Annotated in this window: 57 protein-coding genes and 3 tRNA genes (1 of these 60 running past the window's edge); 22 read left to right on the top strand and 38 right to left on the bottom strand. The window is 61.5% G+C overall.

Features of this window, described 5'->3' with window-relative positions; translation table 11 throughout:
* Positions 1-685, top strand: partial view of a DNA gyrase subunit A gene (gene gyrA / locus FEV16_RS14050; protein WP_138168247.1) — the 3' portion only. It extends 2045 nt beyond the left edge of the window; the window shows 685 of its 2730 coding nt (coding positions 2046-2730); its start codon lies beyond the left edge, outside the window; the stop codon is at positions 683-685.
* A gap of 27 nt (positions 686-712) precedes the next feature.
* Entirely contained in the window at positions 713-1483 is a 771-nt protein-coding gene (locus FEV16_RS14045; protein ID WP_138168246.1) for an SDR family oxidoreductase, read from the top strand.
* A 16-nt stretch (positions 1484-1499) separates the two neighbouring features.
* Here the strand turns inward: FEV16_RS14045 and FEV16_RS14040 are convergent, their stop codons facing one another.
* On the bottom strand, positions 1500-1742 hold the full coding sequence (locus tag FEV16_RS14040) for a hypothetical protein (RefSeq protein ID WP_138168245.1): 243 nt from the start codon (positions 1740-1742) through the stop codon (positions 1500-1502).
* A 152-nt stretch (positions 1743-1894) separates the two neighbouring features.
* On the opposite strand from FEV16_RS14040, the gene metG reads away from it, so the two are divergent.
* The 3 genes from metG to FEV16_RS14025 all read left to right on the top strand — a co-directional run bounded on the left by metG (position 1895) and on the right by FEV16_RS14025 (position 5146).
* Entirely contained in the window at positions 1895-3481 is a 1587-nt protein-coding gene (metG, locus tag FEV16_RS14035) for a methionine--tRNA ligase (RefSeq protein WP_281404860.1), read from the top strand.
* Between the two features lie 269 nt (positions 3482-3750).
* Positions 3751-4242, top strand: coding sequence for a hypothetical protein (locus FEV16_RS14030; protein WP_210234893.1), 492 nt, complete (start codon positions 3751-3753; stop codon positions 4240-4242).
* Positions 4243-4336: 94 nt separating this feature from the next.
* Positions 4337-5146, top strand: a complete 810-nt coding sequence (locus FEV16_RS14025) for a methyltransferase domain-containing protein (RefSeq protein WP_246657343.1) — start codon at positions 4337-4339, stop codon at positions 5144-5146.
* A gap of 6 nt (positions 5147-5152) precedes the next feature.
* On the opposite strand, the gene FEV16_RS14020 is transcribed toward FEV16_RS14025, so the two are convergent.
* The 3 genes from FEV16_RS14020 to FEV16_RS14010 all read right to left on the bottom strand — a co-directional run bounded on the left by FEV16_RS14020 (position 5153) and on the right by FEV16_RS14010 (position 7003).
* The gene (locus FEV16_RS14020) at positions 5153-5521 is read right to left on the bottom strand and encodes a VOC family protein (RefSeq protein ID WP_138168244.1); all 369 of its coding nucleotides are present in this window, start codon (positions 5519-5521) and stop codon (positions 5153-5155) included.
* Positions 5522-5594: 73 nt separating this feature from the next.
* Positions 5595-6740 (bottom strand): CapA family protein, encoded by a 1146-nt coding sequence (locus FEV16_RS14015; RefSeq protein ID WP_138168243.1) that lies wholly within the window; start codon positions 6738-6740, stop codon positions 5595-5597.
* On the bottom strand, positions 6737-7003 hold the full coding sequence (locus FEV16_RS14010) for a hypothetical protein (RefSeq protein WP_138168242.1): 267 nt from the start codon (positions 7001-7003) through the stop codon (positions 6737-6739). Before FEV16_RS14010 ends, FEV16_RS14015 begins: the two co-directional genes overlap by 4 nt.
* Positions 7004-7305: 302 nt before the next feature.
* Here FEV16_RS14010 and FEV16_RS14005 point away from each other — a divergent pair, with 302 nt between their 5' ends.
* The 4 genes from FEV16_RS14005 to mazG all read left to right on the top strand — a co-directional run bounded on the left by FEV16_RS14005 (position 7306) and on the right by mazG (position 10952).
* On the top strand, positions 7306-8097 hold the full coding sequence (locus FEV16_RS14005; protein ID WP_138168241.1) for a TatD family hydrolase: 792 nt from the start codon (positions 7306-7308) through the stop codon (positions 8095-8097).
* Positions 8094-8888, top strand: coding sequence for an MBL fold metallo-hydrolase (locus tag FEV16_RS14000; protein WP_138168240.1), 795 nt, complete (start codon positions 8094-8096; stop codon positions 8886-8888). Before FEV16_RS14005 ends, FEV16_RS14000 begins: the two co-directional genes overlap by 4 nt.
* A gap of 505 nt (positions 8889-9393) precedes the next feature.
* Positions 9394-10059 carry a cold-shock protein gene (locus tag FEV16_RS13995; RefSeq protein ID WP_246657342.1) on the top strand — a complete coding sequence of 222 codons (666 nt, stop codon included), beginning with the start codon at positions 9394-9396 and terminating at the stop codon, positions 10057-10059.
* A 71-nt stretch (positions 10060-10130) separates the two neighbouring features.
* The gene (gene mazG, locus FEV16_RS13990; RefSeq protein ID WP_138168238.1) at positions 10131-10952 is read left to right on the top strand and encodes a nucleoside triphosphate pyrophosphohydrolase; all 822 of its coding nucleotides are present in this window, start codon (positions 10131-10133) and stop codon (positions 10950-10952) included.
* Between the two features lie 19 nt (positions 10953-10971).
* On the opposite strand, the gene hflX is transcribed toward mazG, so the two are convergent.
* From hflX to dusB, 7 genes are all read right to left on the bottom strand, one after another.
* Positions 10972-12354 carry a GTPase HflX gene (gene hflX / locus FEV16_RS13985; RefSeq protein ID WP_138168237.1) on the bottom strand — a complete coding sequence of 461 codons (1383 nt, stop codon included), beginning with the start codon at positions 12352-12354 and terminating at the stop codon, positions 10972-10974.
* 5 nt (positions 12355-12359) lie between these two features.
* Positions 12360-12623, bottom strand: coding sequence for an RNA chaperone Hfq (hfq, locus tag FEV16_RS13980; RefSeq protein WP_138168264.1), 264 nt, complete (start codon positions 12621-12623; stop codon positions 12360-12362).
* Between the two features lie 228 nt (positions 12624-12851).
* Complete coding sequence (locus FEV16_RS13975; RefSeq protein ID WP_138168236.1) at positions 12852-14219, bottom strand: sigma-54 dependent transcriptional regulator; 1368 nt, start codon at positions 14217-14219, stop codon at positions 12852-12854.
* Complete coding sequence (locus FEV16_RS13970) at positions 14219-16507, bottom strand: PAS domain-containing sensor histidine kinase (RefSeq protein ID WP_138168235.1); 2289 nt, start codon at positions 16505-16507, stop codon at positions 14219-14221. Before FEV16_RS13970 ends, FEV16_RS13975 begins: the two co-directional genes overlap by 1 nt.
* Positions 16508-16562: 55 nt before the next feature.
* Positions 16563-18029: a nitrogen regulation protein NR(I) gene (gene ntrC / locus FEV16_RS13965; RefSeq protein ID WP_138168234.1), complete on the bottom strand. Its 1467-nt coding sequence runs from the start codon at positions 18027-18029 to the stop codon at positions 16563-16565.
* Between the two features lie 28 nt (positions 18030-18057).
* The gene (locus FEV16_RS13960; RefSeq protein WP_138168233.1) at positions 18058-19230 is read right to left on the bottom strand and encodes an ATP-binding protein; all 1173 of its coding nucleotides are present in this window, start codon (positions 19228-19230) and stop codon (positions 18058-18060) included.
* Positions 19227-20264 (bottom strand): tRNA dihydrouridine synthase DusB, encoded by a 1038-nt coding sequence (gene dusB, locus FEV16_RS13955; RefSeq protein ID WP_138168263.1) that lies wholly within the window; start codon positions 20262-20264, stop codon positions 19227-19229. The genes FEV16_RS13960 and dusB overlap by 4 nt, the downstream gene beginning before the upstream one ends.
* A gap of 100 nt (positions 20265-20364) precedes the next feature.
* On the opposite strand from dusB, the gene FEV16_RS13950 reads away from it, so the two are divergent.
* Complete coding sequence (locus FEV16_RS13950; RefSeq protein WP_138168232.1) at positions 20365-21576, top strand: bifunctional 2-C-methyl-D-erythritol 4-phosphate cytidylyltransferase/2-C-methyl-D-erythritol 2,4-cyclodiphosphate synthase; 1212 nt, start codon at positions 20365-20367, stop codon at positions 21574-21576.
* Positions 21577-21649: 73 nt separating this feature from the next.
* Here FEV16_RS13950 and FEV16_RS13945 read toward each other — a convergent pair whose 3' ends face one another.
* Positions 21650-22303: a glutathione S-transferase family protein gene (locus FEV16_RS13945; protein ID WP_138168231.1), complete on the bottom strand. Its 654-nt coding sequence runs from the start codon at positions 22301-22303 to the stop codon at positions 21650-21652.
* Between the two features lie 207 nt (positions 22304-22510).
* On the opposite strand from FEV16_RS13945, the gene arfB reads away from it, so the two are divergent.
* Together arfB and FEV16_RS13935 are read left to right on the top strand one after the other, a co-directional pair.
* Complete coding sequence (gene arfB, locus FEV16_RS13940; RefSeq protein ID WP_138168230.1) at positions 22511-22936, top strand: alternative ribosome rescue aminoacyl-tRNA hydrolase ArfB; 426 nt, start codon at positions 22511-22513, stop codon at positions 22934-22936.
* Between the two features lie 30 nt (positions 22937-22966).
* Positions 22967-23476, top strand: a complete 510-nt coding sequence (locus tag FEV16_RS13935) for a CinA family protein (protein WP_138168229.1) — start codon at positions 22967-22969, stop codon at positions 23474-23476.
* Here FEV16_RS13935 and FEV16_RS13930 read toward each other — a convergent pair.
* Positions 23461-23931 carry an SRPBCC family protein gene (locus tag FEV16_RS13930; RefSeq protein ID WP_138168228.1) on the bottom strand — a complete coding sequence of 157 codons (471 nt, stop codon included), beginning with the start codon at positions 23929-23931 and terminating at the stop codon, positions 23461-23463. The genes FEV16_RS13935 and FEV16_RS13930 overlap by 16 nt on opposite strands.
* Before the next feature lie 137 nt (positions 23932-24068).
* Between FEV16_RS13930 and FEV16_RS13925 the strand changes: the two genes are divergently transcribed.
* Positions 24069-24563: a hypothetical protein gene (locus FEV16_RS13925; protein ID WP_138168227.1), complete on the top strand. Its 495-nt coding sequence runs from the start codon at positions 24069-24071 to the stop codon at positions 24561-24563.
* A gap of 138 nt (positions 24564-24701) precedes the next feature.
* Here the strand turns inward: FEV16_RS13925 and lipA are convergent, their stop codons facing one another.
* The 5 genes from lipA to FEV16_RS13900 form a co-directional block, all read right to left on the bottom strand.
* Positions 24702-25697 (bottom strand): lipoyl synthase, encoded by a 996-nt coding sequence (lipA, locus tag FEV16_RS13920; RefSeq protein WP_138168226.1) that lies wholly within the window; start codon positions 25695-25697, stop codon positions 24702-24704.
* Between the two features lie 36 nt (positions 25698-25733).
* A complete protein-coding gene (locus FEV16_RS13915) occupies positions 25734-26051 on the bottom strand; it encodes a hypothetical protein (RefSeq protein ID WP_138168225.1) in 318 nt (105 codons plus the stop codon).
* Positions 26052-26241: 190 nt separating this feature from the next.
* Positions 26242-29703, bottom strand: coding sequence for a DNA polymerase III subunit alpha (dnaE, locus tag FEV16_RS13910; protein WP_138168224.1), 3462 nt, complete (start codon positions 29701-29703; stop codon positions 26242-26244).
* A gap of 150 nt (positions 29704-29853) precedes the next feature.
* Entirely contained in the window at positions 29854-30177 is a 324-nt protein-coding gene (locus FEV16_RS13905; protein WP_138168223.1) for a hypothetical protein, read from the bottom strand.
* A 156-nt stretch (positions 30178-30333) separates the two neighbouring features.
* Positions 30334-30672: a phasin family protein gene (locus FEV16_RS13900; RefSeq protein ID WP_138168222.1), complete on the bottom strand. Its 339-nt coding sequence runs from the start codon at positions 30670-30672 to the stop codon at positions 30334-30336.
* 241 nt (positions 30673-30913) lie between these two features.
* On the opposite strand from FEV16_RS13900, the gene FEV16_RS13895 reads away from it, so the two are divergent.
* Positions 30914-32620 carry a serine hydrolase gene (locus FEV16_RS13895; RefSeq protein ID WP_138168221.1) on the top strand — a complete coding sequence of 569 codons (1707 nt, stop codon included), beginning with the start codon at positions 30914-30916 and terminating at the stop codon, positions 32618-32620.
* A gap of 54 nt (positions 32621-32674) precedes the next feature.
* Here the strand turns inward: FEV16_RS13895 and FEV16_RS13890 are convergent, their stop codons facing one another.
* Entirely contained in the window at positions 32675-33394 is a 720-nt protein-coding gene (locus FEV16_RS13890) for a DnaJ domain-containing protein (protein WP_138168220.1), read from the bottom strand.
* A 10-nt stretch (positions 33395-33404) separates the two neighbouring features.
* On the bottom strand, positions 33405-34112 hold the full coding sequence (locus FEV16_RS13885) for a VWA domain-containing protein (RefSeq protein WP_138168219.1): 708 nt from the start codon (positions 34110-34112) through the stop codon (positions 33405-33407).
* Positions 34113-34231: 119 nt separating this feature from the next.
* On the opposite strand from FEV16_RS13885, the gene FEV16_RS13880 reads away from it, so the two are divergent.
* Entirely contained in the window at positions 34232-34804 is a 573-nt protein-coding gene (locus tag FEV16_RS13880; protein ID WP_138168218.1) for a DUF2478 domain-containing protein, read from the top strand.
* Here FEV16_RS13880 and FEV16_RS13875 read toward each other — a convergent pair.
* Entirely contained in the window at positions 34797-35828 is a 1032-nt protein-coding gene (locus FEV16_RS13875; protein ID WP_138168217.1) for an amino acid ABC transporter substrate-binding protein, read from the bottom strand. The genes FEV16_RS13880 and FEV16_RS13875 overlap by 8 nt on opposite strands.
* Before the next feature lie 75 nt (positions 35829-35903).
* Here FEV16_RS13875 and metC point away from each other — a divergent pair, with 75 nt between their 5' ends.
* Positions 35904-37088, top strand: coding sequence for a cystathionine beta-lyase (gene metC, locus FEV16_RS13870; protein ID WP_138168216.1), 1185 nt, complete (start codon positions 35904-35906; stop codon positions 37086-37088).
* Positions 37089-37156: 68 nt separating this feature from the next.
* Positions 37157-37504 (top strand): hypothetical protein, encoded by a 348-nt coding sequence (locus FEV16_RS13865; protein ID WP_138168215.1) that lies wholly within the window; start codon positions 37157-37159, stop codon positions 37502-37504.
* A 137-nt stretch (positions 37505-37641) separates the two neighbouring features.
* Here the strand turns inward: FEV16_RS13865 and amoB are convergent, their stop codons facing one another.
* The 3 genes from amoB to amoC form a co-directional block, all read right to left on the bottom strand.
* Complete coding sequence (amoB, locus tag FEV16_RS13860; protein ID WP_138168214.1) at positions 37642-38931, bottom strand: bacterial ammonia monooxygenase, subunit AmoB; 1290 nt, start codon at positions 38929-38931, stop codon at positions 37642-37644.
* Between the two features lie 75 nt (positions 38932-39006).
* Positions 39007-39777 (bottom strand): bacterial ammonia monooxygenase, subunit AmoA, encoded by a 771-nt coding sequence (gene amoA / locus FEV16_RS13855; RefSeq protein ID WP_138168213.1) that lies wholly within the window; start codon positions 39775-39777, stop codon positions 39007-39009.
* 118 nt (positions 39778-39895) lie between these two features.
* The gene (amoC, locus tag FEV16_RS13850) at positions 39896-40672 is read right to left on the bottom strand and encodes a bacterial ammonia monooxygenase, subunit AmoC (protein WP_138168212.1); all 777 of its coding nucleotides are present in this window, start codon (positions 40670-40672) and stop codon (positions 39896-39898) included.
* 1478 nt (positions 40673-42150) lie between these two features.
* On the opposite strand from amoC, the gene FEV16_RS13840 reads away from it, so the two are divergent.
* Positions 42151-43182, top strand: coding sequence for a Mu transposase C-terminal domain-containing protein (locus FEV16_RS13840; protein WP_138168210.1), 1032 nt, complete (start codon positions 42151-42153; stop codon positions 43180-43182).
* 28 nt (positions 43183-43210) lie between these two features.
* On the opposite strand, the gene FEV16_RS13835 is transcribed toward FEV16_RS13840, so the two are convergent.
* The 10 genes from FEV16_RS13835 to FEV16_RS13790 form a co-directional block, all read right to left on the bottom strand.
* Entirely contained in the window at positions 43211-43681 is a 471-nt protein-coding gene (locus FEV16_RS13835; RefSeq protein WP_138168209.1) for an NUDIX hydrolase, read from the bottom strand.
* Positions 43678-44676, bottom strand: coding sequence for an inorganic phosphate transporter (locus tag FEV16_RS13830; RefSeq protein ID WP_138168208.1), 999 nt, complete (start codon positions 44674-44676; stop codon positions 43678-43680). Before FEV16_RS13830 ends, FEV16_RS13835 begins: the two co-directional genes overlap by 4 nt.
* A gap of 9 nt (positions 44677-44685) precedes the next feature.
* Positions 44686-45330, bottom strand: a complete 645-nt coding sequence (locus FEV16_RS13825) for a DUF47 domain-containing protein (RefSeq protein ID WP_138168207.1) — start codon at positions 45328-45330, stop codon at positions 44686-44688.
* A gap of 104 nt (positions 45331-45434) precedes the next feature.
* Positions 45435-46166, bottom strand: coding sequence for a DUF2865 domain-containing protein (locus tag FEV16_RS13820; protein WP_138168206.1), 732 nt, complete (start codon positions 46164-46166; stop codon positions 45435-45437).
* A 30-nt stretch (positions 46167-46196) separates the two neighbouring features.
* Positions 46197-46273: transfer RNA gene (locus tag FEV16_RS13815), tRNA-Arg, on the bottom strand.
* Positions 46274-46354: 81 nt separating this feature from the next.
* Positions 46355-46431, bottom strand: a tRNA-Arg gene (locus FEV16_RS13810).
* A 9-nt stretch (positions 46432-46440) separates the two neighbouring features.
* Positions 46441-46749 (bottom strand): ETC complex I subunit, encoded by a 309-nt coding sequence (locus FEV16_RS13805; protein ID WP_138168205.1) that lies wholly within the window; start codon positions 46747-46749, stop codon positions 46441-46443.
* Between the two features lie 67 nt (positions 46750-46816).
* Positions 46817-46893 (bottom strand) — tRNA-Pro (locus FEV16_RS13800).
* Between the two features lie 83 nt (positions 46894-46976).
* Complete coding sequence (locus FEV16_RS13795; protein ID WP_246657341.1) at positions 46977-47438, bottom strand: DUF192 domain-containing protein; 462 nt, start codon at positions 47436-47438, stop codon at positions 46977-46979.
* A gap of 34 nt (positions 47439-47472) precedes the next feature.
* Positions 47473-48054 carry a cold-shock protein gene (locus FEV16_RS13790; RefSeq protein ID WP_138168204.1) on the bottom strand — a complete coding sequence of 194 codons (582 nt, stop codon included), beginning with the start codon at positions 48052-48054 and terminating at the stop codon, positions 47473-47475.
* Positions 48055-48518: 464 nt separating this feature from the next.
* Here FEV16_RS13790 and FEV16_RS13785 point away from each other — a divergent pair, with 464 nt between their 5' ends.
* A complete protein-coding gene (locus FEV16_RS13785) occupies positions 48519-49952 on the top strand; it encodes an aspartate aminotransferase family protein (RefSeq protein ID WP_138168203.1) in 1434 nt (477 codons plus the stop codon).
* 32 nt (positions 49953-49984) lie between these two features.
* Here the strand turns inward: FEV16_RS13785 and FEV16_RS13780 are convergent, their stop codons facing one another.
* A complete protein-coding gene (locus FEV16_RS13780) occupies positions 49985-50875 on the bottom strand; it encodes a branched-chain amino acid aminotransferase (protein WP_138168202.1) in 891 nt (296 codons plus the stop codon).
* Between the two features lie 134 nt (positions 50876-51009).
* On the opposite strand from FEV16_RS13780, the gene FEV16_RS13775 reads away from it, so the two are divergent.
* Genes FEV16_RS13775 through FEV16_RS13765 form a run of 3 tightly spaced genes read left to right on the top strand, consistent with a single transcriptional unit; the run spans position 51010 to position 53699 of the window.
* Positions 51010-51576 carry a MarR family transcriptional regulator gene (locus FEV16_RS13775; protein ID WP_138168201.1) on the top strand — a complete coding sequence of 189 codons (567 nt, stop codon included), beginning with the start codon at positions 51010-51012 and terminating at the stop codon, positions 51574-51576.
* Positions 51573-52310, top strand: coding sequence for a response regulator transcription factor (locus FEV16_RS13770; protein WP_138168200.1), 738 nt, complete (start codon positions 51573-51575; stop codon positions 52308-52310). The genes FEV16_RS13775 and FEV16_RS13770 overlap by 4 nt, the downstream gene beginning before the upstream one ends.
* A gap of 18 nt (positions 52311-52328) precedes the next feature.
* Positions 52329-53699, top strand: coding sequence for an ATP-binding protein (locus FEV16_RS13765; RefSeq protein WP_138168199.1), 1371 nt, complete (start codon positions 52329-52331; stop codon positions 53697-53699).
* Positions 53700-53706: 7 nt separating this feature from the next.
* Here FEV16_RS13765 and FEV16_RS13760 read toward each other — a convergent pair whose 3' ends face one another.
* The 3 genes from FEV16_RS13760 to FEV16_RS13750 form a co-directional block, all read right to left on the bottom strand.
* Entirely contained in the window at positions 53707-54396 is a 690-nt protein-coding gene (locus tag FEV16_RS13760) for a TetR family transcriptional regulator (RefSeq protein WP_246657340.1), read from the bottom strand.
* Positions 54397-54463: 67 nt separating this feature from the next.
* Entirely contained in the window at positions 54464-55282 is an 819-nt protein-coding gene (proC, locus tag FEV16_RS13755) for a pyrroline-5-carboxylate reductase (RefSeq protein WP_138168198.1), read from the bottom strand.
* Positions 55279-55782, bottom strand: coding sequence for a YbjN domain-containing protein (locus FEV16_RS13750; RefSeq protein WP_138168197.1), 504 nt, complete (start codon positions 55780-55782; stop codon positions 55279-55281). The genes proC and FEV16_RS13750 overlap by 4 nt, the downstream gene beginning before the upstream one ends.
* Positions 55783-55981: the final 199 nt, after the last annotated feature.

Here is a 55981-nt window from a genome sequence, read left to right as displayed (position 1 = left end):
AGGCGAAGCGATCGTCGACGTCGCGACCGCGACTGAGCATGACGACGTATTGCTGACGACGCGCGACGGACAATGCATCCGCTTTGCCGTGCCGGAGGTCAGGGTCTTCCAGGGCCGTACCTCGATGGGCGTGCGCGGCGTGGCGCTCGGACCCGACGATCGAGTGATCTCACTTTCCATCCTCAATCATTTCGAGGCGACCGGCGAGGAGCGCTCGGCCTATTTGAAGCGCGCCAATGCGCTGCGCCGCCGCATGGGCGAGGACGTTTCGCCTGAAGCTGGGACCGAGACTGAAGAGGCGACAGGCGCCGTCGAGCTGTCGGACACGCGCTTCTATGAGATGCAGGCGGCTGAGCAGATCATTCTAACCGTCTCCGAGAACGGATACGGAAAGCGCACAAGCTCTTACGAGTATCGTACGACGGGGCGCGGTGGCAAAGGCATTGTCGCCATGGCGGTGAACGCCAGGAACGGCAAACTGGTCGCCTCCTTCCCCGTTGGTCAAGGCGATGAAATCATGCTGGTGACCGACGGCGGCCAGCTGATCCGCTGCTCGGTCGATGGCATACGCATCGCCGGGCGCGGCGCTCAGGGCGTCATCGTGTTCGACACGGCCGAAGACGAGCGCGTCGTTTCCGTTGAGCATATTGGCGACGTTGGCGAAGGCGAGGACGCCCAGAGCTAGTTAATCGCTTCAAATTGGGGCAGGCGCATGAGCGAGGGCGACGAGGCAGAGGGGCCCGTGCTGGTCACCGGCGCGTCGCGTCGTATCGGCCTCGCCATCGCCGAGCGCTTCGCGCGCGAGCGTCGGCCCGTCGTGTTGCACGCATCTCCGCGCTCGGGGGAGGAGGTGGAGCTCGCGGCGCATGCAATCAGGCAGCGCGGCGGCCGCGCGGCGACAGCGATTGCCGATCTTGCCGACGCAGCTCCGACGCAGCGCCTGATCGAGCAAGCGGGCGAAGCCTTTGGACCTTTGAGGCTCCTCATCAACAACGCCTCGATTTTCGAGATCGACGCGGCGAAGGATTTCTCATTGGAGCTTTATGAGCGGCAGATGCAGATCAATCTGCGCGCGCCGCTGCTGCTGTCGCGCGACTTTGCGGCGGCGCTGCCCGGGAGCGCCAATGGCGCGATCATAAATATGCTCGACCAACGGGTCTGGCGTCTAACGCCTCGCCATTTCACCTACACATTGTCCAAGTCGGCGCTGTGGTCGGCGACGCTCACCATGGCGCAGGCCTTCGCCCCTCGTATCCGCGTGAATGCGGTCGGGCCGGGGCCGGTCTTTCCCAACGCCGCGCTTGGCGAGCGGGAGTTCGAAATGGAAGCGCGCGGGGTGCCGCTAGAGCGCGCCGCTGACGTCTCGGGCGTCGTGGACGCCGTCGTCTACCTCAGCCGAGCCAAAAGCGTGACCGGGCAGATGATCGCCGTCGACAGCGGCCAGCATCTGGGCTGGCGCACGCCGGATATTGGACCGGAATAGGGTAGGCGTCGTTGGGCTAATCGGCGCTCGGCAGCCGGCGGATCGTAAACTCGATGCGGCCGTCTTCCAGTTCGCGCCAGAACTCGATCTCAGTCATATAGGCGGCCTTGGGGAAGCGCTCGAACCATTCGCGCGCCTTCGCCCGCGCTTCGCTTCTCTCCAGCGTGAAGGTCTCACGCCGCCAGCCATTTGTGCGCGCGCTTCGCTTTTCGGCGACTCTCTTCGCAATATCCTTTGGCGTGTTTTTCGATACGGGCATGGCCGCGTCCCCGTGATCAATTTAGCGCAATCCGAGAGACAGAGGAGCCTCGTTCATTTTGGGGTAAATATATTCTGTTAACTTAGTTCAAATCTTCCCGACGCGCTCGGATGCGCTTTCCTATCGGGCTGAAGCAAGCTAAATCCCATTTCATGCCTGAGCGTCCCCCCTACATGATCACGACAGCCATTCCTTATGCAAATGGCGCGCCGCATATCGGCCACGCCTATGAGCGCATCGCGACCGACGCCTTCGCCCGATGGAAGAGGCTTGACGGCTATGACGTGCTGTTCGTCACCGGCATGGATGAACACGGGCAGAAGATGCAGCGCACGGCGGAGAAGGAAGGGCTGACGCCGCTGGCGCTCGCTGACCGAACCGCTGCACAATTCGCCCGCATGGGCGAGGCGCTGAACGCCCGCGCGGACGACATCGTGCGCACGACTCAGGGGCGCCACAAGCAAACGGTGCTCGAAATCTGGCGGCGCATGGAGGCGAATGGCGATCTCTATCTCTCCAAATACGCCGGCTGGTATTCGGTGCGCGACGAGGCCTATTACGACGAAGACGAACTCGCCGAACGGGATGGCAAGAAATTCGCGCCGACCGGCACGCCGGTTGAATGGGTGGAAGAGGAGAGCTGGTTCTTCAAACTGTCGGCCTATGCGGAAAGGCTCCTCGCCCATTATTCGGCGTATCCGGAATTCATCACGCCGGAACACTATCGGAACGAGATTGTCGCCTTCGTGAAGCGGGGACTGACCGATCTCTCGGTTTCCCGCACCACTTTCGACTGGGGCATCGAGATTCCGCCAGGCCAGCACACCAGCGCAAAGCACGTAATGTATGTCTGGGTCGATGCTCTTACGAATTACGTAACAGCTACAGGATACCTTACGGAAGGCGGAAACAAGGCGCATTTCTGGCCCGCCGACGCTCATGTCATCGGCAAGGACATCACCCGCTTTCACGCGATCTACTGGCCGGCGTTTCTAATGTCTGCAGGGGCGCCGTTGCCCAAGCAGATCGTCGTGCATGGTTTTCTGTTCTCCAAGGGCGAGAAGATGTCGAAGTCGGTCGGCAATGTCGTCGATCCGATCGATCTCGCGGAGCGTTATGGCGTCGATCAGTTGCGCTATTTCTTCCTGCGCGAAATTCCCTTCGGGCAAGACGGCAATTATTCGCACGAGGCGATCGTCAACCGCATCAACGCCGACCTCGCCAATGACCTCGGCAATCTTGCGCAACGATCGCTGTCAATGATCGCCAAAAATTGCATGGGCGCCGTACCGCGTAAACATACGCTTACGGATGCGGACAGGGACATTCTCGCTCAGGCGGCCGACGTTCTTGAGAAGGCGCGCGCCTCCATGGAGGATTACGCGCCGCATCACGCGCTTGCTGAAATTTTTCGCGTCGTCGCCGAAGCCAACCGCTATTTCGCGGCGGAGGAGCCTTGGGCGAAGAAGAAGACTGACCCTGGGCGCATGGAGACCGTCCTCTACGTCACGGCCGAAACGCTGCGCCGGCTGGCGATTCCCTTGCAACCGTTCATGCCCGAATCGGCTGGCAAGCTCCTCGATCTTCTGGACGTCGGTCCAGACGAGCGGAACTTCGCTCACGCCGGCGAGGGGAACGCTCTTCAGGAAGGGGCCCCGCTTCCGCCGCCAACGCCGGTTTTCCCACGATTCATGGAGGAGGAGGCGGATAGTCGCGCTCCGCCAACGGCAGGCGGCTAATCCCACCGTCCACCGAAACGAGTCCGAACGCTCTCGCGCCGCCACGCGCTCACCACAATCATGCATTTCAAATGGCGGCGCGGCGGCAGCGAAATGGCGTTGGTCTGCACGGACTTGTCGGACAAAGCTTGGGCGTGCAAGATGAAACATCGACTCCTTCGAGAGGAGCCGTCCGGCGCGCCGCTCAATTGAGCGCTTGCGTCAGCAGCGTCCGCCTTCGTTATGTCAGGTCTTCGGACCGGCTCTTTTCTCACTAAAGGAACTCACGGATGGCGCGTGGCATTTCAACAATCCTGACGGCGGTCATCTTCGGCGCGATCGGCTTTGGACTGGGCATCTACGCCGCGCCGACCGAAGGCGTCGCCAATCTCAAGGCCGCGATCGAGGGCCGCTTCAAACCGGCGGCTCCAACGGAAGAGGCGGCGCCGAGCGAAGCGACGGCGACGCCAGTCGAATCGGAGCCCGCACAACCCGACACGGCGGCGACACCGGGGCCTGAAGCGCCTCCGGCCGAGCAGCCGGCAGTCGTCGAGACTCCCCCTGTGGAGCGCGCGCCCGCGCCCGCGCCGGCTCCCGCGGTCACCGAAGCGCCGCCTCCAGCTCCGGCGCCCGCGCCAGCAGCCACGCCCGTGGCTGCGCCTGATCCGGCGGCTGCGGAGCCCGCGCCAAAGCCGAAGCCCAAGCCCAAGCCCAAGGCTAAACCCAAGCCGAAGGCGGCCGCTCCGGAGGAGCCTGCGGCCGAACAGCCGGCACAGCAATAAAGCGACTAAACAGCGCGCCGCCGACGCCCGAACCCGAGAGCAGGGACGCGTCGTGCGGCGAGTTGTTGTCTTCCGCTTCGAGACTGACATTGTGATGAGCGACGCTGCGCGCTTCGTCGGCGATATTCCCACTCACTACGACCGCAGCCTCGGCCCGGTAATCTTTGATGATTACGCAGCGGACATTGCGCGTCGTGTCGCCGAGAGCGCTCCGACCGATGTGCTCGAAACGGCGGCCGGCACGGGAATCGTCACACGCAAGCTGCGCGATGCGCTCGGCCCGCAGGCGCGACTGACCGCGACTGACCTCAATGAGCCGATGCTCGAAGTGGCGAAGTCGAAATTCAGTGCTGAAGAACAGGTGACGTTCCGGCCGGCCAATGCGACGGCTTTGCCTTTCGCAGATGGGGCTTTCGACGCGATCATCTGTCAGTTCGGGCTGATGTTCTTCCCCGATAAGGCGGACGCGCATCGCGAGGCGCGCCGCGCGCTGCGACGGGGCGGCCGCTATCTCTTCAGCGTCTGGGATTCGCCGCGCTACAATCCTTTCTCCCGATTAGGGCTGGAGGTGATCGAGCGCTTCTTTCCCGACGATCCGCCACAATTTTTGAGAGCGCCATTTTCATGCGCCGAGATCGACCCGATCAAAGAATCGCTGATCGACGCCGGTTTTATGGACATCACCGTTTCCGTTCAGTCGCGCGTCAAGGACGTGGCTAATCCGGTGGATTTCGCCAAGGGACTCGTTTTCGGCAGTCCGCTCTTTGAGCAGCTCCGCGAACGCGGCGGCGTGCGCGCCGAGACGATTGTCGAAGCGCTAGCGGAAAGGCTTACGGAAGAGCTCGGCCAAAATCCCATGCGCCTGCCGATGCAGGCGATTCTTTACGAGGCGCGGGCGGCGTAGCGAGCGCTACTGCGGCGCGGTCATCAGCTCGAGCACATGGCCATCGGGACTTTTGAAATAGACGCCTCGGCCGCCGTTCCAGTCATTGAGCTGCCCGTCCGTAAACCGGCCGGGAGCGCTTCCAAAGGCTATGCCTTCGTCCTTCACGCGTCCGAATATCTCGTCAAATTCTTTGTCGGTAACGTGGAACGCATAGTGGCTGGACCCGAAGCCTTCATCCTTATCGAATAGCAGGGTTAGTTCGCTGTTGATCTTCACCGGCGCGAAATGGCCCTTGGAGCCGCCGTAGCGCAAACCAAAAATGTGCGCGAACCAGCGCGCCGCCGCGTCATTGTCGCGCGCCGGCACGATTGTGTGATTGAGGATGATGGCCATCGATTAAGCTCCGCTTGTCTGTTGACGAATAGAGATGGGAATTGGCGCGCCGCCAGTCACGAGCGTTGCGGCGTTATTCGCCGTCGGACCAGGAGGCTGACAGCGTCCCATCCGCGTGACGCACGCGAACGCCGAACGGCGCGCTTTCGCGATCGAGCGTATGCGCGAGCCATTCGGCGTCGGCTGTCGACGCGCGTTCGAGGCGCAAGCGGCGCATATGCAGTGGGACCACTCGAAGTCGGATGAGATCGCCGGTCGCCGCATCGATTTCCGCGAAATACATCAGCGAAAGATCGCCGCGATAGCTTTCATACCCGCTGATGCCTTCATAGTCGTTCAGGAAGTCTCCGCAGCCATAAAGGACCAAACGGTTGCGATAGACCTCAAGCCCCTTCGGATGGTGCGACGAATGTCCGTGAATGATGGCGGCGCCGGCCTCTTCGATCAGCCGATGCGCGAACTGTTGTTGGGCGTTTGAAACGTGATAGCTCCAGTTCGAGCCCCAGTGGATCGAAATCACCAGAATGTCGCCGGGCAGTGCAGCGCGTCTCGCCAACTCGCAGGCCAAGTCGATGTTTTCCGCGGAAAGGTCAGGCAGAAGATTGACTCCCGGAGCAGCGCGCGTCGCCGCCCAGTCGAGGGGCGTCCCGCTGTCGGGCAGGGCGAAGGACACAACGACCACACGTCCCTTTTGAGGGATGTCCAGGATGGCTGGTCGCCGCGCCTCGTCGATCGTGCATCCCGCGCCGGCGACAGAAATGCCCAGACGCGCAAGCGTGTCGAGCGTCTCAAAGAGGCCGGTCGGCCCCCAATCGAGAACATGATTGTTCGCGAGCGAACAACAATCGATTTCGGCGACGCGTAGACATTCTGCGTTCTGCGGACTGACGCGATAATTGATCGCCTTGTGTTCGGCGGTCTCGCTGCGCGTCACGCTTGTTTCGAGATTGATGATGCGAGCGTCAGGCGCGCGGTCGCGAAGCTCAGCGAGCGCGTCGCCCCAGATGTAGGAAAGATCGACGCGCCGCGGTATCGGCCCGGACGCCGCTTCGGCCAAGCGGACATATCCTTCGGCCGACGAAACATATTCCTCATAGAGCTTGGGCGGGCAGGGCGAGGGAAGGATCTGATCGACGCCCCGGCCGATCATGACGTCACCGCAGAGGAAGAGCTTGATGATCTGCGCGCCGTCTCGGCGTGGCGGCGCGCCGACCCTCATATCGTGGGCGGAAGATTCTCATCATCGTCGCCGCCGAGAAGCGAGATGATTTCTCCCGCGACATCCTTAAGCGGCGCGCCGGCGCCGAAGACGTCCCGGTCGCCCGACATCCACATCGACGCTTCTTCGACATCGGCGATCGTCGGGCGCAAATCCATGATCGCCGACAGCGTCGCGTCGTCGACATCTCCGAGAATATCGGTCACGTCCTTGATCGTCGCCAGCTGGCGGCCATCGCCGCCTTGCGCGGAAGACTGCGTCAACGATGTCCTCTTCGGTCTGCGTACGCTCCGGCCGAGCTTTTGACGCGATTCGCGGCAAGCTTGAGGCGCGACCGCTTCGCGGCGAGCTTCGTCCAAGGGGCTAACTGATAGCTCCGCATGGCCAAAAATATAGCGCCTCGTTTCTTAGCCGCGAAGGAGCCGGGGCTAAATATTTGTGTTTTCCCGCCGCAGAGCCATATTGCGGCGTTGGCTCAAGCGCGTCATCGAAAGCTTGGAGCCGCCGACGAACGACTGTGCTGTGCTTGGACAATCAAGATAATGCTCCTTCCCGACTGAACCTGATGCTCATCGACACCCATTGCCACCTGGATTTTCCCGATTTCGCGCCCGAACTCGCGGAGACGATCGCGCGCGCCAAAGCGCGCGGCGTCGGCAGGATGATCACGATCTCGACGCATCTGTCGCGCTTCGATCGAGTGAAGGCGATTGCGGAGGCCTATCCGGACGTCTTCTGCACCGTAGGAACGCATCCACACCATTCGCATGAGGAAGCCGAGCCGACGGTTAAAACGCTCGTCACTCTGTCGCAGCACCCAAAATGCGTTGGATTGGGGGAAGCAGGTCTCGATTATCACTATGACCATGCGCCGCGCGACGTGGCGCAGCGCATTTTCCGCATTCACGTCCAAGCCGCCCGCGAAACAGGATTGCCGCTCGTCATCCACACCCGTGATGCCGACGAGGACTGCGCCGCCATTCTGAAAGACGAAATGGGGAAGGGGGCTTTCCCCGCCCTGCTCCATTGCTTCACGAGCGGCCCGGCGCTCGCCCAAACGGCGCTTGAGCTCGGTCTCTATATTTCTTTTTCCGGCGTCGTGACCTTCAAGAACGCCGAGTATCTGCGCGAGATCGCTCGCGACGTGCCGCTGGAGCGGATGCTGGTCGAAACCGACGCGCCTTTCCTTGCGCCAACGCCCCATCGCGGCAAGCGCAATGAGCCGGCCTTCGTCGTCGACACGGCGCGCGCGCTCGCTGAGATCAAGGGGATCAGCGCCGCCGAGTTGGCGATCGCCACAACCGAAAACGCGCTGCGGCTCTTTTCCAAAATGCCGCCTCTGGACGCCGCCGCGTGAGCCTTAGGATCAGGATTCTCGGTTGCAGCTCGTCAGGTGGCGTGCCGCGCGTCGGGCAGGGTTGGGGGAAGTGTAATCCGGACAATCCGAAGAACCGGCGCCGTCGCTGCTCTATTCTCGTTTCGCGCGGGCCGGCCGATGCGGCGACGCAGGTGCTTGTGGACACAGGTCCAGATCTGCGCGAACAGCTCATCGACGCTGATGTCAAGCGGCTCGATGCGATCCTCTACACCCATCCGCACGCTGATCACACCCATGGCGTCGACGACGTGCGCGGCCTGGTCATTATGAGCGGACGACGCATTCCAGCCTATATGGACGAGCCGACGTCGCGATCCTTCGCGACGAAGTTCGACTACATCTTCAAGACGCCGCCCGGCAGCTTCTATCCGCCGCTGATGACCGAACATCGGCTGCATCTGGGGCGCGATGTGACGGTCGACGGACCCGGCGGCGCGATCGTCGCGACGCCTTTTCGCCTCGACCATGGCGACATGGACGCGCTCGGCTTTCGCTTCGACAATGTGGCCTATACGCCCGATCTTCACGCCATTCCGCCGGAGAGCGCGCAATATCTCGAAGGGCTCGATCTCTGGATCATCGACGCGCTACGTCATCAGCGGCATGGCACGCATCTCTCCGTCAGTCAGGCGCTGGATATCATCGCGCACTTCAAACCGAAGCGGGCCGTGCTGACGGATCTGCATGTCGATCTGGACTATGATGCGCTCGCCGCGATGCTGCCGGAAAATGTCACGCCGGCATTCGATGGAATGCTGCTGGAAGTCTGAAAGTCAGGGCCGGCATATGGGCATATAATGAGGTTCCATAATATCGATTATGCGAATCGCGGATGGGACTCTCGGGCTACGCTCCTATCGTTGGAAAGGCTTTCGAGATACACGCCGGTATTCCCCATACCCCCATAAGCTGCAGGCCTCGCGGTTTTCACAGTGACGCTTTGCGTTGACAATGCGACGGGCGCGAAATCTCAAAAGGCGTCAAAATTCCCATGCACGCTTCATCTAAGATGCTGCAAACGCAAACATTCCGCGCGTCCGCGGCAGCTGTCAAACCATGGCGACTATTTGGATTTTTGGATCAGGCCATGGAATTCGCTGGCCTTCCGGGCCGAAGTTCTGGTAAAAGGCTCGCTGCGCGGGACTATATGGCATTCAAGAGGCACATCATCGTCGTTTTCGAACGCGCGCGTTTTCGCGACGCGAACGGGAGCGCCTGGGCGCACAAGGTTGGCATAGCGGTCTTGCCGTTTTTGGCGGAGACGAGCAGGTAAACATGAGCAAAGGTAGAGATTTTCGGGGCCCCCGCAAACGCGGATTCGATGACGACGCCCCGTTTGGTTATGACGCCCCGCGGCCGAGCCGGCCGCCGCGTTCGCAGTTTGGAGGCGGCGGTTTTCCTGACGCGCCGCCGCCAATGTCGAATGAGCCTGCCGTCGACGCCATCGTGAAGTGGTTCAAGCCCGACAAGGGCTTTGGCTTCGTAGAACTCGCCAATGGCACCGGCGACGCCTTCCTCCATATCGGGGCCGTTCAGGCGGCGGGATATGACTCATTGCCGCCCGGCGCAAAATTGCAGGTGCAGGTCACGAGCTCGGTGAAAGGCCAGCAGGTGGCGCGCATTCTCGAGGTCGATCTGGCCGGCGCCGCCGAGCGCGCGCCGCCGCCGCGCACCGGTGGTGGCGGCTTTGACAGCCCCCGGCCCCGTCGTCAGGCGCCCGATCCGTCGACCGCAGTGCCGGTTTCCGGCAAGGTCAAATGGTTCGACGAGACCAAGGGCTTCGGCTTTGTCCAGTCGAACGATGGCGGCAAGGACGTGTTCGTGCACATTTCGATCCTTGCTCCGTCCGGCGTGAACCGGCTTGCCGAAGGCCAACCGGTGACGATGCAGGTTGTCGATACGGCGAAAGGCCGAGAAGCGCTGTCCATCAGCCTGGATTGAGCCGCGTTTAGATAATCTTTCGCGCCGCGATCCTCTTTAGAGGGCCGCGGCGCTTTTCTTTGGGGAAGCTCATGTCGGCCCCACCGCGCGGCGACATCGCCCGGCTGATTGAAATCATGGCGGCGCTACGCACGCTGGGCAGCGGCTGCCCCTGGGATCTCGAACAGGATTTCGCTTCGATCGCGCCCTATACGATCGAAGAGGCGTATGAAGTCGCCGACGCCATCGAGCGCGACGACCTTGCCGATCTCAAGGATGAATTGGGCGATCTCCTGCTGCAGGTCGTGTTCCATGCTCGGATGGCGCAGGAGCTGAGCGCCTTCGCATTCCCTGACGTCGTCGACGCGATCTGCGACAAGCTTATACGCCGGCATCCACACGTGTTTGGCGACGGCCAGTCGCTCGACGCCGACGGTGTGACGGCGCAGTGGAGCGAGATTAAAGCGCGCGAACAGGCGGCGAAGAAGGGGCCCCAGCCGGAGAGCCTGCTCGAGGGCGTGCCGCTCGCCCTACCCGCGCTGACACGCGCGCTAAAGCTTCAACAAAAGGCGTCGAAAGTTGGTTTCGACTGGGACGACGCGCAACAGGTCCTCAATAAGATTCGCGAAGAAACCGAGGAAGTCGCCGCGGAACTCGCCCTTCCCGGCGCGCAGGCTTCGCCGGCGCTCGAAGAGGAAATCGGCGATTTATTGTTCGTCGTCGCCAATCTTGCGCGTCATGCAAAGGTCGATCCCGAACAGGCGCTGCGCCGCGCCAACGCCAAATTCGAGCGGCGCTTCCGCCATATCGAGCAACGCCTCGCCGAGGCGGGGCGTTCACCTGAAGCTGCGTCACTCGACGAGATGGAGTCGTTGTGGGTTGAGGCAAAAGGCTCCGAGCGCAAGCTGCGCTGACGGGTTTGCGGCGCCTCGACTACGACGCGGCTCGTCGGCGCCATGCTCCCGTTTCACGCACTCTTTCAGCTTGCGGAAAGCGTCTCGCGAGACCGTCCGAACGCTCGGGATCGACGCGAACGACAAGGTGGACGCCGCCTTGCGGCAGCACGTCGCGTTCGAGCACCTCGGTATGGGCGTGAAGCCAGGCGAGCCCCTCGCCGTCAGCAGCGTCCAAATCGAGTTCAAACCGAATGCGGCCGGCCGCGAGCGTCGCTTCGACCCGCACCAGCAGTTCGTCGAGCCCCTGCGCGGTCAAGGCCGACACCAGCGTGGGACGGCGGTCAGCCGCGATCCCCCGTGCTGCGGCTTGAAGCGCCGACAGCCGCTCTGGATCGAGCGCGTCAATCTTGTTCCACACCTCGAGGATACGGCCCTCGGCTTCGCCTTTCAGACCGAGTTCACCGAGGATTGCCGAGACGTCCTTCGCTTGCGCTTCCCAGTCTTCGTGCGAAACGTCGCGAATGTGGAGAACCACGTCGGCGAGGGTGACTTCCTCGAGCGTCGCCCGGAAGGCGGAGACGAGCATCGTCGGAAGATCCGAGATGAAGCCCACCGTGTCGGAAAGTAGGATTCGCGCGCCATGCGGCAGTTTGATCTGGCGCAGCGTGGGATCGAGGGTCGCGAAGAGCATGTCCCGCGCGAGCACTTCGGCGCGTGTCAGCCGATTGAAAAGCGTCGACTTTCCTGCGTTTGTGTAGCCGACGAGCGCAACTACGGGATAAGGGACCTCGCGCCGCGTCTTGCGATGCAATGCGCGGGTCCGCTTCACCTTGTCGAGATCGTGTTCGATGCGCCGCATCCGCTCCTCGATCAGGCGCCGGTCGGTCTCGATCTGAGTTTCGCCGGGTCCGCCGAGAAAGCCAAAGCCGCCGCGCTGGCGTTCAAGATGGGTCCAGGAGCGCACGAGCCGCGACTTCTGATAGGCCAGATGCGCAAGCTCGACCTGCAGCGCGCCCTCCTTGGTGCGGGCGCGCTCTCCGAAAATTTCGAGGATGAGCCCGGTCCTGTCGATGACCTTGGCGTCCCACGCCTTTTCGAGATTACGCTGCTGCACGGGCGAAAGCTGGCAGTCCATGCTGACAAGCGCGGCGTCTTTCGCCCTGACGATCTCGGCGATCTCCTCGACCTTGCCCTTTCCAAGATAGCTTGCCGGCCGGACCTCGTTGAGCGATATGGCCGATTGGCCGACGACATCGAGATCGATCGCCTGCGCGAGCCCCACGGCCTCCGCGAGGCGCGCCGCGGAGTCTCTCTCGCGCGCCGCGCCAGCCTGGGCCAGATAGGGGCCAATAACTAATGCGCGCGTCTCGCCGCCGCTTTTCCGCGTCGCGCCGTTCCTTGCTTGCCTATCGACCCTCAATAGCCCTACCGCTGCTTGTCGACCTGCGCTTCTTCATCGCCCGGCTCAAACATTTGTATGGGGTGTCCAGGCATGATCGTCGAGATGGCGTGCTTGTAGACGAGCTGAGAGTGTCCGTCTCGCCGCAGCAATAGGCAAAAATTGTCAAACCAGGTGACGATGCCCTGGAGCTTGACGCCATTGACGAGGAAGATGGTAAGCGGGACTTTATTCTTCCGGACGAAATTCAAAAATGTATCTTGCAGATTTTGCGAACGCTCTGACGACATCGGCTGTCCTGTTCTGTTTTTTGAGCCGAGCGGAATGACGCCGCCCCCAAGGGATCGTTCTTCTTGTTTCGCCGCCATATTCATTAGAACCTTTCAAAAGGCGAAGCGCAAGGTGCGAGTCATGCGGTTGGCCATGCCAATTCATCGAAAGCGTGGTTTCGAAGACCACGCAAGCTCATATCAGGAACCTAAAGCGATACTTTAATAGTTTCGCCTATCTCAATGTTTTTATGACTCTACTGACAGCGACTTAAGTTTTCGGTGTAAGGCTGACCGCTCCATGCCGATGAACTCCGCCGTGCGGGATATATTCCCCGAGAAGCGGTTGAGCTGCGCGACGAGATATTCGCGTTCGAAAACTTCCCGCGCTTCTCGGAGCGGCAGGCTCATCAATTTCTCGCCGCGCACGCCGGCGGGCGTCGCCGGCACGAGTTCGCCGACGTCGGGAGGAAGCATTTCGGCGGTGATCGTCGCACCAGGATCGCCCGAGGTGAGGATCATCAGGCGCTCCACGTTGTTCTTCAACTGACGGATGTTGCCCGGCCAGTCATGCAATTGCAGAACCGCGAGCGCGTCCTCGGCGATCCGCCGCCGCGGCATGCCGGAGGCGAGCGACATGTTTTCCATAAAATAGTTGATGAGCGCAGGAATATCCTCGCGCCGCTCCGCCAGCGAGGGAATTCGGATTGGCACGACGGCGAGGCGGTGAAACAGATCCTCGCGCAGCGCGCCCTCTTCGATCGCCGAGGCGAGATCGCGCGCTGAGGACGAGATGATGCGCACATCGACGTGGACTTTGTTCGATCCGCCAACCCGCTGGAATGTCTGGTCGACCAGCACGCGCAGGATTTTCGCCTGTGTGTCCTTCGGCATGTCGGCGATTTCATCGAGGAACAGCGTTCCGCCATGCGCCTCTTCAAGCGCGCCGATCTTGCGTTCGCCATCGGCGCCTTCGCGTCCGAACAGCTCGATTTCCATGTTTTCCGGTGTGATGGTCGCCGAATTGATGACGACGAACGGCCCGCCCGCGCGAGTCGAGGCCTCATGGATGCAGCGGGCGGCGAGTTCCTTGCCGCTTCCGGGCGCGCCGGTGATCAGAACGCGCGAATTTACTGGCGCAACGCGGGCGATGAGCTGCTGCAGCTGATGGGCCGCCGGGGAATCGCCGACGATGCGGTCGAACGCCCCTGCCCGTTGGCGCAACGCGGAAAGTTCTCGCCGCAGCTGATAGGCCTCGAGCGCGCGTTCGGCGACGAGCACCAGCCGGTCCGCTTTGAAGGGCTTCTCAATAAAATCGTAAGCGCCGATCTTGATGGCGCTGACCGCGGTCTCGATGTTGCCGTGGCCTGAGATCATGACAACCGGCAAGCCCTTGTGCTGCTTCTGCACCAGTTCGAGCACTTGAAGACCGTCAAGCCGCGATCCCTGCAGCCAGATGTCGAGAAAAACGAGATGTGGACGCCTGCTGGCGATCGCCGCGAGCGCTTCGTCGGAATCTTTGGCGGTTCGGACCCCATGCCCTTCATCGCTCAGAATTCCAGCGACGAGCTCCCTGATGTCCGCTTCATCGTCGACAATCAAAATATCAGTCGCCATTATGCCCCGCTCTGCCCCGCCTCGCTTGCATGCGCCGGCGCGTTGTCAGCTTCAACGCCAGCGCCGCGCGGCTCTTCCTTTGACGATGTCTCCGCGGCGAGGGGCACGATAAGCCTTACGCAGGCGCCCCGACCCGACGGCGCGTCCAGCAACTCTAGCCGGCCCCCGTGATCCTCGATGATCTTGGCGACGATCGGCAGACCTAGTCCGGTGCCGTCCGACCGCGTGGTCATGTAAGGTTCGAGCAGGCGCTGCCGGTTCATTGCCGGGAAGCCCTTACCATTATCAATCACATCGATTTCGGCCATGCGATCGCGCACATCCAATTTGATTTCGACTCGTCCCTTTTCCTGAGCGTCTTTTTCTTCCCGTGCGGCGATGCCTTCGACGGCGTTCTTAACGATATTGGTGAGCGCCTGCGACAGCAAGCGGCGATCAAATTGCGCAATGACCGGCGTTTCAGGCAATTCTTCGACGATATCGAGATCGGCGTTGCCGACGCGCATGAGGAACGCCACCTGCCGAATACATTCGTTGAGATCGTCGCGCTCGGGACGAGCCTTCGGCATACGCGCAAAAGATGAAAACTCGTCGACCATGCGCTTGATGTCGTCGACCTGGCGAACAATCGTATCCGTGCATTGGTCGAAAACGTCGCGATCGTCCTGAATGACCTTGCCGTATTTACGGCGAAGTCTTTCAGCCGAAAGCTGGATCGGCGTTAAGGGATTCTTAATTTCATGCGCGATGCGCCGCGCAACGTCCGCCCAGGCTGACGTGCGCTGCGCCATCACAAGATCGGTGATGTCGTCAAGCGTCACGACGTAAGTTGGATTTCCCTCTTCGGCGCGCGCCGAGGTGACGCGCACATTCAAAGTGCGTTCGGCGACGCCCCGCTTGATGGTGATCTGGCTTTGCACCGCACGCGGGAAGACTTCCGCCGCATCCTTCAGAATCGGGACGATTTCCGGCAAGACTGACCCGACATCGGCGCCCACCGTCGCCTGCCCCTTTGCGTCCGTAAGCGACAATTCCTCGGCGGAACGGTTGAGAATGGTGACGACGCTCTCCGAGTCCACGCCCATGACCGCAACCGGAACGCCAGCGAGCACCGCCTCGGTGAATTCGCGCCGTTCGTCATTGATGCGGTTAGCTTCGATCAGGCGGCTCTGCTGAAGATTGAGTTCGGTTGTCATCTTGTTGAAGACATCGCCGAGACGCGCCAATTCGCCGTGTTGCTTATCGACATTGACGCGAACGTCTAGATTGCCCGCCGAAACTTCGTCGGTTGCGGCGATCAGGTCACGGATCGGCGTCACGAGCCGGTCGGCGAAATCGAGCCCGAACCAGATCGACGACAGCAGCATGATTGTCGTCAGAAAGGCGTACATCATCACGAAGGCGCGCTGCACCGCCGTGCGATAAGAGTCGAAGGCGTCGTAGCTGTTGATGAGGCTCTCAGCCTGTTTTGGGAATTCGACCGCTATCGGGTCGATTGGCCGGGTGACGTAAAGGAACGTGTCCTGAAAGGCGTTGAGCGCGCGCAATGCGACGAAGCTTTTGCCGTCGTCGATCACGAGACACAAAGGCTCCCCGCGTCGGGCATCGTCGAACTCGGATTTTGGAGGCGCGATAATGATCGAAGCGGCGTTTTGCGCGACGTCGATGCGATCGAGAATCTCTCCGCTGGATTTCACCAGCGCCGCGACGGAAAAACCCAAGAAATAGGCTCGCGACTGAAAGATCTGATGAAAGTAAGGCCGGTCGGAGTTGTAAAGTATGGCTGCGCGGTCGAGGTCGGACGCCGTGAGCTGCGCTTCCTGAAGCAGCGCCCGGCACTGGCTTTCACGAAACACCGCCGCCGCTTCGGCGGTATTGTGGACGAAGACCTTGACGTTGGACATGAAGGCCGGATTGAGCACGCGCTCGACCGTCAGTGAGCCGGCAATCGCCAGTAAAATCGCCGGCATCAAAGCGATGACCGAGAAGAAGCCGACCGTGCGCACATGAAGGCGCGCCGCCGCTTCGCCGCGCCGCCAGACGCGGTAAAGGCGCCAGGCCTTGACGAGCACCATGGCGAGCAGAACGCCGACGAAGACGCCATTGACGACGAGCAGCGGCAACACGCGGTCGTCGGTCGGCGACACAATGCCGAATTCCGCCACAACCAGAAATGTGGCCAAAGCGCAGCCGACGGCCCCGATCACGATGATCGGGCCGAACCACCTGCGAAACGGCGTCCTGCCTTTCGCCTTTAGCGGAGAAGGCGCGTCTCCGGTCAGGGCCATGGCGCCTGTATAGGCTCCGCCGGCGCCGCTTGCAATTAAACGGCGCGGTAAGTGGTTACCGTGGCGAGCGCATCAGTCGGATATCGAGATCGTTAACTTTTTTGCGCAGCGTATTGCGATTCAGTCCGAGCAGTTCAGCCGCCTTGATCTGATTGCCGCGCGTCGCCGCAAGGGCGGCTGACACAAGCGGAATTTCGATCTCGCGGATGATGCGGTGATAAAGACCGGGCGGCGGCAGCTGATCGCCATAGTCGCGGAAGAGTTTCGCGAGATGCAGTTCGACAGACGTCGAAAGCGTCTGGCCGTCAGGCAATTCCTGCGACGGCGCGACGGTGGCGCTCCTCTCTGGTTCGGCTTGCCGAATTTCATGTTCGAGTTCGACCTGCACGAGCTGATCGGAGATGACCTCTTGCGGATGCAGGGCGGCGAGCCTGCGGATCAAATTCTCCAGCTCGCGGATATTGCCCGGCCAGCGATATTTCTTCATCCGGTCTAGCGCGGCCTGCTCAATGTATTTCTGCGGCAGCCCTTCGCTCGCGGCCACCTTGAAGAAGTGATGGACGAGGTCTGGAATGTCCTCGACGCGCTCGCGAAGCGGCGGCAGCCGAAGCGGCACCACGTTGAGGCGGAAATAGAGATCCTCGCGGAACAGGCCCTGCTGAATGAGGATGCGAAGATCCTTGTTTGTCGCGGCGATGATCCGGACATTGGTCTTGATCGGCGTGCGTCCGCCGACGGTCGTATACTCGCCCTGCTGCAGCACGCGCAGCAGCCTTGTCTGCGCCTCCATCGGCATGTCGCCGATTTCATCGAGAAACAGCGTGCCGCCCTCGGCCTGCTCGAAGCGGCCGGCCGAGCGCTGGTTGGCGCCGGTGAAGGCGCCTTTCTCATGTCCGAAAAGCTCGCTCTCGATCAGATCGCGCGGAATCGCCGCCATATTGACGGCGACGAAGGGGCCTTTCTTGCGCTTGCCATAGTCGTGCAAAGCGCGGGCGACGAGCTCCTTGCCTGTGCCTGACTCGCCATTGATCATCACCGTGAGGTCGGTCTGCATCAACCGCGCCAGCGAGCGATAGATTTCCTGCATCGCCGGGGAGCGGCCGACGAGCGGCATACCCTCGATTTCGTCATGACCGTTGTCTTCGGGGTGCTTGCGCGGCTCCGCCATCGCGCGCCCGACGATGCCGACAAGCTCTTTCAGGTCGAAGGGCTTGGGCAGATAGTCGTAGGCGCCCCGCTCCGACGCGCGAATGGCGGTCATGAAGGTATTCTGCGCGCTCATGACGATGATCGGCAACTCGGGACGAAGCTTTTTGATGCGCGGCAGAAGCTCGAAAGCATTCTCGTCAGGCATCACGACGTCGGTGACGACGAGGTCGCCCTCCCCCGACTGCACCCAGCGCCAAAGCGTCGCCGCTGCGCCCGTGGTGCGCACCTCATAGCCGGCGCGTGAAAGCGCCTGCGCCACAACCGTGCGGACCGAAGCGTCGTCGTCAGCGACCAGAATCTCTCCTCGCGTCATTGATCGGTTCTCCCGCCTTTGCGAGATGTCATGCACGCCGTTCCTCGCGTTGATCGGGCCGTTTCACCCTGTACATCGGCATCAGCACCCGAAACGTCGTGCGTCTGGGGAGGGAGTCGCACTCCACGATGCCGCCGTGGTCGTTGACGATCTTCGCAACCAGTGCAAGTCCGAGGCCAGTTCCTGTCGACTTCGTCGTGACAAAGGGATCGAAGAGATGCGCCGCGATGTCCTCGGGTACGCCGGGACCGTTGTCGCGCACGCAGAATTCGAGCGGCAGGCCGATGGGGTTCTTCTCGCCCATGGCTCGGAGACTGACGCCGGGCCGAAAGGCGGTCGAAAGTTCGATCTCCCCATCGACGGCTTCGCCGACCGCCTCTGCAGCGTTTTTCACGAGATTGAGGAAGGCCTGCACCAGTTGGTCGCGATTGGCGTAAATCGGCGGCAACGACGGGTCGTAGTTCTCGACAAAGCGGATGTTTCGCGCAAATCCGCTTTGCGCGACGCGCTTCACATGGTCGAGCACGGAATGAATATTGACCTGCTCACGCTTCAGCGGACGCGCATCGGAGAAAACCTCCATCCGGTCGACGAGACGCACAATCCGATCGGTTTCGTCGCAAATGAGCCGCGTCAGCGCGCGATCCTGATCGCCCAGCGAGGATTCGAGCAGCTGCGCGGCGCCACGAATGCCCGACAGCGGATTTTTGATTTCATGCGCCAGCATCGAAGCGAGCCCTGAAACCGAGCGGACAGCGCCGCGATGCGTCAGTTGCCTGTCTATTTTGTCGGCAATTGTTCGCTCCTGCAGCATGACCAGCACGAGTCCGTCGCCCTCTGCAAGCGGCGCGCAGTGAACGTCGACGCGTCGGTCGGCGTCCTGGCCGGGGCGTCCGAGATCGACCTTGTATTCATTGATGGTCGCGCCGCGCTCGCGGACCTGCTCGATGAGCGCGGTGAGCGGCGATCCGAACGGCAGCAGGCGATCGAGCGACTGGCCGATGAGCAAAGGCTTGCCGAGCTCGAAAAAGGCCTCGGCGGCGGCGTTGGCGTCCTCGATGACGCCGTCGCGCGCGACCGTCAGGATCGGGTTCGGCAAGGCCTCAAGCATGCAGGATCGGCCTGCCTCGTTGAGGACCTTGAGCGGCTCATAGCTGCTGCAATGCGCGCCATTCCGGCGGGGACGATCGGTAATGCTCATGCCGTGGCGCCCTGCTCTGCTGACTGTCCTTTCAGGAAGATCAGCCCGATCAGCCGCTCTGCCTCATCGGCCGATTCTGTCGTGACCAGCGCGCGACGCGCATCGGCGGGCGTCGCTTTCCCAAGGCGATCGACATAAGCGGCGAGATGCTTGCGCGCATGCCTGAGGCCGGCCGAGGCGCCCATCGAGCGAACCAGGCCTTCTAGATGCTCGCGCACGATCTCCGCGCGCCGCGCCGCAGTCGGCGGCGCGCGCCGCTTCCCGCTCTTTAAGAAATGCGCGATGTCGCCCACGATCCAAGGCTGCCCCATCGCCGCCCGACCGATCATGACTCCGTCGGCCCCGGAATTTTCCAGCATCTCGACTGCGTCGTCTTCGCTGGCGCAGTCGCCATTGGCGATCACCGGGATTCGCACCGCCGCTTTCACCGCCGCGATCGCCTGCCAGTCAGCCCGGCCTGAATAAAACTGCTGACGCGTCCGTCCATGCACCGTGATCATCGCCGCGCCTTCAGTTTCCGCGCGCCGCGCCAGCCCCGCCGCGTTGCGGCTCGAATCGTCCCACCCCAAACGCATCTTCACGCTGAGCGGCACGCATATTGCCTCTCGAGCTGCGGAGATCAGCCGCGCCGCCTGATCGAGATCGCGCATCAGCGCGGCCCCCGCGAGGCCTCCGGTGACACGCTTGCAAGGACAGCCCATGTTGATGTCGATCCAGTCAGCCCCGGCCGCTTCGGCGCATCTGGCGGCGGCGGAAATTTCATCCGGCTCGCGCGCGGCGATCTGAATGACTCGCGGACCCTCGCCGGCCCCTTCGAGTCGCATTGAGGTTTCGCGATCGCCGCGGGCGACGCCAGCGGCCGTCACCATCTCGCTCACCGTCGCCGACGCGCCAAGGCGCGAAGCGATGCGGCGCATCGTGGGGTCCGTTACGCCGGCCATCGGCGCGAGCAGCGCGCGGCCTGTCAGCGCAACTCCGCCAATGCTCAGAGGCGCAGCGTCGAAGCCAGCGCCTAGATTTTCGGCAACAGTCATCTTGCCCATAGCATAAGCAGTTCCCTTCGCACTTGCAACATAGCATTTCCCTTCCGCGCCGCCATTTGACGCGGCTGGCGAAAACCGACAGAGAGCGGCCATGGGCGCCGCTCCGGACCATTCTTCCATCGCTATCCTCGTCGTCGCCGGCGGACGCGGCTCACGGGCAGGCGACGGCCCGCCAAAACAATACCGATCGGTCGCCGGAAAGACGCTGCTCGCCCGCACGCTGCATGGGCTGCATATGGCCATGCCCGAGGCTGCCTTAAAGGTCGTCATCCATAAGGACGACCTTGACCATTATGCTGCAAGCGCGGCGGAGCTTCCTCCACTTGATCGTGAGCGTCTTTCGCCGCCGGCCTTCGGCGGCGCGAGCCGGCAGGAGAGCGTCAGGAACGGCCTGGAGGCGCTGGCCGTGACGGGCGCCCCTGACATCGTGTTGATCCATGACGCTGCACGCCCCTTTACGGACGCGGCGCTGATCGCGCGCGCGATCGAAGCCGCCTCGATTCATGGGGCCGCCGCGCCCGGCGTGCCGCTCGCTGACACGATAAAGGAGATCGACGACGCCGGCTTCGTCGCGGCGACGCCCGACCGGGCGAGGCTCTGCGCCGTGCAGACGCCGCAGTCATTTCGCTTCGCTCTCATATTGAAAGCGCATCGCGCCGCGGCGGCCGGCGGGCGCGACTATACGGACGACGCCATGGTCGCGGAAGCGGCCGGCGTGAAGGTGCATATTTTCGAAGGCGACCCCGCCAATTTCAAACTCACGACGCAACAGGACTTCGCCCGCGCCATGGAGCTCTTAAAGCCCCCCGTATTCGCCGATCTGTCCGATATTCGCATGGGCCAGGGCTACGATGTCCATGCATTCGGACCCGGCGACGCGGTCTGGCTCGGCGGCGTCGCGATCCCGCATACGCATGGCCTCGCCGGCCATTCCGACGCCGACGTGCTGTCCCATGCGATCACCGACGCCGTCCTCGGCGCCATCGCCGAGGGCGACATCGGCGCCCACTTCCCGCCGTCCGATCCGCAGTGGAAAGGCGCGGCGTCGTCGATCTTTCTGGCGCGCGCCTGCGAACTCGTGCGCGCGCGCGGCGGCGCAATCGCCAATGTCGACGCCACGATCATTTGCGAAGCGCCAAAGATCGGCCCGCACCGCGAGCGCATTCGCGAGAAACTGGCGGAGACGATGGGCGTCGACATCGGCCGCATCGCGATCAAGGCGACGACGACCGAGAGGCTCGGATTCACCGGCCGACAGGAAGGCATGGCGGCGCTAGCGATCGCCACTGTGCGCCTGCCGTGAGAGTCTAAGGAAAAATGCGTTGCGTCCATCACCAAAATTCGGATGACGACTTCGAGTCCGGGACAGACCTCAATCAACCAGTAGGCGGTCTGCCGGCGTTGACCGCTAATTGCGCGGCGAAAGCCCGCTTATAGGCGGCCCGCGCTTCGCCACGGGCGACATAGGCGGCCAGATTCGGAAATTCGTTCAGAATGCCCGATGATTTCAGCCTGAGTAGCACGGACACCATCATCAGGTCGCCCGCGCTAAAGGCGCCATCGAGCCAATCGGCATTACCCAGGCGCGCGGAAAGCTGATTCAGCCGGCAGCGCACACGATCCTCGACAAGAGGCAGACGCTCCGGATACCAGGACTTGTTGCTTTCGAGCAGTCTGGTCGTTGCGAGTTCAAGGATCGGCGGCTCAACCGTGTTGAGCGCAGAAAACATCCATGTGATCGCGCGCGCCCGCGCATTGGCGTCGTGCGGCAGCAGGCCCGCATGGCGCTCGGCGATATGGAAAACGATCGACCCTGTCTCGAACAGGGCGAGATCGCCTTCTTCATAGGTTGGAATCTGGCCGAAAGGATGAAGCGCCAGATGCGCGGGTTCCTTCATCGCAAGGAACGAAACAAGGCGAACCTCGTACGGTTGGCCCACTTCTTCAAGCGCCCAGCGAACGCGCGTATCACGCGCCAGCCCCTTGCCGCCATCGGGCGATCGTTCAAAGGCGGTAATGGTGATGGTCAACGTAGAGCTTCTCCAGGGGGAATCATCGGCTGCGCGGCTGACAAGCTGGCAAGGCAAATCCAACGGGATTGAAGACGATCCAGATCAGTGTCCGCTTTTCTCCGCCCATTGGTGGGAAGCGACAAGGAAAATCTGGCGACTAGACGCGCAGTGACGACCGGGCCGCGCGACCTGCTATAAATCCGCTTTGTTTAGCCGAGGCCAGCCATGATCCGCGTGACCGATCGAATCGCGCTCCACGATTGGGAGATCGTGGAGGAATTTGCGCGCGCTTCGGGGCCAGGCGGCCAGAATGTGCAGAAGGTCGAAACGGCCGTGCGGCTCCGGTTCGACGCCCGTAATTCGCCCAGTCTGATGGATGATGTGAAAGCGCGCCTCATGCGGCTCGCCGGCAGCCGTCTGACCAAGGAAGGCGTGATCCTGATCGATGCGCGCCGCCATCGCACACAGGAGCGCAATCGCGCGGACGCGCTCGATCGTCTCGTGACGCTTATCCGCGTGGCCGCCGAACCTCCCCCGCCGCCGCGCAAGAAAACCCGGCCGACGCTTGCGTCAAAACTCAGGCGGCTTGCCGGCAAGAAACAGCGCGGCGACGTAAAGGCGCTGCGCGCCAAACCGACAGGCAATTTATGAACAACGTAATCATGATTTATGAGATACGTAATGGATAATAATACGGCATACGTAAAAGCTAATACGCTCCTTGACAGCGCCCGCGCCAAGGGGCTGCGGCTGGCGACGGCCGAATCCTGCACCGGCGGACTCGTCGCCGCGGCGCTCACGGAAATCGCCGGCGCTTCGGACGTGTTCGACCGCGGCTTCGTCACCTACTCGAACGCCGCCAAATGCGAGATGCTGGGCGTGCCCAAGGAGCTGATCGCAGCGCATGGCGCCGTGAGCGCCGAAGTCGCCCGTGCGATGGCGCTTGGCGCAATCGATCGATCTCTCGCCGATGTCGCGGTTGCGGTCACGGGCATCGCTGGGCCCGGCGGCGGTTCGACGGAAAAGCCCGTGGGGCTCGTTCATTTCGCCTGCGCCCGCCGCGGCGGCGATGTCTCTTTTATCGAGCGGCGCTATGGACTGCTCTCTCGCGCCGAAATCCGCGCCGCCTCCGTCTTGCAAGCGCTGGACATCATGATCGAAGCCGTCAACGCTGTTCAGCGGCGGCCGTAAACTTCGTCCGCCCGTTTGGCGAAGGCGTCCGCATATTTGTGAAACGCCCTGTCGAACATCGCACCCATCAGCAGGCCCAGCGCCGCGCTCTTGAATTCATAGGCGATGAAAAAATCGACCGTTGATTTGGGCGCGGCCTCGCTCGCTCCCGGCTCGTCGCGAAAGGTCCAGCGATTGTCGAGCTTCCGAAACGGTCCTTCGGTACACTCGACCCTGATGTCCAGTTTGTTGGAGTCGCAACAGACGCGGCTCACATAGCGCTCGCAGATCGCTTTGAAGCCGACCTGCATCTCGACGAACAACAGCTCGACCCCCGGCGCGATTTCCGACCGGCGGCGGATGCGGATAGCCTCGCAGAGCGGCACAAACTTCGGATAGGATTCGACGTCACGGACCAGCGCGAACATTTCTTGGGCGCTGTGGGGCACATGGCGACGGTTGCGGAAACTCTTCATGAGCCGAAGCTTCTAATTCATCGACGGCGGCGGCAAAAGCCGGCCTTACACTCGGCCGGAACAATCGCGCCCGAGAGCAGTTCTGTCGGCGAGTTCTGGCTGGCTGCTGATAGGCGCTGCATCGCAGGGAGGACACTATGGCGGATAAATCGAGTTTCTCGGCCGACGAATGGAAGAAAGTTTTGGAATCGCCGCTGCTTGCCGGCTTCGCGGTCAGCGCCGGGGACCCCAGCGGCTTGATCGGGACGTTGCAGGAGGGGTTCGCCAGCGCCAAGGCTTTGGCCGCCGCCAAGTCAGATCCGAAAGCGGATGCGCTGATAAAGGCGGTCGTCAATGATCTTTTAACGCCGGAGGGACGCATGGCCGCCCGTGACGGCGTGAAGGGCGTGGTGGACGGTGCCAAGGTGGACGAGTTCAAGGACCGTGCGCTCGGCGAGTTGCGTCGCACCGCCTCGATTCTCGATTCCAAGGCGCCCAATGAGTCGAGGGCCTTCAAGAACTGGCTCAACCATATCGCCAATCTCGTCGCCGAGGCCGGCGTCGAAGGCGGCTTCTTAGGCTTCGGCGGCGTGAAAGTCAGCGACGCCGAGCGCGCCACTCTGGCGGAGATTTCGACGGCGCTTGGGGCTTAACTGAACCCGCGCTCTAACCTCCCCCTTTGCGGGGAGGTCGCTCGCCGAGGGCGAGCGGGTGGGGGTGGCTTCGGTTCACTACGCGGTTCACCCCACCCGGTTCGCTTCGCGAACCACCTTCCCCGTCAAGGGGAGGGACTACGCCCCTTCTGCCCCGCTTGCGGCGATCCGCTGCTGACGCGCCTGGCGCAATTTAGCGAAGTCGTCGCCCGCGTGGTGCGAGGAACGGGTCAGCGGCGATGACGCGACATAGAGAAAGCCCTTGGCGTAGGCGAGCGTCTTAAAGGAGTCGAACTCCTCGGGCGTCACGAAGCGGTCGATGGCGTGGTGCTTGCGCGTCGGCTGGAGATATTGGCCGATCGTGATGAAGTCGACGTCGGCGGAACGCATGTCGTCCATCACCTGCATCACTTCGATCCGGCTCTCGCCAAGCCCCACCATGATGCCGGACTTAGTAAAAAGCGATCGGTTCAGCTCCTTGGCGCGCTGAAGCAACCGCAGCGAGTGGAAATAGCGCGCGCCGGGCCGGACAGTGACATAGAGCGACGGCACGGTCTCGAGATTATGGTTGAAGACGTCGGGCCCCGCTTCGACCACCCGCTCCAGCGCTCCAGGCTTCCTCAGGAAGTCTGGCGTCAGCACTTCGATCGTCGTGTCCGGACAGGTCGACCGGATGGCGGCGATGGTTTCGGCGAAATGGCTGGCGCCGCCGTCATCGAGATCATCGCGATCGACCGAGGTGACGACGACATGCGAGAGGCCGAGAGCGCGCGTAGCTTCCGCAACCCTCCTCGGCTCGCTCGGGTCGAGCGGCGTCGGCAACCCAGTGGCGACATTGCAAAACGCGCATGCGCGCGTGCAGATCTCGCCCATGATCATGAAGGTCGCGTGCTTCTTCTCCCAGCATTCGCCAATGTTGGGGCAAGCGGCCTCCTGACAGACCGTTGCAAGGCCAGCGTCCTTTAAGAGCCCGCTTGTCTCCGCCCACGCCTTTGAACCTGGCGCTTTTACCCTAATCCAAGGCGGCTTGCGCAGGATGGGCGCATCGGGCCTGCCCGCTTTTTCGGGATGACGGATAGGCGCCGCCGCCCGCTTATTCCGGGGATCGTCGTTCAAGATATCGAGCACGGTCAAAGGCAGAGAGACTCCTCTCCCACCAAGCTAGGCGCATCAAGGACGAACGGCAATGTGGCCCGGTCCATCGAAATACCTCAACGCGCGCCAAGCGAGGCAGAACAGCGCCGCGCCGATCGCGCCAGCGATCAATACGGCGTCGGCGCAGCGTTGCCCGACGCCGGCGCCAACCGCGAACTCGGCGGCAAGCCATGCCCCCGTGACGGCCGCGAGCAGCAAGGCGCCTGACTGGACGTCCACATGCGAAAGCTTCGTCGCGCACCACCCGATCGCGCCGCCGATGAACAGTAGGGCGATGAATTGCGCATTGGGCGCGCCGATGAGGGCGGCCGCAGTAGAGAGCGTCGCGTCCATGGATGTCTCCCGCGAGTAGGGAACGGTTGCAACTTTACGCTGATGGCCGCTCAACGAACTTGGCGGTTATTTGTTCCAAACGCTCCACAAGAAAAAGTTAAGAACGAGCGCGCCCACGCTGATCTAGTATGAAATTATAATAAATAACAATAAGTTATAGCTTAAAGTTATAGCTTAAGTTGAGCTTGTATCAAAGATACTCGACCTCCAAAACGCCGGGTATGGCGCGCAGCGCCCCCGCGACTTCCGGATTGACCGAATAGCCCCCAGGCAAGCGAATCTCAATCTCCTCCTGTCCCGCGTCGCGCTTCAGGAGGATCGACACCTCGCCCTCGCCTCGCCCGCTTAGCCGCGTCTTGATCCTGTCGAGCGGACCCTCATCTCCGACGACGACGCGCAGGCCCTTCTGTGCGCGCACCGCTGCGGCGGCCAAGGGTTCGACGGTGACGATGCGCGCGCGAACATCCTCGCCCTCGACAGCCGCGGAGAGGGTGATGAGCAGCGCCGTGCCCTTCTCCAAGAGATCGCGATATTGCGTCAGCCCTTCCTGGAAGAGGATCGCCTCATATTGGCCGCTCACGTCCGAAAGCTGCACGATGCCCATTTTGGAGCCGGACTTGGTGCGCTTCTCGGCCCGATCCAAAACCACGGCGGCGAGTCGGCCGGCGGTCGCGCCGCGCTTGACCGAGGCCGCGAATTCGCTCCAGCGCGACACGCGCAGTTTAGGCAAAAGCCCAGCGTAAGCGTCGAGGGGATGGCCCGAGAGGAAGAAGCCAGCGGCTTCATACTCGCGCCGCAATGTCTCCGCCGCTGGCCAGGGCGGCGTTTTTGGAACCGCGAGATCCGCCGGCTCGGCTTCGCCGAATAGCGCGTTTTGTCCGACCTGCCGATCATCGGCGTGCCGGTTGGCGGCGGCCAGCATCGGCTCGATCGCGGAGAAAGCCCGGGCGCGATTGGGTTCGACCTCGTCGAACGCTCCGCAGGCGGCGAGGCTCTCGAGCGTCTTTTTATTCACTTCACGGGGATTCAGTCGCCTCGCGACATCGGCAAGACTCGCAAAGCGTCGGTCTCCCCGCGAGCGCACGAGCGACTCGGCCTGCGCTTCGCCAACGCCCTTGATCGCGGAAAGCGCATAGCGGATCGCGAGCCTCCCATCGGCGCCGCGCGCAACGTCGAAATCGACCCCCGAATGATTGATCGATGGCGGTTCGACAGCGATGCCCATTCGCCGTGCTTCGTCTCGAAACTCGGAGAGCTTGTCGGTCTGGCTCTTGTCGAAGGTCATCGAGGCGGCGAGGAACTCGGCCGGATAATGGGCCTTCAGATAGGCTGTCTGATAGGTGATGAGAGCGTAAGGCGCCGAGTGGGACTTGTTAAATCCATATTCGGCGAACTTGGCGCAGGCGTTGAAAATCGCATCCGCCGTGGATTTCGGGATGCCATGCTCCGTTGCGCCGGAGACGAAGCGTTCGCGCTGCGCGTCCATCTCCGCCTTGATCTTCTTTCCCATGGCCCGACGCAGAATATCCGCCTGCCCCAAGCTATAGCCGGCGAGATCCTTGGCGATTTGCTGTACCTGCTCCTGATAAGTGATGACGCCGAACGTCTCTTTCAGGATCGGCTCTAGTTCTGGATGGTCATATTCGATGGGCTCGTCGCCGAGCTTTCGCGCGCAATAGGTCGGGATATTCGCCATGGGGCCCGGCCGATAGAGCGCGACAAGCGCGATAAGGTCCTCAAAGCGGTCCGGGCGCATGTCGACAAGCGCCTTTTTCATGCCCGCGCTTTCCACTTGGAAGAGGCCGACTGTCTCTCCACGGCGCAAGAGCTCGAACGTCGGCTCATCGTCGAGTGGAATGGCGCTGGGATTAAGAGAAATCCCCCGTTTTTCGAGCAGCGAAATGCAGGTCGAGATGACCGTCAGCGTCTTGAGGCCTAGGAAATCGAATTTGACAAGGCCGGCGGGTTCAACCCACTTCATGTTGAACTGCGTCGCCGGCATATCGGACCTGGGATCGCGATAAAGTGGCGTCACCTCATGCAGGGGCCGATCGCCGATGACGACGCCGGCGGCGTGGGTCGAGGCGTTGGAATATAGTCCCTCAAGCGAGCCGGCGATTTTGAACAAACGGCTGACGCGTTCGTCTTCTTCAACGGCCTCGCGCAACTTCTGCTCGCTCGCGAGCGCTTCGGCGAGCGTGACGGGCTTCGCTGGATTTTGCGGAACGAGCTTTGCGAGCTTGTCGACCTGCCCAAGCGGCATTTCGAGCACGCGGCCGACGCTGCGCAGGACGCCGCGCGCCAAAAATGAGCCGAAGGTGATGATCTGCGCGACGCGCTCCGCGCCATAGCGGCGCCTCACATAGTCGATCACTTCGCCGCGACGGGACTGGCAAAAGTCCACGTCGAAATCCGGCATGGAGGTGCGCTCGGGGTTCAGGAAGCGCTCGAAAAAGAGCCCGAAGCGGATGGGATCGAGGTCGGTGATGGTGAGCGCATAGGCGACAAGCGAGCCTGCGCCCGAGCCTCGCCCTGGCCCCACCGGAATCCCTTGAGACTTCGCGAATTTGATGAAGTCCGAGACGATGAGGAAGTAACCTGGAAAGCGCATCTTCTCGATGACTGAAAGTTCGAAGTGGAGTCGCGCGGCGTATTCCTCGCGCGTCCGGCCTTCCGCCGGCCCATGGGCGGCGAGGCGCTGCTCCAGTCCCTCGGTCGCCTGACAGCGCAGCTCTTGCGCCTCGATCTCGTCGAGAGAATGCGCGTCTCGCGTCTCTTGAACGAAGCGCGGCATGATCGGCTTGCGGGTCTGCGGCCTGAAGCTGATGCGGCGCGCAATCTCCAGCGTGTTGGCGGTCGCCTCTTCGAGATCGGCGAAAAGCGCGCGCATTTGCGCGCGGGTTTTGAAATAATGCTCCGGAGAAACGCGCCGCCGCTGATCGGCGCTCGTCACGGCGCCTTCGGCAATGCACAGCAGCGCATCATGGGCTTCGAAATCGGCGGGCTGCGCGAAGTAGGGCTCATTTGTCGCAACAAGCGGCAGACCGCGGCGATAGGCGAGATCGAGCAGCTGCGGCTCAACCTCCCTCTCGGACGGCAAATTGTGGCGCTGAATTTCGACATAAAGCCGGTCGCCATACAGGCGTTCGAGCGCGGCGAGGCGCGCGCGCGCTTGTTCCGGTCTGCCCTCCGCCAAGGCGCGGTCTAACGCGCCATCCGCTCCCCCCGTCAGCGCGATGAGCTCCTCAGCGTCAGCGCCGAGCGCGTCCAGCGTCACACGCGGCTCATCGCCCTGCTCCGTCTCAAGAAAGGCGCGCGAGCCGAGTCGCATGAGATTGCGGTAGCCCGTTTCGGTCTTGGCGAGGAGCACTATGTTGGCGAAGCGATCGTCTCTCGCCGCGCCTGCCGCGCCCTTGCCATCGCCGAAATCCACGCGAAGCTGCACGCCGGCGATCGGCTGAATTCCCGCCTTCGCGGCCTTCTCCGAAAATTCGAGCGCAGCGAAGAGATTGTTGGTGTCGGTTACGGCGAGCGCCGGCTGTTGATCGCGCGCCGCCATGTCGATGAGCTTGCCAAGCGTAAGCGCGCCCTCACGCAGCGAATAGGCGGTGTGGACATGCAGATGAATGAAGCCGGCTTCAGCGGCTGGCATATTCTGGCGCCTAAGGGTGGGTGCGGATTCGAAATGAATTTTACAGTTTCGCGTCTCTTAGCGAAACTCCGCGCGCGGCCTCTTCCCCAGATTGCGCATAAAGCAGCGCCCCGCCTGATGGTTCAGGCCGGGGCAAGCATAAGCTCCCGCTTAAAACGTGAAGCGGCGAACGTCCACGCCATATTCGTTGAGGAGCCTGTGCATCGCGGGAGAAAGACGGACCACGCGAAAGGCTTTTTGATTGGAGCTGCAGTCGTTTCTCAGCCCGACATATTTGGCGTGGAGCGCGTTTGCCTCGCTCTCGCCGACGCTCGAGCGAACCTGATCGATCACCATGCTTACTTCCGAGCCGTCATAGGTGCGGACCAGGGAACATCCGACCCGCAAATCCTCCGCAGACGCCGGAGACAAGGGAACGCTCAAAACAAAAGCGCCAAACAACGCGCCGGCAAAAGCCGGCTTTTTATGACTCACGTGATTGCTCCTGAGATAAAGTCGCCCGTTCCCGCTCGCTGGACAAAAAGTCTCAGCGAAAAGCGGCGAAACTGCGTTAAGCCGAAAGCCCGGCGGAGGCCCCGCCTCCCCGGGCTCAAAATCCTAGCCGCGTCGGACGAACGCTCTTAGCGCCTATTACTCGGCAGGGCTGTAGGCTTTTGCCGCCGACTCGATCGGCTTGAAAACTTCCTTGGCGATCGAGGTATAGAGCTCGCCAATCTTCGTCGCTTCGGCGAGGAAGTCCTCATAGGTGCTCTTCGCGAAGTCCGACTGAAGCTGTAAGGCTTCGTCCAACTTCTTGACCGCAATCAGCTTTTCAGCAAGAACGCGGCTCTTCTCGAAGGATTTCTTGGAATAGTCGGTGGTCTCGGCGGCAATGCTCTGCCAGCCTTTCGTCACCGCAGCGGCGGCGGCGGAAACGGCCTCGAACTGCTCTTTTCCGATCTTCTGAACGTTATCGAAGTTAGCTACCATGGGTTCGCCCTCATGACTTTGGCGCAAAGCGCCCAATGCGGCGCTAGCGCCCGCTGACGATTGATTTATATGCAATGCACAAAATAAAGTCAATCGAAATGTTGCGGTGCAAAATAGCCATCGCTAGCGTTTCCGTTTAACTCCCAAGTAACTGCAATCCCATAGTGTACCCCAATTGTCGTTCTCTGCGCCTCAGGGCGGCGGGGCGCGTCATGGAGCGGGCGAAGTTTAAGAGGCGTTTATGCTGAGATCGAGTTTGTTGGACCGCATCGCGCGGCCCCGCTCCCTCGCGGCCATCTTTGCGACGAGTGCTGTCCTAATTGGCGCGACGACAATCCCCGCTGAAGCGCGCCGCCATGGTTGGGGCCCGTATCACCGCGCAGATTACCGCGACTATGTCCGCCATCGTGGCGATGGTGAGGAGCGTCACTCCGCCGCGCGGACGCGAGCCAATGCGGGCAACGACGACATCATCGGCGAGCATCGAGGTTTTTCGGCAATCGTGGTCGACGCTAACAGCGGCCATACGCTGTTTGCCCGTTCGGAGCACGAACTGCGTCATCCCGCCTCGGTCACGAAGGTGATGACGCTTTACCTTTTGTTCGAGCAACTCGAAAAAGGGCGGTTGCGCCTGGATTCGCCGCTCATGATTTCGCAGCACGCCGCGGCGCAGGCGCCCTCAAAACTGGGGCTACGACCTGGCCAGACGATCACCGTCGACAATGCGATCAAGGCGGTGGTCACCAAATCCGCTAACGACATCGCCTGCGCGGTCGCAGAAAACATTGCTGGCGACGAACATAGTTTCGCGCAGATGATGACGCGCAAGGCGCGTGCGCTTGGCATGCGGAACACGAACTATGAGAACGCCTCCGGCCTTCCCGATCCAAATCAGGTGACGACCGCCTACGACCTCGCAGTGCTCGGACGCGCCATTCAGGATCGCTTCCCCCGCTACTACCGGTATTTCTCGACGCCGAGCTTCGCCTACAACGGCGAGCTGCACCGAAATCACAATCATCTGCTCGGCCAGGTTGAGGGCATGGACGGCATCAAGACCGGCTACACCCGCGCATCCGGCTTTAATCTTTTAACTTCGGTACGCCGTCGCGGCCATCACATCGTAGCTGTGGTGATGGGCGGTCGGACCGCCTATGCCCGAGATCGGGTGATGGCGGGGCTGATCGAGGAAAACATCGATGGCGGCTCTCCTGTGAGAACCGCTGCGGCGATCACCGAGGACGCGCGCACGATCGAGACGCAAGAACGGCGCGCTTACGAACAGGCGCAGCGCGCCGAGCGCGCCGCCGAGCGCGCTCAGCAGGTCGCGACAGAGCGGCTGGCCTACGCTGAGCCTCAGGAAGAGCTTGCTGCGGAGGAGCCCACGCCATTCGCCCGCCCTCAGGCCAGCCCTCGCCCGCCGGCGGCGATCCCACAGCAGGAGGGCGCCGAGCGACCCGCTGTTCGGCCCGCCTTCGTCTCTGGCGGTCAGAAGCGCACCGCCGATGCGAGCGACAGCGAACGCAAGGGCGTCTCACCGAGCGCTCACGGGCGCGGCGCAACGCCGGTCGCCGCGCGAGATGGATCGACGACAAGCGGCGCGCGCAAGATCGACGTCACCGTCGTATCCACAACCCCTTCAGCCATACGGAACGAACCCAAATCACAGACCGGCGCTAAGGCCGAAGCCGCGCGTCCTGCTCGCCCCGGATGGATGATCCAGGTGGGCGCCACCGAAGACCAGGAAAAAGCCAACCAGCTGCTCGTTCGCGCGCGCAGCCAACTTCAAGGCTTTCCCGCCACCGCCAAGGCGTTCACCGAGAAAGTGCAAAAGGGATCCGAGACGCTCTACCGGGCGCGTTTCGCCGGGCTTGATGAAGATGTTGCGCAATCGGCGTGCAAGGCGCTCAAGCGCTCCGGCTTCGCCTGCTTCACGACAAAGAACTGAAAAAGCGACATGTCCACCACCTGGGACCATGATTACGGCGGCGAGCGGCGCGCTTCAGTGCTGATGACGCCGCATCAGGACGTCCTTGGCTTCATTTACCCGGGCCGCCAGATCCGTCGTCCCGCCAAGATCTGGATGAAGCTTTTTCATCAGATCGCGGTGAGCGCGCGCAATGTCCGCCGCCGCGGCGCCACGCTTGAGACCGAGAATTTCGTAAGCCTCGTCTTCCGAAATCGCGCCAGGATGACGCGCGTTGCGCTGGCCCGAGCGGAAACTCCCAGAGTCCGCGTGCGCATCGCTTGTCGAACGCCATCCGGAAAATCGGCGGTCAAGATAAGCTTCTAGAAGCTTCGCGCCATCAGGATCGTCGCGCCGGCAAACGCTGTAGAGTTCTAGCAAGGCGGGCCGCGTCAATGAATCAAGAGGCGCGCCCTCGTGCTGGCCGGCCAGGATGACGCCACGGATCGCCCCGGTGGAGTGGTCGAGCTCCATCTCGATCATTGCCGATCGAACCCGCGATACGCCACCGGCGCCGGCATTGCGGAAACCGCGAAGCGGATTTCCGCCGATCCCAATGAGCCACACGCCGAAACCTAAAAGCGCCATGCCGAGGTCGAGGCGCCCGCGCGCGAGAAGCAGCCCGCCGAGCGCCATGGCGAGAAATCCGCCGCCGCGCTTGAGAATGATCGCCAATAGCGCTGGCGATGTCTTGGTATAGGCATTGAGCGCCAAGATTGTCAGGACCAGGGCGATCAGTCCGATCAAAATGGGCATCCTCTTATCCTCAACCGATCTGAGACAGAAGCAGGCGCGCCGCGTCCTCGCCTTCGCCAGCGCGCCGCTCCAATTCCAGTCTGCCGCCGACGGCATAGGCCGCCGCGGCGGCGAGCAACTCGGCCAGGCGGCGGGGCGCCGTGGCGTCGAACGTCGCATAGGCCCCGCCCGTCAGGCGCGCGATCTCACGATAGGCGTGCTGCGTGGTCGCGTCCTGGCCTTCCTGAAACATGAATGTCTTGACGCCGAGGAGCCCTAGCTCCCCAGCCGCAGCCGCAAGAGAGTCGACCCGCTCCTCCATGGCGTCGCCAATGTAGACGAGCGCTCCGACGCGCGCCGCGCGCGACTCGTTGAGAGCATGACGCAGAACCTTCTCGATCTGCGTTCGGCCTCCCCGGCAGGAGATTCGCGACATCAGCGCGCCGAGCCCCTCCCCTCCGGAGACAAAGCGAGACGCGCGGCATTCTCCGAAACCGCGGAAATAGACGAGTTGAACGTCAAGTCCGCCCTGCGCGGCGGTCGTGCGAAACATCTCGCCCTGAATCGATTGCGCCATGTTCCAGGTCGGCTGTCTGCTCATTGTCGCGTCGAGCGCGAAAATCAGTCTGCCGCGCGAGGCGGACTCCGTGACGCGTCGCGCCTTCTCCAGGAAGGCTTCGATCGAGCCCGACGGCGCGGAGCTCTGAGCGGCTGGCGGTTTAGGTGAATGATCGCCCACTGCGGTTCACGTCGATTTCTTAGACGCTCTATTTAAAATCGGCCGCGCGCTCTGATAAACAAGAGGCTCACCGCGCCAGCTAAAACATAGGCTTTTTCTGAGCGCCCGGCGAGGATTCGATGACCATTCCAGACGAAGAATCTGAAGTTTTGAGCGGCGCCCCGCTGACGGCTACGTCCGGATGGACGCGCATTGCGGCGCTTCCGGCCGAGGACAGCGCGCGCGTCCAGTCGCTGATGCAGGCCTTCGCTGAAGAACTGATGAAAAGCGGCGTTCGGGTCGGCGGCGTAACTCAGACTCGCGGCGCAGATTCTTCGGGCCGATCGGGAATCATGCTGCGCGACGTCGCGACCGGCGCCTACTATCCGATCTCCCAAGACCTTGGTCCCGGTTCGGTCGCCTGCAATCTCGACACGAGCGAGTTGGCGCTCGCCTGCGCGGCGATCGAGCGTTCGGCGCGGGGCGGCGCGCAATTGATCATCATCAGCAAGTTCTCCAAACAGGAGGCTGGCCGCGGCGGGCTCTGCGACGCGTTTCGAGCGGCAATGACGGCGCGCGTTCCGGTGATCGCGGCAGTGTCCCCCCACTATCGGGAGGAGTGGCGCGCCTTCGCCGGGCCGCTGGCGGAAGATGTCGCGCCAGAACGTCAGGCGCTGGCGGAATGGTGGGAGAAAGTCCAGCGGACTATCTAACTGGCGGCGCATACATCAGTCCGCCTTTGGTCCACAATGCGTTCAGCCGTCGCTCCATGGCGAAGGGCGCCCCCTGCCCGAGATTGCGTTCGAAAACGTCGGCGTAATTGCCGACGTGCTTGATGATGCGATAGGCCCAGTCCTGAGAGAGACCGAGATCGTCGCTATGTGCGCCGTCGACGCCGAGCAGTCGACGGATTTGCGGATTCTCGGAGGTTAAGGCGGCGTCGGCGTTCGCCTTCGATACTTCCAACTCCTCGGCGTCGATCATCGCAAAAAGCGTCCAGCGGACGATGTTAAGCCATTGATCGTCGCCTTGCCGCACGAGCGGACCGCGCGGCGCCTTGGAGAGGAGGTCGGGCAGCACGGCGTGGTCCGCGGGCGCTGTCAGCGCTGTTCGAACGCCGTACAGCGTCGAAACGTCGGCCGTCAGCGCGTCGCATTTGCCCGCGTCATAGGCCTTTGCCGCTTCCTCCAGGCTTGGAAACAGTTTGGGGTCATATTTCGCCTTGTGGGCCCGGAAAAAATCGGCGACCTCAAGTTCATAGGGCGTTCCCTGCTCAATGCAGATCGATGCGCCGTCGAGGTCTTGGACCGACGCGAAGCTGCGCTGGCGACGCACCAAAAACCCCTGACCATCATGTAGCAAAACGCCCGCGTAGATGAGCTTCTGGCCTGTGTCGCGGGCCTTGGTCCACGGCGAGGCGCTGGCGAGCAGGTCGACGGTCCCCGCCTGCAATGCGGCCGCCCGTTCTTTCGGGGAGAGCTCGATGAAGCGCGCCTTTGCGGGATCGTCGAGAACGGCGCTCGCGACGGCGCGGCAGAAATCGACGTCAAAGCCCCGCCATTCTCCTGCCCCGTCGCGTTGCGCGAAGCCCGGCGCATCGGTCACGCCACAGGTCACATAGCCGCGCTTTATGACCTGACCGAGCATTGGTCCGACATCCGTTTGCGCGTGTGCGTCGAAAGCGATGAACCCGCCAGCGAAAATCGCAACGAGGGCGAGAATTTGGCGGCGCATCATAGCGGGCTCGGCATCCGGCGGCGGATATACTACGGTCGCGCGGCGTGCGCGCAAAGGCGACTTGTCAGAGGCTGCATGTCCGAAGAAAAGCGAAAAACAAAGAGCAAATTAAGGCCCGCCACTCTTGTGACGCAAGCCGGCCGCGCGCCCTTCGATCATTTCGGCTTCGTCAATCCGCCCGTTTATCGCGGTTCGACAGTGCTGTTTCCGACGGTCGCCGCTCTCGAGGCGCTGCGCCAACCATACACCTACGGCACCAAGGGGACGCCAACCACGCGCGCGCTCGAACAGGCCTGGAGCGAGATCGCCGGCGCCGCCGATACTGTGCTGACGCCCTCCGGGCTTGCCGCCATCGGGTTGGCGCTTCTGACCGCGACGCACGCCGGCGCGCATGCGCTCATTGTCGATTCCGCCTATCAGCCGACGCGGATATTCTGCGACAGCCTTCTTACGCGTTTCGGCGTGAAGGTCGAGTATTACGATCCCCTGATCGGCGGCGACATCGCGGCGATGGTGAGGCCGGAGACGACCGCGGTCCTCGTTGAGTCGCCAGGCTCGCAAAGCATGGAAGTCCAGGACATTCCCGCGATCGCCGCCGTCGCCCACGCCCACGGCGCCTGCGTGATCGCGGACAACACCTGGGCGACGCCTCTTTTCTTCCCGCCGCATGAGCGCGGCTGCGACCTCGCGATCGAAGCCGGCACGAAATATCTTTCGGGTCACGCGGACGTCCTCATGGGTCTTGTTTCCGCCAATTCAAAATGGGCGAAGCGCCTGCGCGCGACCTTCAACGCTTTCAGCATGGGCTCCAGTCCAGACGACGCCTCGCTCGCGTTGCGCGGCCTGCGCACGATGGCCTTGCGCCTGCGCGAACAGGAGCGCGCCGCGCTCGACATCGCGCAGTGGCTCGAAGCAAGGCCCGAAGTTTCGCGCGTGCTGCACCCCGCCCTTCCGACGCATCCTGGACATATGTTATGGAAACGGGACTTTAGCGGCGCCGCTGGCGTTTTTTCGGTCGTCCTTAAGCCAGCATCAAAGAAGGCGGTCGCCGCTCTTGTTGACGGATTGGAATTGTTTGGAATCGGCTTTTCATGGGGCGGTTATGAAAGCCTTGTCCTTCCTTTCGATTGCTCTTCATACAGGACAGCGACCCGATGGGCGCCGGAAGGACCGGCGCTGCGCTTCTCGATCGGACTCGAAGACGTCGCTGATCTGAAAGCGGATCTCGAGGCGGGGTTAGCTCGGCTAAACGCCTCTTGAAGGCGGCTCGCTCGCGGTGCATTTCAACGCTGGGTTCCTGTCTCGCGAAGTTTTTGAGGATTAGAAGCATGAAGGTCGCCGTTTTTAAGTTTGCCGCTTATGCGGTTGTCTGCGGCTTATGGCTGGGGGGCGTGGAGCCAGCGCTGGCGGCCAGCGGCCAGGACTTTCCGAACGCCACATGCGCCTGCAAGGGCTGCGGCCAAAACAAGTCGGACCTGACAGGCAAGTGCCCCGACGTCTGCAAGGACAAAACGGTCTATACGCTTGGAGATAAGGCCGCCCCCGCGCCGGCGGCTAAGGGCAAAAGGGATAGGGCCGCGAAAACCTCCGAGCCTGCGGACCTTTGCAAGGCTGCGCGCATGAAGCTGCCGAAAGGTTGGATGCGCGCGGAACCTCCAGCGGCCAAATCGCACTAGCGTAATTATTTTCAAAGAAGCTGATTTCGAGCGGCGGCGAAGAAGCGCCGCTCTCACGACAAAAAGCCCGCCCAAGCAGCTTGGGCGGGCAAGGTTTCATACGCGCTCGCAAAGAGCGCGCAACGACGCTTGCAAGATCAGAGTGCGGCTCCCGCCTGGAACCTCGGAATCACCGGGCCGCCGACTTCAGCCTTTTGACGCTCGCCCGACGGGCTGAAGAAGAACAGCAGTCCGCCGAACTGGCTATCAGTGTCATAAGCGAGATCCGACAGGCGTTCGATGTCAAAGCGGGCGTCTTGCACGATCACTTCCAAATCGCGAGTCTCGCCCGGCGCAATCGGATTGGGATCGCTCACGGAAAGTCCGCGGTCAGCAAGGAGATAATCCGGGAAGTCGGGCCTTGTCGTGAAGATTTCCGGATTGAGGAAGCGCAGACCGGCGGAAGTGAATTCGCCAAGCCTGACCGGCTCCTTGCCATTATTGGCGACCTTCACCCTGATACGCAGTTCGCGGCCAGGCACCGTGTAAGAGCCTCCTTTGAACTGAACGGCGACGGTCGACCGCGGTTCGTCGATTGGAGAGATGCCGGTCAGCAAGCCGGCCTGCATCGGCAGCGTGCGCGGGAACTCCTTGTTGGCCGCAGCATAGAAGACGACCACAGCCAACAGAACGGCGGCAAGGGTAATCGCGCCGATCCGCTTCTCGTCTTGTCCGATGAGCTCTGCGCCTTTGCCTGCCTTGACCTGCCAATACCGAACAATGATTCCCTTGGTCATGAACCAATAGAGAATCCAAGCGGTGGCGGCGGCCATCCAGAAGAAGTGATAGATGTAGGTCCAAGTGATCCCATAGGTCTCGAGATCGATCGTCGAGCCTTCAAGGAGCGTCACCGGATTAGTGAAATCCTTCATGTCGCCCTTGATCGTGATCCATTGGCCTGGACCAACGATGGGACCGCCGTCCTTGACGTTGATCTGGACATGGACGTGATAACGGCCTTGGCGACGCGCTTTCAGGACGATCTTATATTCGTAGTCCTTGCCCACATCCATGGAAAAGGTGCGCGGCACCGGCACTTCGCCGACGTAGGCGCTCTTGCGGATCAGAACCGGGCCGGGTTCGCCGACGTTGAGAAAGGACTCGCCGGGTTTGGCGACAGCCTGCGGCCAACCGGAGAACACATGCACCTTGCCAGTGAGCTCCATCTCGTCGTTGACGTTGAGTTCAGTCTTCGACCATTTGACGTCGTACCAGTTGAGCGTGCGCATGCGCAGGAACGCTTGCTGCGAACGTTCGCCATGCGCAGCGGCGGGCGTCGCCGCCGGCAAGGTGGTTATCGCGCCAGCGACCGCTAATCCGAAGATCCAAAGGCGAACGGCTCGCGCCGTCACGCATCTGGCCAACGATTGGATATTCAAGCTTTTCATTTGGAGCTACTCCCTTGAATTCTCTTTCGCCGCCGGAGCCGGGACCGGCTCCGGTCTGATTTGTTCGTTGGCGTTCTAGACCTCTTCGATTTCGAGATATTTCGTCGTCGAGAACCATTTGCCCATGTTCCACCATAGGAAGTAGACGAGCATCGAGATGAAGCCGGAGAAGAAGGCCGCGACCGGCACAACGTCCTTACCGAAGGTGCGCAGCGTGCCGCGCTCGACCATGCGGATATATTCCGGCGTGCCGGTGCGGACGTAGTTGAAGCCGATGAGGTCGGCGAGCGTGAGCAGCACGCCGTCAATTTCAGCGGCCTGATGATATTGCGCCAAGACGGGCCAATTGATCGGATAGAACAACAGGCCCCAGCCAAGACCGCCGACGACCGCGGTGATGAGCCAGCTGCCCGAGATCATCAGCACGATATCCAGCCAGAAGCCCATGGGAATGAGCGCCGACGGGAAAACGAGATTGATCGGGAAGAAGGTCCAGCCCCAGAAGTTGTCGTAGCGGTTGATCCACTCGCCAATGAGCAGGGCCAGCACCACGGTCGTGGCACCGATCGGCAGCCGGAACCTCGTCCAGAAGAAGGATTGTGAGGCTGCGGCGAAGCACATGGCGACAATCGGCGCCACAGTCGGCCACATGCGGCGGTCCTTAAAATCGATCCAGAAGTCCCAGTCGCCGGCGAGCAGCATGTAGTGGATGTGGAAAGAGCCGAGCAGCACGGCGAATAGGATCACCAGAAGGATCCAGTCCGTCAGGATGACGCAGCCGAGAAACTCTTCCTTCGATTTCCAGGTCTTGCCAGCCGGCGAGCCTGTTTCAGTCGATGCCGACATGTTTTCCTCTCTTATGATTGATCTGCTGAAAGGAAGCGGCGCCCCGCCTGGCTTCGCCCTGTGATTGGCGGCCGCTTTCCTGTTTTTTTGTTGCGTTGATGAACGAGTTCGCGCGCCGTTAGAGCGCGAGCGCGTCCTTCTCGTACTCTTTGCTGAGTTCAATCACGCGGTCGAGCACCTGACGCGCCACGCCAAAAACGGCGAGCGCAAACCAGCCGAAGAACACGAAGCCCCAGTGCAGCGGCGCCGTGAACAGCTCTTCCATGAACCAGAAGGTGTGTCCCCACTCATTCAGGCCAATGTTCGGGAAGATCATGAACGGCCCGGCGAAGAACATCAGAAAGGCGAGCGAAATTCTCTTCGCGAACTGCGGAATGCGCGTGTGCGCGTACATGAAGGCGCCCCAGCCGCAGATGATGTAGATCGGGTAGCTGAGGTAGAACTCGAGGATGTGGCTCGGCGTGAAGTCGGTGTCGCGAATGACCGTCTGGTGCCAAGTGCCGTCCTGCTCGGTGAAGTAGGAGGCTCCCCAGTAGACCGAGAAGGCGTAAACCGCGAGCCAGCCGATCAGCGTCAAGATGCGGCGCATCTCTTCTCGCGGCGCGACGGCGTCGATATTGCGATCGCGCGTCTTCCACAGATAGCCGCCGATGCCGCAGAAGGCGACGAACTCTAGCGGCAGCTCTGTCCACATCAAGTTCATCCAATAGGTCTGGAATTCGGGCGCGAAAGAGTCGAGGCCAGCCTTCCATCCAAAATATTGCTCATAGATGCGGATGCCGACGTAGAACACCAGCATGACGCCCATGGTGATATAGGCGGGCTTGTAGTTCACGATCGTATCGACTTCGCCGGCTCGTGCGACGCCGGCGGCTTTTTCTGTCGTCAGATTCATCAATGCCTCTCCTCTTTGGGCTCGAGACGTTTGTCGTCTCGGTTGGCGCTGGGCCTCCCGTTGCTGCGATTCTCGACGCACGGCGCTGATCGCCGCCGCTTGAAGCGGCCACGATCGCTTTGCGCGTTGACCGCTCGCGACGTGCAAACCAAGCCGCGGCAGCATTCACAGCTGGAAAGACGTTATCATGTGAGCATAAAGAACAATATAGTATTCATCGTGCGACAATTTGTACTTAACGCTGTTTAGAACTAATTAAATTGCTTAAAATATTGAGACTATGTTTTGTATGTAACTTGATACGTCAGTCAATTTGCAGCGTTAAGTCGCATTTAGATGTATTATAATATGAAACAGTTCCATTTTAGAATGATATCAATCGCTATATAGTCAAAATTGCGACATGTTGCCGCAAGTTATACCTATTGTGCGCCGAATTGAATCGGTGAAGATCGAGTCAGCGCTGATCGGCAGCGTTCCGCGGCAGTCCACATGAGAGGAACGGATGAAGACTTTGCACTCGATCAATGAACTCGGCTGGGTCGCCTTTTGGGTCGCGTTTTGCGTGTTTCTCTTCGCGATCTTTATTCCAACCGTGAACAGAGCGCTCAATCTTTAACCGTAACGCGATTCGTCCTCTTCCCTCCCCCGGGCGCCCGATCGTCCCGACTCGATCTCCCCGAGTCGGGGCGATCTCTATCCAAGGCGCAGAACCCTGGCGGAGAAGCTAAAAGACAAGGTCAATATGGCGTCCCATTTGCTCGACACTGTCACCTCATGCTTTTTTGGACTGTCACAATGCTCGCTCAATGCTGGGAGGCCCGTGGAAGCGGCGTTAAAGACGCGGTGCGCGTGAAGTGAATCGCTCCCAAGAAGAGACGGCTGCAGCACGTGCATTTACAAGAAACAGGCGTCGTCTCTGTAACTCCGGCCGCGCTATGTCTGAACTGAGCGTGAGCAGGAGCCAGTTGACGCTATTCAGAGAATAACAGTCGCCAAAAAAGAGCAACAAAAGAGCGAATAAATGAGCGGCAACTTTGAAGAAGACCATCGTCTGAAATCCTGCAAGCGGCGGGAAGACGCTCTCCGTCAGCTTCTGACGGAAACCGTGGATAAGCCTTCGAGGGAGATCGTCGAGGAGCTAAAAAAAGACTTGGGCGTCAGCCGCGCGACCGCCTATCGCATGATGAAAACCTTTCGTACGTGCGGGGCCGTCACCGCTCCTTGGACGCGGCCCGTGGGAAGGCCGAAAGGAGCCCGCTGTCTCGATCCTCGTCGCGAGCAGCTTATTCAAGAGGCGATTAAGGCCTACTATTCGCACGCGCTTCGGCCAAGATTCCGAGCCCTGGTTGAGGACGTTCAACGACGCTGCAACGAAGAGCTGTTGCCCCCACCCAATTGGCGCACCATTCGCAAGCGCCTTCGAGATTTCGAGGGCCGCAATCGAGGCACATCCAGCGGCGCAAATTGATTGGACAATGGCTCAAATGCGGTTGAGCGACATTCTGGAACGGCCGTTGCAGATCGTTTACTTCGATCACGTGAAAATCGACGACTATGTCGTCGACGAGCGGAGTGGCGAAACAGGACGCCCGTGGCTGACTTTGGCGATCGACGCCAGCACGCGCATGGTTGCGGGCTTTCATCTTTCGCTCGCTCCGCCCTCACGCGTTTCGCTCAGCCTGTGTCTGTTGCATGCCGTTTGCGACAAGGCGCGCTGGATGAATGAGCGCGGTCTCTCCGGCGATTGGCCAGCGGCCGGTCTCCCTGAGACGATCGCCATTGACCCGCAAAGCATTTTTGGTTTTCGTCAACTGGCGCGCGCCTGTCGCGATCAGGGGATTGCGACTGCATCGGCGTCGATCAACTCAAGCGTTTTCGGGGCGCGGGCCACGCATATGTTCGGCGGCCGATTTGGCGACGCGACAATCGCCAGAGCGCATGGCGTGAGTTGGACGCCCAGAACGCCACGCCATTTGCGCAGCGCAGTCGCACGAGACATTCGCGAAGTGGAACACAATGTCGCCGACGGCCTCATCAATGATTACCATCAGCGTCCCCACAAAGACACGGGACGCACGCCGCTCGACGGCTGGCGAATGACCGAGGCGGCTGCGCCACTGCGAGCGCCGCAAGATTGCATGCGATTCCGACTATCCTTTCTCCCCGATGCTTTGTGCGCCCTCACTTCGAGCGGCGTTTGCGTGCTCGGAGAAATCTTCTGGTCGCCGACGCTTGGTGAACTGCATCGAGAAGGACGCGCTCGCGTGGCGGTTAAGTTCGATCCGCGAGATCTTTCGCGGATTTTCGTGCAGGAGACTGGCGGCCAGTTTGTGGAAGCGCAGAACATCGCAGGGACGAGCACCGCCGACGACGAGGCCTGCCGCCGCGGTTGTAAATTATTTGGTCCTTCGCGCCGATGCGCTTGCGCAGAGGAAGACTGCCGCTCTCCTTGTTGCGCCAAAATCGATCGCACAGGAAATCGCCAGGCGTTGCGCCCCTATTCGTGATCCCCTCAAAATCGCTCAGTCAGTCGCTCTACGTCTTCTGCTGTGACAGCTCCCCGCAGAAGGCGACCATCAAATCGCGCAATTCTGGCTCCTCGACGAGCTCGGCGGCAACCGAGCATTCGAACCAGCGCGTGGCGCGCTGCTTTTTCTCAGCCCATTGATTGCGTTGCTTTTGCACGCGCATGGAAAACACTTCGACGCGGCAGTCGACGCTCGCGCCGCTGCTGAGGCGTTTTTCATAGCCGAAGTCTCCGAGCTTGGTTTTGTCCACTTTGCCGATTAGCCCGGCTTCCTGCACGGCCTCGATCGCCGCGACGATATGCGGTTTGCGCCCTTTCATCGGCCAGCCCTTCGGAATCACCCAACGCTTGGTGTCGCGTGAAGTGACCAGCATGATCTCCACACGCCCCTCATTGAGTCGCCAGGGCAATGCCGCATATTGCGTGCGCGGCGTAGACGCGGCGCCCTCGCGCTTCTTTTTTGGTTTTGGCATCTTCATGCCGCGAACCTCGCGAGCACATAGAATGTCGCGGCGAAAAAAGCCGCCATAGGCATGGTGATGATCCAGGCGACGACAATGTCCTTCGCGACGTTCCAGCGGACCGCCGCAACCCGTCGCGACGCCCCCACGCCAATGATCGCGCCGGTGATCGTGTGCGTCGTCGACACTGGAATTCCCAACCCCGTCGCCAGGAACAGGGTTATGGCTCCGCCAGTCTCCGCGCAGAACCCTTGCATAGGCGTCAACCGAGTGATCCGCGACCCCATTGTTCGCACGATTCGCCATCCACCGAATAAGGTTCCAAGGCCCATGGCGGCCTGACAGGGGATGACGACCCAAAAAGGCACGTAAAACTCGCCGCCGAGCGCGCCATGCGCGTAGAGAAGCACGGCGATCACGCCCATCGTTTTCTGCGCGTCATTGCCACCGTGACCCAGCGAATAAAGGGAGGCGGAAGCGAATTGCAGAATGCGGAACAGCGCATCGACGCCGCCAGGAGTCCGCCGCACAAAAATCCATGAAACGAGCAGAATGAGCGCGAGCGCCAAAACGAAGCCCAGCGCCGGCGACAAAACGATTGCGGCCGCCGTCTTGAGGAGCCCGTTCCAGACGATCGCCGACACGCCCACCTTGGCGACGCCAGCGCCAACGAGCCCGCCGACAAGGGCGTGAGAACTCGAGGATGGAATGCCCAGTCCCCAAGTGATCAGGTTCCAAATGATCGCTCCCATCAGCGCGCCGAATATGACGAAATCGTCCACGATATCGGGCGAGACGATGCCCGCGCCGACGGTTTGCGCCACATGAAGCCCAAAAAACAGAAAGGCGATGAAATTGAAAAAGGCGGCCCAGACCACGGCATATTGCGGACGAAGAACGCGCGTCGAAACGATGGTCGCGATGGAATTGGCGGCGTCGTGCAAACCGTTCAGGAAGTCGAAGATTAATGCGACCGCGATGAGCCCCAGGAGAAGAGACGAGAGGTTCTGCAAGCGTCTTCCCTAAGTATGTTCAATGACAATGCCGGCGATTCGATCGGCGACGTCCTCAAAGCCGTCGACGACTTTTTCGAGATGGCCATAGATCTCGGCGCCCACAATGAACGCCATCGTATCTTTGTGGCGGTGCGCCTGAAACAGCTCCTTTAATCCTTGGTCGTGGATGGCGTCGGCCTCGTCCTCGATGCGCGTGATCTCCTCGCTGAAGGCGTTGAGCCTCCCGGCGTTCTGGCGCATCGTCCGCAGTAAGGGTATGGCGCTGCGGGTGAGCTCCGCCGACTGGACGATAATATCGCCCATACGGCGCATGGCGGGTTCAAAATCGCGAGTCTCGTAAAGCAGCGTCGCCTTAGCCGTCTGGTGCATCTGGTCGATCGTATCATCCATCGCCGTGATCAGGTCGCGGATGTCGCTGCGATCGAATGGCGTGATGAATGTGCGGCGAACCGCCAGATGCGCCTCGCGGGTGATGGCGTCGGCCTCATGTTCCTGACGGCTGATTTCATGGCTGCAGACGAGCACGCGGTCGCCGCCATTCAGCAGTTCGCGCAAGGCGCGCGAGCCGGCGACAATCGTCTCTGCGTGCCGCTCGAAAAGATCGAAGAAGCGCTCTTCTCTCGGCATGAGCGCTTGAAACCAAGACAGCATGGCGCGCTCGCCCTCCGAATCTTAGTCATAAAACTGTCATAAACCAGCGCGGCACATAACTGGACGTGCGCGGGCTGTAAAGCGTCGAGACGCCGCGGCGGCGACTATTTTGGATGTCTCTGGATCTTATTGAATGCGAGAGCGTCTTCCTCGGATTGGGAAATGCGCGCATCGACAGGCGTAAATTTGCGCGGCAGCACAGCTTTAAGCCGCGCCCTGATCTGGCGCGAGGCGTGCATGAGGCTCACCAGGCTGGAGCCGCTATAGACGAACGCGCCCTTCTCCCCCACGACAATGTCGCTCGTGCGCAGAGTTGGATCCTTAAGGGAGAGCCGAATGTAATAATCGTGAGATTCCGCCGGTTCATTGCAGGAGCATCCCGGCGTCAACTTCTCACGAAAGCTGAACGCCGTCGAAAGCGACGTATAGCGCTCCCCTTTGGCGTTGCGCGCCTCTTCGATGCTCGGGCCCTCATAGAGTTGGACCCGCGTCGCTGGACAAGCAAACTGACAGGACTGCTGGCCAGAAATCACCGAAGATTTGATCAGTGGAAAATAATAGCCGTCGCAGGCGCGCACGCAGTAGCCCCCACCGGACATCGAGTCTGTGTCGGCGCGCAAGGGGTCGGGATTGGCATAATGGACAGGCCGCCGAGGCGCGCGCGGGCGCATCACGCGCCAGGAAGGCCGGGAAGGATACCCGTAATAAGGCTGACTGGGTCCGAAGAGGAATTCGAAAAAATCGCCCTGAGCCAAGGAGTCGAACGGCGATAGAAGCAGGACGGCGGCGGCGAGCGCGCCGGCGATGACTCTTGCACACTGGGGATAAAGCCGCATGCGCCTGTCCCCCGTCGACTTAACTCCGACTGGCGACCCCGGCAGGATTCGAACCTGCGACCTACTGCTTCGAAGGCAGTTGCTCTATCCGGCTGAGCTACGGAGCCATCGACGGCGCAGCTTGCGCCGCGGACCGTATCACCTCGGCCAACGCGGCGCCAGACGACGCCCGACAGGGAAGTCATATATGGCGACCCCGGCAGGATTCGAACCTGCGACCTACTGCTTAGAAGGCAGTTGCTCTATCCGGCTGAGCTACGGGGCCGAAAGAGACTCAGTGAGTCCAGAGTCCGATGCGGCTCGTTTTGAAATTATCTGAATAGGATACGCCGCGGCGCGCCGCGAGATTGGGCTTCGGCTCCTCGACGCGATAGGCGAGACCGTTGCGCTCCGCGTAAGCGATCGCCTCCTCCTTAGTCGCGAAATTGAGTCTGACCTGCTGCCGCATGTCGGCCGAGCTCGTCCAGCCCATGAGCGGCTCGATGCTGCGCGGAAGCTCCGGCTCAAAATCGAGGCGCCACATGTCCGACCCCGGGCCGGACTGAGTGGCGCTCGGCGCGGGAAGGTAGATGCGTGCTGTCATATGGCCTCGTCGTTGACGCTGCGCTCGGAAGCGCTTCGTGAGAAAGTGGCAGCGGCGGCGTTCGCGCTGGTCGGGGCAGCAGGATTCGAACCTGCGACCTGAAGTACCCAAAACTTCCGCGCTACCAGGCTGCGCCATACCCCGCCGAACAAGCCGCGCCTACGGCGGCCCTGCCCTCGCTCAAATTTCGCTACCACGCAAGCCCGCTCCTCACAAGGGAAGGCGGATTATGGCCCAAACATGCGGTGCCGGACTCGATCTCCGGGCGCGAGAGAAATGCGTCGCGCCGCGCCCGCGTTCAGCTCGAGCACGGCATAGGCGGGCTCGGGCGACGTTATAATGCGCTCGGACAAAGGTTCAGTGTCAGCCGCTACGCCCACCACCCGTCCATTGCGACCGATGAAAACCATATCGAGCGGAATATAAGTGTTCTTCATCCACATCGAGACTGGCCGTTCGGCCCCGAAGTCGAACAGCATGCCGTAATTCTCCGGCATCGACTTGCGAAACATCAAACCGCGGGCGCGGACCTTTGGCGTGTCGGCGATTTCGACATGGAAGTCGTGCTCGCCCGTCGCCGTCGTGATGCGCGCGATTTCAGTGGCGGGATCGGCGCGCACTACTGTCGACGCAGAGAGCGCCAGCAAGAAGGAGATGATCAGTAGCTGGAAGATTTGCGCCGCTCTCACCAGGAATCCTTCCAAAGAGCTTTGTGCGCAGCGGTTAGTGCGAAGGGGCGCTTTTCGCCTCCAGCGGCCGCACTTCGGTCGCCATCAGGCCCTTCGGGCCTCCGCCGTAACGTACGAGCACGCTATCGCCTGGCTTAAGTTCAGTCATGCCGTAACGGCGCACCGTCTCCATATGCAGGAAAATGTCTTCAGTGCCTTCGCCTCGCGTGAGAAATCCAAATCCCTTCACGCGATTGAACCATTTGACGATCGCAATTTCATAGCCGCTCGTCGGAACGACCTGGGCGTGGGTGCGCCCCGCAGACGACTGCGAAGGATGCACTGCGGTCGACTCGTCCATCGCCACGACCCGAAAAACCTGCATGCCCTTCGCGCGCTTCTGGGCTTCGCAGACAATGCGCGCGCCCTCGAAAGCGGTCTGCAGTCCGCTGCGCCGGAGAATCGTGACATGTAGAAGTATGTCTGCGGTACCGTCGTCGGGGACCACAAAACCGTAGCCCTTCGCGACATCAAACCATTTTATGTAGCCCGCGACTTCGACCAATTCGAGAACGGATTCTTCCGATTCAGTCGCGCTCGTTGTCAAATCATCCTGAAAAGTCACTTTAGCGCCCACCGACCAACTCCTATGCTGATCCAGAGCATTCGACTGGCGCGCGTCGGCGATTTTCTAAAAACCCGAATCGCCACGCATCGCTCATGAATCACTTTTAGCAAGATATCATTCGCGGCGCGTGATCCAACATGCAAATTTTATCTACGTCCGAATGCCTGTGGATATGCGCGCGGATGCGCAGATGTATCGAAACGATTGTCGCCCAATCTGAATCGATGCGCGCGCGCCTCCGAGCGCGGCGATATTGCACAAAAAATAGTGGCTCCGTAACCGAAGATATTCAGGCCGCCCACAGTTCTTTGGGGGTCTGTGGCCCACGCGCCACATCGAGGGCCATTTGACAAAAGCGGTCGGGACGCGCAATCGGAATTGGCGAGCCTCGCGGGCCCTGTCGCCTGCCCGCCATTTCCCCGGTTGGAGCGCCGCCAATGACCACTTCATCGACTGCGCCAGCGAGTGCGCCCATGACTGTTCACGCTCCGGACCGTACTTCTACGTGCATCGATCCACGCTACGACCTCGCCGCCCTGGCTGCCGCCCGTGAAAGCGAGCGCTTTTCGTTGCATGCGAAGCGCCTCAACGAAATGTGGGTGCGCGTTCTCAAGACGATTGGCTATGACGTAGGCTTCACGCGAGGCGTTGGTCCCTATCTCTGGGACCGGAAGGGCGATCGTTATCTCGATCTCCTCAGCGGCTGGGGCGTTTTCGCGCTCGGACGCAATCATCCAGCGGTGCGCGACGCTCTCGTGAGCGTGCTCGACGGCGAACTCGCCAATCTCGTGCAACTTGACGTTTCAGTCCTCGCTGGCGTTCTCGCTGAAAAATTGCTCGCCTACGCGCCTTGGCTGGACAAAGTGTTTTTTGCCAATTCGGGCGCCGAGTCTGTAGAAGCTGCAATCAAATTCGCGCGCGCGGCGACGGGGCGTCCCGGCATTTTGCATTGTGCGCATTCCTTTCATGGGTTGACCTATGGCTCGCTGTCGATGAACGGCGACGATATTTTCAAGAGAGGTTTTGGACCTCTTTTGCCAAATGCCCATGAGGTCGCATTCGACGATCTCGACGCTCTCGAGCGCGCATTGGCCGGGCGCGACATAGCCGCCTTCTTCGTGGAGCCCATTCAGGGCAAAGGCGTCAACATTCCTCAAGAAGACTATCTTCTCGGCGCGCAGGCGCTCTGCCGAAAATACGGGACCCTGTTCGTCGCCGACGAGATCCAGACCGGGTTGGGCCGGACGGGGCGCTTCTTCGCCATCGATCATTACCCCGGCGTCGAACCCGATATGATCGTCGTCGCAAAGGCGCTTTCCGGCGGTCATGTGCCGGTCGGCGCGGTGCTGGCCCGCAAGTGGATCTTCGACAAGGTCTTCGACCGCATGGACCGCGCGGTCGTGCATGGCTCGACCTTCAGCAAGAATGATCTCGCCATGGCGGCGGGCATCGCCACGCTGGACGTGCTTGAAAATGAGCGGGTGATCGAGAATGCCGCGAAGCGGGGCGAGCGTCTTCTCGCGTCATTCCAAAGAATGGCGGGCGGCTATGAGCTTGTCGCCGATGTGCGCGGCAAGGGCCTTATGATCGGCGTCGAATTCGGGCCTCCGAAGTCTCTCAAGCTCAAGGCCGCGTGGAATCTGCTGGAGACCGTCAATTCAGGCTTGTTCTGCCAGCTCATCTCGATCCCGCTGTTTCGCGATCACAAAGTGCTGACGCAAGTGGCCGGACACGGCAATCACACGATCAAACTGCTGCCGCCGCTGACGATTTCCGACGAGGATTGCGACTGGATCGAGCAGTCGTTTGACGCCGTCATCGCAGACGCGCACAAGGCCCCTTCCGCTGTCTGGTCGCTTGGCAAGACCCTGGCGGAACACGCCATCAAGGCCCGAATGAGCGGCTGACCTTAACCGGCGCTGCGCCCCTTGGCGCAGGCTCACGCCGCAGGCGAAAGGTGCTTCTCCACCTCGCGCGAGTAGTCCTCGATCAGGGTGCGCGAAAGCGCTCCAGGCGTGAAGCGATACGCGCCAATCTCCGAAACTGGCGTCACTTCGGCGCCCGTGCCGCAGATGAAGCACTCCGAGAAGGAAGCCATCTCCTCCGGCATGATCCGTCGCTCGATGACTTCAATCCCACGCCTACGCGCCAAGTCGATCACGGTGCGCCTTGTAATGCCATCAAGGAAGCAATCGGCAATCGGCGTATGCAACGCGCCGTCCTGGACAAAGAAGACGTTCGCGCCGGTGCATTCGGCGACGCGGCCAAGCCAATCGTACATGAGCGCGTCGGCAAAGCCGCGGCGCTCGGCGCGGTGCTTCGAAATGGTGCAGATCATATAAAGGCCCGCCGCCTTCGCCAGCGAGGGCGCCGTGGCCGGATCTGGCCGTCGATATTCTGCGATGTCGAGCTTGATGCCCCGCATCTTGGTCTCGACATCGAACATGCTCGGCCAATCCCAAACGGCGATCGCGACGTTGATCGTCGAATTTTGCGCCGCGACCGCCATCATCTCGCTGCCGCGCCAAGCGACCGGGCGCACGTAGCAATTCAGCATGTGATTGGCTTTTACGGTCTCATCCTTTGCTGCATCGAGTTCTTCGACGCTGTAGGGAATCTCAAAATCGAGAATGCGGGCGGAGTTCTGGAATCGTTCGGAATGCTCGCGCGATTTGAAGACCACGCCACCGTAAGCGCGCTCGCCCTCGAATACGCAAGAGGCGTAATGCAGACCATGCGAGAGAACATGCAACTTCGCTTCGCGCCACAGCACAAGCGCGCCATTATACCAGATGAATCCGTCGCGCTGATCGAAGGGCGGAAGCGACATGGCGAGCTCCGGGAAGACGCGGTCAGATAGGCCGAACAAGCCGCTGCGACGCGCCGTCAGCACTAGCCAGCAGCCAGATTTATGTCAATATAGTTGACGTAAATAGCTCGCGGAAAACGTGAGGCAATACGAGCGTGAACGATCTCTCAGCGAGAAAAATAGCAGAGCCGGCCGCGGTCGTCGCTTGGCGGAGAGCGGCCGCAGAAGCGGCGGCTACGACCACGAGCGACGAAGGCGCTCTCGAACTCGTTGAGCTATTTTTCTTCGCCTATCGCGATTTTGTGGGAGACGCCGATCGGTTGCTTGAAAACTACGGCTTCGGACGGGCGCACCACCGCGTGCTTCATTTCGTCAGCCGCCGGCCCGGCTTGGCGATCGCCGCCTTGCTCGAGATATTGAGGATCACCAAGCAGAGCCTCAACCGCGTCTTAAAGCAACTTCTTGAGGCCGGCTTCGTCGAGGCGCGTGAAGGCGTCTTGGACCGGCGGCAGCGCCTTCTCTACCCGACGCCGCAGGGCGCTAAGCTTGCGCGCGACCTCGCGGCGCTGCAAACGGCGCGTTTCCTGAAAGTCATGGACGAGTTGCCGCCGGCGGCGCGCGGCGCAGCCTCCGAATTCCTGTTCGCAATGATCGATTCCGACGAGCGCGAACGCGTCCGGGCGCATCTTGCTTGCGCGAAAGCGGCAGGCGCCGCGCCGTGACCGTTTCTCCGCAGCGCGCCGCTGCGCCCAGCGCAAAAGCGGCGCATATTCTCGTCGTAGACGATGACCGGCGCATTCGCACGCTGCTGTCGCGCTTTCTGATGAACGAGGGCTATCTTGTCAGCGCGGCGGCCGACGCGAAGGAAGCGAGCGCCAGACTGCGCGATATCGCATTCGATCTTATCGTGCTGGATGTCATGATGCCGGGCGAAAGCGGCACCGCTTTCGCCGCTCGGCTGCGCAAGAGCGCTGAGCCGCTGCGCTCCGCGCCCATTCTAATGCTGACGGCGCTTACCGAGACGGCGGATCGCGTCGAAGGACTCGAGGCCGGCGTGGACGATTATCTGGCCAAGCCCTTCGACCCTCGGGAATTGTCGCTGCGCATCGCAAGCATCTTGCGGCGAGCGCGGCGCACGAATCCAGAGGAGCCAAAGCGCTTTGGCGACTTCGTCTTTGATCCCGAACGCGGCGAATTGCTGCGCGGCGACGCGCCGATTCGGCTGACGACGCGGGAGCGGGATTTGTTGCGGATGCTGAGCGGCGGCGCCATCGTTTCGCGCCAAATTTTGGCGCAACGTGACCCTGAACGAAACGCGAGCGAGCGCAGCGTCGATGTCGAAATCGCCCGGCTCAGGCGTAAAATCGAAACCGATCCGAATGCGCCACGCTATCTTCAGACAGTGCGCGGCCAGGGCTACCGCCTGCTCGTCGAGCCACTGCGCGCCAACCTCTGAAATGATAGGGTCGTCAGGATGACCGTCGTTTTACCGGAAGTTCTCGCCGCGCCCCGCAATCTCTGGCGGCGCTTCGCCAACTGGCTGCACGATCGCATGCCAAGGGGACTTTATGCGCGCGCGTTGCTGATCGTAATCCTCCCGGTCGTGCTTCTTCAGTCCGCGGTCGCCTACGTGTTTATGGAGCGGTATTGGGAAGTCGTGACCTACCGCCTCTCCGCGGGAATGGCGCGGCAAGTGGCGGCAATCGTTGATATTTATGAGACATTTCCCGACGATCAGGAACACACGCAGCTGCGCCGTATCGCGGCCGACGATCTCAATATGGAGATTACTGTTCTGCCGAAGGGGGCCCTGCCCGCGCCAGCGCCCAAGTCCTCACTGTTCTCGCTGCTCGACAAGGCGCTTTCGAAAGAGCTTTCGCGGCGGGTCAAGAAGCCTTTTTGGATCAACACCGGCCTTGCCCGCAATCTGATCGAGATTCGCGTCGCGCTGGATGACAAAACGCTGAAAATGCTTGCCTCGCGCACGCACGCATACGCCTCAAACTCATATATTTTCTTCATGTGGATGGCGATCGCCTCCGTCATCATCCTCGCCATCGCCACTTCTTTTCTGCGTAATCAGATCAGGCCAATCCTTCGTCTCGCCCGCGCAGCTGAAGAATTTGGCAAAGGCCGCAACGTCGCGTTCAGCCCGCGTGGGGCGCGCGAGGTTCGTCAGGCTGGCGCAGCCTTTCTCGACATGAAGCGCCGATTTGAGCGCGCAATCGAGCAGCGTACGACGATGCTCAATGGCGTTTCGCACGATCTGCGAACGATCATTACGCGATTCAAGCTTTCGCTCGCCCTGATGGGCGATTCGAACGAAGCCGTCGAAATGCGCAAGGACGTGGAGGAAATGGAGCGCATGGTCGAGGCCTATCTTGCCTTCGCGCGTGGCGATGGCGATGAGACCTCCTCCCCCACGGACATCGAAGCCATCCTCGATGAATTGAAGTCGGCTACCGAGAAGCGGGGCATCGCGGCGGCCGTCAAGCTCGAGGGCGATCCGAAAATCATCGCGCGGCCGGCGGCAATCAAGCGGTTGATTGCAAATCTCGTCAGCAATGCGCAGCGCTATGGGAAGCGGATCGAACTTTCGGCGACCAACGACGGCAAAACGATGACCGTGAGCGTCGACGACGACGGACCTGGCATCCCTCCCGAGCGTCGCGAAGACGCGTTCCGGCCCTTCTACCGACTCGATGAGTCGCGCAATCAGAACGAGGCAAATTCCGGTCTGGGCCTCGCCATCGCACGTGACATCGCCCGCTTACATGGCGGCGACATTACGCTGGACAAGAGCCCGCTCGGCGGCTTGCGCGCGAAGGTCAGCTTGCCGATCTAGCGATCGGTCACGCCCGCGGATGCGGATGGCCGCCGTCGTCGTCGTAATCGCGGTAGTCGCGACCCCGCCGATTCCGCCAGCCGAACAGGCTTTGTGCGAAGGAATAGAAGGGCCGCGTCAGCCTTGCGAAATCCTCCGCGCGATCAACGTAACGTTCGCCGCGCGTGAGCTCGCGATCGAGCGTTGACAAGGCGTCGTGGATGTCGCCGGCGAACCAATCTTCGAGCACGCGGCTCCAGGCCAACGCCAGCCCCTGCAGCTTGAGCGAGCCGACCGGGCCCTCGCTATCGATGTCTGCGGCCTCCAACATAAAGCGCATTGAGTTGACGGTTTCGCGGTTGAGCGCCGCGGCGGTGAGCGGGTCGCGCGCGGCCCAGCGCGCTACGCTCGCCAGCGCATCCCTGTGAGGCTCGAGCGCATCGAGCCGATGCCGCAGGACGTCGTAAAGTCGTTCGCGCGCGGGTTCGTGCGAAGCCTCCTTTGGCAGCGCATCGAGAATCTCCCGGTCGATGCGCCGAGAGAACGCGCCGATGATCGCGCCCTTTGAGGGGAAAAGCTCCCGCAGATCGGCAAGCGAAATGCCGGCTTCTTGAGCGACATCCGTGAGCGTCACATCGCTGAATTCCCGCCGCGTGGCGAGCCGGAGCGTCGCGTCGATCACTCGGTCGCGGGGGCTGCCGCCGCTATTCATGTCCATCTCCAATTCCTGAGAATTTCTTAGCGAGTATTCTATTGTCGCGCGGCTGCGGGACAAGACGCGCCATTCAACCTGAAAGTTCCCCTGCCCGGCGTTTCGCTATAGCTACGGCGCGGCGCATCAGGGGAGCGAGACCATCCGGCGACTCCAGGATCTCCAGCGCCGCCGCCGTCGTGCCGCCCGGAGACGTCACTCGACGACGCAATTCGTCAGGACTCGTTTCAGCCTGTTGGCGCATAAGTTCGCCGGCGCCTTCGACGGTTGCGCGCGCAAGGCGCGCCGCGAGCTCGGCGGGCAGCCCGGCTTCGACCCCGGCTGCGGCAAGACATTCCGTAAAGTAGAAGACATAGGCCGGACCCGAACCGGAAACCGCTGTCACCGCATCGATTAGCGCTTCGTCATCGACCCATTCGACCTCGCCAACGGCGCGAAGCAGCGCGTCGGCGACCGCGCGCTGAGCGACGCTTGTCGCCGCACTCGAACAAGCCCCAGTGATGCCTCGGCCGATTGCGGCCGGCGTATTAGGCATGGCGCGCACGATGGCTTGGGTCGGCAAATGCGCGGCGACGTCCGCAAGGCGCTTGCCGGCAAGGATCGACACGACAACGGTTTCAGCCGCAACGAAGCGCTTTGCCGCTGCGGCCCCCGACTCGAGCGCTTGCGGTTTCACAGCGAGAACCACAGCGTCGTATAGTTCGGCGGCGCCATTCAGCGTATAGCCATGTTCCGCGCATAATTTCTGCAGCCGCTCCGACGGCTGCGGCTCGACGATTGAAACGGAACCCAACAGGCCCTGCGCGGCCCAGCCTTCCAGCAACGCCAAGCCCATGTTCCCGGCGCCGATCAGGGCGACGGACTTTCCCCGCAGCCCGGCCTCGTCGGTCACGCCTCGCCTTTCGTTTCGAAATTTGCGCTGGCGAGCGCCTCCTTGGCGTTCTTTCCAGCCCATAGAACGAATTGGAAGGCCTGATAATGCCGCTCGCAAGCCTGCAGCGCATTGTCGAGCAAGGCGGCGCATTGCGTCGCCGACGGCTGCGCCCCGCCCGTTAAGATCAACCCATGGCGGTGCATCGCCACGCCTTCCTTCGGCCAAAAGTCGAAATGCCCGATCCACATTTGCTCGTTGATCGCGTTAACGAGCGACATCAGTTCGCCGCGCCTGCGCTCCGGCGCCTTGAGGTCGAAGGCGCAACTCACATGCAGCGTTTCAAGATGCGGAAGCCACGTGAAGGCGACGTGATACTCCGTCCAAGCTCCAGCGACGGAAATAGAAATCTCGTCTTCGTCATCCCGATCGAAAGACCAGTCGTTGGTGGCCGCCAGTTGCTCCACGACATCCACCGGATGTTCAGCGCGTTCCGTTTCATTTTCTGTTGCGATCAGCATGTGCCAACCTTTTTTTAAATGTCAGCATGACGCGGCGAGTAAGACAGGCGACGATGCGTCGTGGAGCTTTGCTTGAGGCGCCTCCTTTTCAAGCGATTGATTCGAAGTCGAATCACCTCTTGCAGTCACTATACTCCACACAAGAATAATGACGCGAAAAAAGCGACGCTCTGACCTTGTTGGCGCAGACTTGCGGGAT

Source organism: Methylocystis sp. B8, assembly GCF_005771425.1.
In the GTDB taxonomy this organism is placed as follows: Bacteria; Pseudomonadota; Alphaproteobacteria; order Rhizobiales; family Beijerinckiaceae; genus Methylocystis.
Note: the sequence above shows the minus strand (reverse complement) of the source record. Positions and strands in the feature narration are given on the sequence as shown.

What these genes read in the sequence shown, in the direction of transcription:
- FEV16_RS13835 (WP_138168209.1), bottom strand. Translation starts at nt 43,681, where the DNA reads ATGAAGATGCCAAAACCAAAAAAGAAGCGCGAGGGCGCCGCGTCTACG.
- FEV16_RS13930 (WP_138168228.1), bottom strand. Translation starts at nt 23,931, where the DNA reads ATGAAGAGTTTCCGCAACCGTCGCCATGTGCCCCACAGCGCCCAAGAA.
- FEV16_RS14020 (WP_138168244.1), bottom strand. Translation starts at nt 5,521, where the DNA reads ATGGCCATCATCCTCAATCACACAATCGTGCCGGCGCGCGACAATGAC.
- FEV16_RS13935 (WP_138168229.1), top strand. Translation starts at nt 22,967, where the DNA reads ATGGATAATAATACGGCATACGTAAAAGCTAATACGCTCCTTGACAGC.
- FEV16_RS13865 (WP_138168215.1), top strand. Translation starts at nt 37,157, where the DNA reads ATGAAGGTCGCCGTTTTTAAGTTTGCCGCTTATGCGGTTGTCTGCGGC.
- FEV16_RS14005 (WP_138168241.1), top strand. Translation starts at nt 7,306, where the DNA reads ATGCTCATCGACACCCATTGCCACCTGGATTTTCCCGATTTCGCGCCC.
- FEV16_RS13995 (WP_246657342.1), top strand. Translation starts at nt 9,394, where the DNA reads ATGAGCAAAGGTAGAGATTTTCGGGGCCCCCGCAAACGCGGATTCGAT.
- FEV16_RS13925 (WP_138168227.1), top strand. Translation starts at nt 24,069, where the DNA reads ATGGCGGATAAATCGAGTTTCTCGGCCGACGAATGGAAGAAAGTTTTG.
- FEV16_RS13820 (WP_138168206.1), bottom strand. Translation starts at nt 46,166, where the DNA reads ATGCGGCTTTATCCCCAGTGTGCAAGAGTCATCGCCGGCGCGCTCGCC.
- FEV16_RS13975 (WP_138168236.1), bottom strand. Translation starts at nt 14,219, where the DNA reads ATGGCGACTGATATTTTGATTGTCGACGATGAAGCGGACATCAGGGAG.
- FEV16_RS13805 (WP_138168205.1), bottom strand. Translation starts at nt 46,749, where the DNA reads ATGACAGCACGCATCTACCTTCCCGCGCCGAGCGCCACTCAGTCCGGC.
- amoA (WP_138168213.1), bottom strand. Translation starts at nt 39,777, where the DNA reads ATGTCGGCATCGACTGAAACAGGCTCGCCGGCTGGCAAGACCTGGAAA.
- FEV16_RS14015 (WP_138168243.1), bottom strand. Translation starts at nt 6,740, where the DNA reads ATGAGGGTCGGCGCGCCGCCACGCCGAGACGGCGCGCAGATCATCAAG.
- FEV16_RS13840 (WP_138168210.1), top strand. Translation starts at nt 42,151, where the DNA reads ATGGCTCAAATGCGGTTGAGCGACATTCTGGAACGGCCGTTGCAGATC.
- dusB (WP_138168263.1), bottom strand. Translation starts at nt 20,264, where the DNA reads ATGACTGTTGCCGAAAATCTAGGCGCTGGCTTCGACGCTGCGCCTCTG.
- metC (WP_138168216.1), top strand. Translation starts at nt 35,904, where the DNA reads ATGTCCGAAGAAAAGCGAAAAACAAAGAGCAAATTAAGGCCCGCCACT.
- FEV16_RS13785 (WP_138168203.1), top strand. Translation starts at nt 48,519, where the DNA reads ATGACTGTTCACGCTCCGGACCGTACTTCTACGTGCATCGATCCACGC.
- FEV16_RS13915 (WP_138168225.1), bottom strand. Translation starts at nt 26,051, where the DNA reads ATGGACGCGACGCTCTCTACTGCGGCCGCCCTCATCGGCGCGCCCAAT.
- FEV16_RS13890 (WP_138168220.1), bottom strand. Translation starts at nt 33,394, where the DNA reads ATGCCCATTTTGATCGGACTGATCGCCCTGGTCCTGACAATCTTGGCG.
- FEV16_RS13960 (WP_138168233.1), bottom strand. Translation starts at nt 19,230, where the DNA reads ATGAGCATTACCGATCGTCCCCGCCGGAATGGCGCGCATTGCAGCAGC.
- FEV16_RS13895 (WP_138168221.1), top strand. Translation starts at nt 30,914, where the DNA reads ATGCTGAGATCGAGTTTGTTGGACCGCATCGCGCGGCCCCGCTCCCTC.
- FEV16_RS14045 (WP_138168246.1), top strand. Translation starts at nt 713, where the DNA reads ATGAGCGAGGGCGACGAGGCAGAGGGGCCCGTGCTGGTCACCGGCGCG.
- FEV16_RS13750 (WP_138168197.1), bottom strand. Translation starts at nt 55,782, where the DNA reads ATGCTGATCGCAACAGAAAATGAAACGGAACGCGCTGAACATCCGGTG.
- FEV16_RS14025 (WP_246657343.1), top strand. Translation starts at nt 4,337, where the DNA reads ATGAGCGACGCTGCGCGCTTCGTCGGCGATATTCCCACTCACTACGAC.
- amoB (WP_138168214.1), bottom strand. Translation starts at nt 38,931, where the DNA reads ATGAAAAGCTTGAATATCCAATCGTTGGCCAGATGCGTGACGGCGCGA.
- ntrC (WP_138168234.1), bottom strand. Translation starts at nt 18,029, where the DNA reads ATGACGCGAGGAGAGATTCTGGTCGCTGACGACGACGCTTCGGTCCGC.
- FEV16_RS13760 (WP_246657340.1), bottom strand. Translation starts at nt 54,396, where the DNA reads ATGGACATGAATAGCGGCGGCAGCCCCCGCGACCGAGTGATCGACGCG.
- FEV16_RS13880 (WP_138168218.1), top strand. Translation starts at nt 34,232, where the DNA reads ATGACCATTCCAGACGAAGAATCTGAAGTTTTGAGCGGCGCCCCGCTG.
- FEV16_RS13900 (WP_138168222.1), bottom strand. Translation starts at nt 30,672, where the DNA reads ATGGTAGCTAACTTCGATAACGTTCAGAAGATCGGAAAAGAGCAGTTC.
- dnaE (WP_138168224.1), bottom strand. Translation starts at nt 29,703, where the DNA reads ATGCCAGCCGCTGAAGCCGGCTTCATTCATCTGCATGTCCACACCGCC.
- mazG (WP_138168238.1), top strand. Translation starts at nt 10,131, where the DNA reads ATGTCGGCCCCACCGCGCGGCGACATCGCCCGGCTGATTGAAATCATG.
- FEV16_RS13950 (WP_138168232.1), top strand. Translation starts at nt 20,365, where the DNA reads ATGGGCGCCGCTCCGGACCATTCTTCCATCGCTATCCTCGTCGTCGCC.
- FEV16_RS13765 (WP_138168199.1), top strand. Translation starts at nt 52,329, where the DNA reads ATGACCGTCGTTTTACCGGAAGTTCTCGCCGCGCCCCGCAATCTCTGG.
- arfB (WP_138168230.1), top strand. Translation starts at nt 22,511, where the DNA reads ATGATCCGCGTGACCGATCGAATCGCGCTCCACGATTGGGAGATCGTG.
- metG (WP_281404860.1), top strand. Translation starts at nt 1,895, where the DNA reads ATGCCTGAGCGTCCCCCCTACATGATCACGACAGCCATTCCTTATGCA.
- amoC (WP_138168212.1), bottom strand. Translation starts at nt 40,672, where the DNA reads ATGAATCTGACGACAGAAAAAGCCGCCGGCGTCGCACGAGCCGGCGAA.
- FEV16_RS13780 (WP_138168202.1), bottom strand. Translation starts at nt 50,875, where the DNA reads ATGTCGCTTCCGCCCTTCGATCAGCGCGACGGATTCATCTGGTATAAT.
- FEV16_RS13875 (WP_138168217.1), bottom strand. Translation starts at nt 35,828, where the DNA reads ATGATGCGCCGCCAAATTCTCGCCCTCGTTGCGATTTTCGCTGGCGGG.
- hfq (WP_138168264.1), bottom strand. Translation starts at nt 12,623, where the DNA reads ATGTCGTCAGAGCGTTCGCAAAATCTGCAAGATACATTTTTGAATTTC.
- FEV16_RS14040 (WP_138168245.1), bottom strand. Translation starts at nt 1,742, where the DNA reads ATGCCCGTATCGAAAAACACGCCAAAGGATATTGCGAAGAGAGTCGCC.
- FEV16_RS13970 (WP_138168235.1), bottom strand. Translation starts at nt 16,507, where the DNA reads ATGGCCCTGACCGGAGACGCGCCTTCTCCGCTAAAGGCGAAAGGCAGG.
- FEV16_RS14030 (WP_210234893.1), top strand. Translation starts at nt 3,751, where the DNA reads ATGGCGCGTGGCATTTCAACAATCCTGACGGCGGTCATCTTCGGCGCG.
- FEV16_RS13825 (WP_138168207.1), bottom strand. Translation starts at nt 45,330, where the DNA reads ATGCTGTCTTGGTTTCAAGCGCTCATGCCGAGAGAAGAGCGCTTCTTC.